Origin of the sequence: Streptomyces sp. NPDC005496 (assembly GCF_042872045.1) — a bacterium.
In the GTDB taxonomy this organism is placed as follows: Bacteria; Actinomycetota; Actinomycetes; order Streptomycetales; family Streptomycetaceae; genus Streptomyces.
Genome location: NZ_JBIAJQ010000007.1, coordinates 56,524 through 113,223 on the forward strand (window position 1 = coordinate 56,524; position 56,700 = coordinate 113,223).

Genomic DNA, 56,700 nt, shown 5'->3' on the forward strand with positions numbered 1-56,700 from the left:
GGCTTGACGACGGACTCGCCGACCTGGGAGAAGGCGGCGAAGTGCAGGACGGCGTCGTAGGAGGAGTCCAGCCATTTGGTGGCGTCGCGGATGTCGCCCTCGATGAAGGCGGCGCCGGCGGGGACGCCCTCGCGGAAGCCGGTGGAGAGGTTGTCGAGGACGGTGACCTCGTGGCCCGCCTCCAGCAGATGCCGGGCGACCACGCTGCCGACATAGCCCGCGCCGCCGGTGACCAGGTACTTCCCACTCATGAACTCGCTACCTCTCGCAGTCGCTGAGCCGCGGTCTCCGGCGGCACGTCGTTGATGAACACGCTCATGCCGGACTCGGAACCCGCGAGAAACTTCAGCTTGCCGGAAGTGCGGCGAATGGTGAAAAGCTCGAGGTGGAGGGCGAAGTCGTCGCGGCTGACGCCCTCGAACTCCTCCAGTGTGCCGAACGGCGCCTGGTGCCAGGCGGCGATGTACGGCGTCGGAGGCTCGCCCTCGCCCTCCTGCTTCCCGTCCCGCGCGTCGAAGATCCGGTCGAAGCGCCTCAAGAGTTCCAGATAGACCTGGGGGAACTCTGTGCGTGCGCCGTCCTCCAGGCCGAGCAGGTCGGGCACCCGCCGCTTGGGGTAGAGGTGCACCTCGTAGGGCCAGTGCGCGGCGTACGGCACGAAGGCGATCCAGTGCTCGGTCTCCAGGACGATCCGGGTGCCGTCGGCGCGTTCCCGGGCGACGACCTCGTCGAAGAGGTTGGCGCCGTCGGTGGCCTGCTTGTGGGCGGCCAGCGAGCGCAGCATCAGCGCGGTGCGCGGGGTGGTGAAGGGGTAGGCGTAGATCTGGCCGTGGGGGTGGCCGAGGGTCACGCCGATCTCGGCGCCGCGGTTCTCGAAGCAGAAGACCTGTTCCACGGAGGGGAGATGGGACAGCTCGGCGGTGCGGTCGGTCCACGCCTCCAGGACCAGGCCGGCCTGCTCCTCGGTGAGGTCGGCGAAGGACGCGTCGTGGTCGGAGGTGAAGCAGACGACCTCGCAGCGGCCGGAGTCGCCGGCCAGCGACGGGAAGCGGTTCTCGAAGACCACGACGTCGTAGGAGGAGTCGGGGATCTCGCTGAGCCGGTCGCCCTGGGAGGGGCACAGGGGGCATTCGTCGGCCGGGGGGTGGTAGGTGCGGCCCTGGCGGTGCGAGGCGATCGCGACGGCGTCGCCGAGCAGCGGGTCGCGGCGGATCTCCGAGGTGGTGACGGTGGGGTCGAGCGGGCGCCGGTCGACGGCGTCGCGCACCGAGTCGTCCCGCGAGTCGTAGTAGACGAGCTCCCGGCCGTCCGCCAGCCGGGTCGAGGTCTTCTTCACTGCCGGACTCCCCTGTCCCACCCATCAAACAGAACCGAACACAACAAACCACAAGTCCCCACGGACGTCAACATCACAATCAAACAAAGAACATCAACCGAAGTGTTCAAATTCTGAACGCGGAGGCGTAGGTTCCGGTCGGATACGTTCACGCAACGAAGCGAGTTCCCCTATGCAGTCCCCCACATATCTGCCCGGAAGCACCTATCTCGCAGAAGGGCTCCGGCTCCCCACGAACGGGCTCGACTACGCGATCCTGGCGATCTACTTCGTCGTGGTGCTGGGCATCGGCTTCGCCGCGCGCCGCTCGGTGAAGACGAGCCTCGACTTCTTCCTGTCCGGGCGTTCGCTGCCGGCCTGGGTCACGGGCCTCGCGTTCGTCGCGGCCAACCTGGGCGCCACCGAGATCCTCGGCATGGCGGCGACCGGCGCACAGTACGGCGTGGCCGTCGTCCACTGGTACTGGATCGGTGCCATCCCGGCCATGGTCTTCCTGGGCCTGGTGATGATGCCGTTCTACTACGGCTCCAAGGTCCGCTCCGTACCGGAGTTCCTGCTCCAGCGTTTCGACAGGTCCGCACATCTGCTCAGCTCGGTCCTGTTCGCCTTCGCCGCGGTGCTCATCGCGGGCGTCAACCTGTACGCGCTGGCGATCGTCGTCGAGGCGCTGCTGGGCTGGCCGCAGTGGGTCGCGATCGTCGTCGCCGGCTTCTTCGTCCTCGCGTACATCACCTTCGGCGGCCTGTCCTCGGCGATCTACAACGAGGTCCTGCAGTTCTTCGTGATCCTCGCCGCGCTCATCCCGCTGTCCGTCCTCGGCCTGAAGAAGGTCGGCGGCTGGGACGGCCTGAGCGACTCGCTCACCAAGAGCCACGGTGACAACTTCCTCTCCGCCTGGGGCGGTACGGGCATCGGCGACGCCAACCCGCTCGGCGCGAACTGGCTGACGATCGTCCTCGGCCTCGGCTTCGTGCTGTCCTTCGGCTACTGGACGACCAACTTCGCCGAGGTCCAGCGCGCGCTGTCCGCCAAGAATCTCTCCGCCGCCCAGCGCACCCCGCTGATCGCCGCGTTCCCGAAGATCTTCATCGTCTTCCTGGTGATGATCCCGGGCCTGGTCGCCGCCGTCCTCGTCCCGAAGATCGGCACCGGCGGCTCGGACCTCCAGTACAACGACGCGATCCCGTACCTGATGCAGGAGCTGCTGCCCAACGGCGTGCTCGGCGTCGCGGTGACCGGTCTGCTCGCCGCGTTCATGGCGGGCATGGCGGCGAACGTCTCGTCCTTCAACACCGTGTTCACCACCGACATCTGGCAGCGTTACGTGGTCAAGGACCGCGAGGACGGCTACTACGTGAAGTTCGGCCGGCTGATCACCGCGATCGGTGTGCTGGCCTCGATCGGCACGGCGTTCATCGCCTCCAGCTTCTCCAACATCATGAGCTACCTCCAGACGCTCTTCTCCTTCTTCAACGTGCCGATGTTCGTGGTCTTCATCATCGGCATGTTCTGGAAGCGCGCCTCGGTGAAGTCCGGTGTCTGGGGCCTGGTCGCGGGCACCACGGCCGCGATGGTCAACTACTTCTGGATCTACAAGCAGGGCATCATCTCCATCCCCAGCGACCAGGGCGCCAACTTCGTGTCGGCCATCGTCGGCTTCGTCGCGGGCGCGGTCGTCATGGTCGTCGTCACCCTGTTCACCGCCCCGAAGCCGGAGGCCGAACTGGCCGGACTGGTCTACGGGACGACCTCCCCGGGTCTCGCCGAGCCGCCCGCCAAGGGCGACGACGCCTGGTACCGCAGGCCGGCCCTGCTCGGCTGGGGCGCGATCGCACTCGCCGCGCTGTGCTACGTCCCGTACTCCTTCTGACCCGATCGGAGGCACTGACCATGTCCGACCTGCAACGCGAAGTCTCCGAGCTGGAGAGCAAGTCCGCGACCGCCGCCCGTCTCTTCGACATCCGGCGCATCATCGGCGGCCTGTTCGTCGTCTACGGCGTGATCGTCACGATCGCCGGCATCAACCCGTCCGACGCCGACCTGGAGAAGGCCCAGGACGTCAACATCAACCTGTGGACGGGCCTCGCGATGCTCGCCCTCGGGCTGTTCTTCCTGGTGTGGCTGAAGCTGCGCCCCATCGCCCCGCCCACCCCGGACGAGACCGGGGCGCAGGACGAGAGCGCCTGACGCCACGCACGGGGTCGCGCCCGATCCGCCCTCGCGGGGCCGGAGTTCACTCCGGCCCCGCACCCGTCTCCGTCGGGGGGTGCGGCACCGGGCCGGCCCGGTCGAGCAGCCCGGTGCGCGCGGCGAGCGCCGCCGCCTCCAGCCGCGAGCCCACCCCCAGCTTCATCAGCACCCGCTGGACATGGGTGCGCGCGGTGCTCGGCGCGATCCCCATGCCGGCCGCGATCAGCCGCGTGTCCTCGCCGTCGGCCACCCGCACCAGCACCTCCACCTCGCGCGGGGTGAGCATCTGCAGCAGCCGCTGGCCCTCGTCGTCGGGCTGCGCCGCCGGGTTGAGCAGCTCACCGAAGGCGCCCTGGAGCAACTGCGGGGCCACGGCGGCCTCTCCGGCCCGGGCCTTCATGATGGCGCGCTCGACGCCCTCTATCCGCTCGTCGTGCCGGACGTACCCGGAGGCACCGGCCGCGAACGCGGCGGCGATCCCGCGCGGGTTGGGCACCGGCCCGAGGACCAGCACCGCCACCTGCGGACGCTCGCGCTTGATCTTCACCACCGGGTCGAAGATCCCCGGCTCCGCCGGCGCCGCCGTGCCGATCAGGCACACCTCGGGCGCCCGCGCGATCACCAGCTCCGCGGCTCCCGCGGCCGGTGCGGCGGCGGCGAGCACCCGGTGCCCGCGCAGTTTCAGCGCCGAGGCCAGCGCCTCGGCGAGCAGCCGGTGGTCGTCGACCACCATGAGCCGAACTCCCATCGAGCAACCCCCCAGTCCCCCTGAGCATCCCCACTGGTTCCCCGTGGTAGGAGCCCCCCGGCTCTCCATCCCCCGGAAGCTACACGCTTGTTCGACGTTGCGCTTCCCCTACCGGAGAGAAGTGACCCGGAATACCGAAATCCCTCCCCTTCGCGAATGATGCGCGGTAATGCGCACGGCCCCGCCCCTGAGCAGGGGCGGGGCCGTCGGCCGGGCCGCGGTGCCGCGTGCGGCACCGGATACCGGCCGGTACTACTCGGCGCCGAACCCGAGGGCCGTGTACTCCTTCTCGTCCTTCGAGTACGGCTTGCTGACCAGGTCCTTGCCCATGAACAGCCGGCCGCCGGAGTAGAGCAGCTCGCAGGAGTCCGGAACCATACCGCTGATCGCGTCCAGGACGGTCTCGGAGGCCGGCGTCTCCAGAAGCTTCGTCTGCTTCAGCGACTTGCCGTCCACGGAGACGACCTGGGCGCCCTTGTTGTACGGCCCGTCCTTGTACGCGATGACGTTGGCGCCGTCCATCCGGATCGGGAAGATCGTGTAGCCGTCGCCCGCGTCGATCCGGTCACCGGTGGTCTTACCGGTGGCCAGCGAGAACGAGATGATCTCGTTGGTCCGGCTGTACTCGCCGGTGCCCTCGTGCTCCTTGGTCGGCACGTACAGCTTGTCGTTGCCGACCGCGATGCTCTTGCAGTCGTTCACCTTGCCGACGTCGCAGTCGTGCTCGTACTTGCCGTCCGCCAGCGTGATCTTGGTGCGCAGCTTGCCGTTCTCGTCGAGCGAGAAGGCGTCCGTGACACCGGAGGCGGTGATGTCGCCGGAGTCCACGCCGAAGACCACCGGCTTGGTGGAGATCACCTTCGCGTTGTCGATGCCGGCCGGGAGCTTGTAGCTCCACTTGACGCTGCCGCTCTTCGGGTCGAGCAGCTGCACCTGGTACTTCTCGTTGCCGTAGTCACCGCACTTGCGGACCGCGACGAGCTGCTCGCCGCCCGCGTAGCCGACGTCCTCGCAGGTGCCGACCTTCGGCTGCCACAGGACCTTGCCGCTCTTGGCGTCGAAAGCGGCACCGCCGGAGAATCCACCGCCCACGGCGACGGTGTCGCCGCTGATGGTGATCTCACGGAAGGCGACCTTGGTGCCGCTGATGGCGACCGTGCCGGTCCACAGCTTCTTGCCGCTGTCCACGTCGAAGGCGACGACCTGCGTGCACGGTCGGCGGTCGTTCTTGTTCTTGCGCGGGGCCTCCTCGGTCACCACGGCGGCGACACCGGCCTCGGACATCTCGCGGGAGCCCGCGCAGGTCTGCCCGGGCAGGTCGAGGGTCCACTTCTCGGAGCCGCTGTCGGGCTCGTAACCGACGATCTTGTTGACGCCGGACTTGGCGTACACCGCGTCCGTCAGCCAGGAGCCGGCGACGCTGTCGATCTGGCTGTCCTCCTTGACCTCCGGCGCGGGCACCTGGAAGAGGACCTTCGCGGCCGGGTCGGACGGCGCCTTCTCCTTGGCGCCGCCGCCACCGGTGGTGCCGGAGCCGCCCTTGTCGTCCTTGCCGCCGGAGCCGCCGCCGGTTCCCGCGGAGGTGTCCTTGCTGTTGTCGTCCTTGCCGGAGGAGGACGAGTACCAGACGCCGCCGCCGATGATGAGGCCGATGACGACGACCGCCGCGACGATGATCAGCAACTGCGGGCTGACCTTGCGGCCGCCGCCGCCCTGCGGCACCTGCGGCTGCATCGGGTAGGTCTGCGGCTGCGGATAGCCGTACGGCGAGGGGGGCTGCTGCCCCGGGTAGCCGTAGCCGGGCTGGGCCGGCGGGGTCTGCGGATAGCCGTAACCCGGACCCTGCGGGGGCGGCGGAGGCGTGCCCTGCGGCGGGGCTGGCGGGGGCGTCTGCGGCGGCTGGGGGGTCTGCGGGTAGCCGTAGCCCGGACCCTGCGGCTGCTGGGGCGCGCCGAAGCCGCCGGGCGGCGGGCTCTGCGGGGCACCGAAGCCGCCGGGCGGCGGGTCCTGCGGTGCGCCGAAACCTCCCCCGGGCGGGGGCTGGTTGGGCGGTGGCGGTGGCGGCGGCTGACTCATGACGTCTCTACCTCGGGGTGTTCGGGATGCGAAGGGCGCGCGGGGCGCACGGGGGCGGCGGGGAGGATCGTTCTGCGCGGGCCGGCGTTCACTTGCCGTAGGCCAGCATCAGCTTCTCCTTCGACTCGTCGTTGCCCGTCAGCCGGGTCGTGGAGAGGTAGAAGCGCCCGTCCACGTAGTCGAGTGCCTTCGAGTAGAAGCCGTTCTCGACGTCCGCGGCGCCCTGCGGGTTCTGGAGCAGCACGGTCGTCTTGTGGGAGCTGCCGCCGGTCGGGACGGACACGATGCGCCCTCCCGCGTCGTACGACGGCTCGACGTACGCGACGAGGTCACCGCCGTCGAGCTTCAGCGGCAGCATCGTCTGGTCCGTGGGCGACTTGACGCGCCACTTCTCCTTGCCGCTCTCCAGGCTGATCGCGACGATCTCGTTCGGGCCGCTCTTCGCCTCGGTGGGCAGGTAGAGGGTGTTGGCGTCGGCCGCGACACCGGTGCAGCCCTGGAGGTCACGGTTGAGGATGGCCCAGCCGCACTCCGGCGCGAACGACTCGTCGACGTCGACCTGCGAGCGGATCGTCCCGTTGTTCTTCAGCGTGGAGATGTTCCACTGCTTCTTGTCCTTGTTGGTCAGGTAGAGGACGACGGGCTCGACGGAGTACGTCCGGGCGACCTGCCATCCCTTGGTGACCTTCTGCGTCCACCTGACCTTGCCCGTGGCCGGGTCCAGCTCCTGCACCTCGTCGTGCTGATTGGAGGTACTGGCGCCGCAGGAGGAGACCGAGATCAGCTTGCTGCCGCCGGCGAACGCGGTCGGGAAGCAGGCCGTGCCGTACTTCTCCTTGTCCCACAGCTTCTTGCCGGAGGACACGTCGTAGGCGGTGCCGGACTGCGAGCGGCCGACCATCAACGTGTCGCCGGACAGGGTCAGTTCGACCGACAGGGCGCTGTCGAAGAGACCGCCGTCGGCGACCTTCCCGGTCCAGCCCTTCTTGCCGGTGGTGAGGTCGACCTGCTGGAGCTGGTTGCACTTGGCGCTGTCGCTCGCGCCGCTCTTGTACGCGACGACGATCTTGTCGTCCGACGTCTTCTGCGGGGTGGCCGCGCAGATCTTCTGCGGGAACGTGATCTCCCAGGCGGGCTTGCCGTCGCCGACGCCGTACGCGAAGAGCTGCTTGTAGGCCGCCTTCACCGCCGACTTGTCGGTGATCCACATGCCGCGGGCGTCCGCGCCGGAACCGGGGGCGTCGGGCGCCTCCTTGTACCAGAGGACCTTCGAATCGCCGTCCTGGCGGCCCTCGTTGAGGTTGTCCGGGTCCTCGCCGCCGTCGCCGCTGCCGTCGCCCTCGTTGACCGGGGCGGACTGGGTGGGCTTGTCGTCCTGGCTCTTCTTCGCGACGGGCTTCTTGTCGTCGCCGTCGTCGCCGGAGACGGCCAGCACGGTGCCGCCCACGACGAGGAGCGCGGCGACCGCGGCACCGATGATCACCGCGGGCCTGCCCTTGAAGGGGTTCCGCGAGCCGCCGCCGGGCGGCGGGGGCACCGGGCCGCCGGGGAACTGCGCCTGCGGGTAGCCGTGACCGGGCTGCGGCGGCTGCCCGTAGGGACCCGGCTGCTGGGGCTGTCCGTAGGGACCGGTCTGCGGCGGCTGGCCGTAGGGGCCGGGCTGCTGCGGCGGGGTGTACGGGCCCGGCTGGGCGTACGGGCCGGGCTGCTGCGGGTAGCCGTAGCCGGGCTGCGGTGCCTGCGGAGGTCCGCCGGCCGGCGGGGCGGGCGGGGCCTGGGGCGGCTGCGCCGGCGGCGGGGGTGTCGCTCCCTGCCGCGGGTCCTGCGGCGCCCCGAAGGCGATCTGGGTCGGCTGGTCGTGCGGTGCTCCCGAGCCGCCCTTGGGCGGCTCGTTGGGCGGCTGAGTCATCAGCGCTCCCCCTCTTCACTGATTTTTAGCCACCCGCGGTCGCGCACTGGAGTGGTTCTCAGACTGTCTTCAGACGGCCCTTTCTATCACTGCGCAGCCCTCGAACAAGGGGCCGGTCCATCCCCTGTTCCCAAGGGAGGACCGGCCCGTGATGCCCTCGTTACGCGCCTTCACGCGCTCTTCACCCCGCCCGGCGGAGTGCTACGCGTCCTCGGCGAGCTCCAGCCAGCGCAGTTCGAGTTCCTCGCGCTCACCGGCCAACTCCCGCAGCTCCGCGTCCAGTCCGGCGACCTTCGAGAAGTCCGTGGCGTTCTCGGCGATCCGGGCGTGCAGCTTGGTCTCCTTGTCGGAGATCTTGTCCAACTGCCGCTCGATCTTCTGCAGTTCCTTCTTCGCGGCGCGGGCGTCCGCGGACGAGGCGGACCTGGCCGGGGCCGGGGCGGCGGCGAGGACGGCGGCCGCGGCGGCCTCCTCCATGGCGTGGCGCCGCTCCAGGTACTCGTCGATGCCACGCGGCAGCATCCGCAGCGTGGCGTCGCCCAGCAGCGCGTACACCTTGTCGGTGGTCCGCTCGATGAAGAACCGGTCGTGGGAGATCACGACCATCGACCCGGGCCAGCCGTCGAGGACGTCCTCCAGCTGCGTGAGCGTCTCGATGTCCAGGTCGTTGGTGGGCTCGTCGAGAAACAGGACGTTGGGCTCGTCCATCAGCAGCCGCAGCAGCTGGAGCCGGCGCCGCTCACCGCCGGACAGGTCGCCGACGGGCGTCCACTGCTTCTCCTTGCTGAAGCCGAACGTCTCGCAGAGCTGCCCCGCCGTCATCTCCCGGCCCTTGCCGAGGTCGACCCGGTCGCGCACCGCCTGCACGGCCTGCAGCACCCGCCAGGTGGGGTCGAGTTCTGCGACCTCCTGCGACAGGTAGGCGAGCTTGACGGTCTTGCCCGTGGCGATCCGGCCGGCCGCGGGCTGCTTCTCGCCGTCGCTGCGGGCGGCCTCGGCCATGGCCCGCAGGAGGGAGGTCTTGCCCGCGCCGTTCACCCCGACCAGGCCGATCCGGTCGCCCGGACCGAGCTGCCAGGTCAGGTGCTTGAGCAGCAGCTTGGGCCCCGCCTGGACGGTCACGTCCTTCAGGTCGAAGACGGTCTTGCCGAGCCGCGAGGAGGCGAACTTCATCAGCTCGCTGGTGTCCCGCGGCGGCGGCACGTCCGCGATCAGCTCGTTCGCGGCCTCGACCCGGAAGCGCGGCTTGGACGTACGGGCGGGGGCGCCCCGGCGCAGCCACGCCAGCTCCTTGCGCACCAGGTTCTGGCGCTTGGTCTCCTCGGTGGCGGCAATGCGCTCGCGCTCGGCCCGCGCGAAGACGTAGTCGGAGTAGCCGCCCTCGTACTCGTAGACGGCGCCCTTCTGCACGTCCCACATGCGGGTGGCGACCTGGTCGAGGAACCACCGGTCGTGGGTGACGCACACCAGCGCCGAGCGACGCTCGCGCAGGTGCTTCGCCAGCCAGGCGATGCCCTCCACGTCGAGGTGGTTGGTGGGCTCGTCCAGGATGATCAGGTCCTGCTCCTCGATGAGCAGCTTGGCCAGCGCGATGCGCCGCCGCTCGCCGCCGGAGAGCGGGCCGATCACGGTGTCGAGGCCCTGCGGGAAGCCGGGCAGGTCCAGGCCGCCGAAGAGGCCGGTGAGCACGTCGCGGATCTTGGCGTTGCCCGCCCACTCGTGGTCGGCCATGTCCCGGATGACCTCGTGCCGGACGGTCGCCGCGGGGTCGAGGGAGTCGTGCTGGGTGAGCACCCCGAGGTGCAGGCCGCCGGAGTGCGTGACCCGGCCGGTGTCCGCCTCCTCCAGCTTGGCGAGCAGCCGGATCAAGGTGGTCTTGCCGTCGCCGTTGCGGCCGACCACGCCGATCCTGTCCCCTTCGGACACGCCGAGGGAGACTCCGTCGAGCAGGGCACGGGTTCCGTACACCTTGCTGACGGACTCGACATTGACCAGATTGACGGCCATTTCTCTCCTGACAAGGGGGACGATCGACCCTCAAGGGTAGTCCGGGCCCGTCGTCGCCCGGGCCGCGGTCTCAGAGCAGGGTGGCGCCGGGTGCGGGGCCCTCGGTGACGCGCGCGGTCCGGCAGGTGCCCGAGGCGAGCAGCGCGTCCGCGATCTCCCGGGCGGATGCGGCGTCCCGGGCGAGGAAGGCGGTCGTCGGCCCCGACCCGGAGACCAGCGCGGCGAGGGAGCCCGCGGTGCGTCCGGCGTCCAGGGTGTCCGCGAGCGCCGGGAACAGGGAGAGCGCGGCCGGCTGGAGGTCGTTGGAGACGGCTGCCGCGAGGGCCGCCGGGTCGCCCTTGGCCAGGGCGTCGAGGAGGTCCTGGGAGGCGGCGGGCCCGGGAACCGTGACGTGCGCGGTGAGCCGGTCGAACTCCCGGTACACGGCGGGCGTGGAGAGCCCGCCCTCGGCGACGGCGAAGACCCAGTGGAAGGTCCCGCCGACCTCCAGTGTCCGCAGCCGCTCGCCCCGGCCGGTGCCGAGGGCCGCCCCGCCCACCAGGCTGAACGGCACGTCGCTGCCCAACTCGGCGCAGATGTCGAGCAGTTCCTCGCGCGGGGCGCCGGTGCCCCACAGCGCGTCGCAGGCCAGGAGCGCGCCGGCGGCGTCCGCGCTGCCGCCCGCCATGCCGCCCGCGACGGGGATGTCCTTGGCGATGTGGAGGTGGACGCCGGCCGTGCGCCCGTACCGTCCGGCGAGCGCGAGGGCCGCGCGGGCCGCCAGGTTGGTGGCGTCCAGGGGCACCTGCGCGGCGTCCGGGCCGGAGCAGGTGACGCGCAGCTCGTCGGCGGGGGTGGCCGTCACCTCGTCGTACAGCCCGACCGCCAGGAAGACGTTGGCCAGGTCGTGGAAGCCGTCGGGGCGGGCGGGGCCCACCGCGAGCTGGACGTTGACCTTGGCCGGGACGCGTACCGTCACCGTCACGATGCCCTGGGCTCCTTCTTCTCGGTGTGCTCGCCGTGCCCGGCGTCCGCCGGCTGTGTGCCGTCCGCGGCGGCGCGGTGCTCCGCGATGCGGACGAACTCCTCGACCGTCAGCGCCTCCCCGCGGGCCTGCGGGGAGACACCCGCGGCGACGAGCGCGGCCTCGGCGGCCGGGGCGGACCCCGCCCACCCGGCGAGCGCCGCCCGCAGGGTCTTGCGGCGCTGCGCGAACGCGGCGTCGACGACGGCGAACACCTCGCGCCGGGAGGCCGTGGTCTTCAGGGGCTCGGTCCGCCGCACCAGCGACACCAGCCCGCTGTCGACGTTCGGCGCCGGCCAGAAGACGTTGCGCCCGATGGCCCCGGCGCGCTTGACCTCGGCGTACCAGTTGGCCTTCACGGACGGTACGCCGTACACCTTCGAGCCGGGCGGCGCCGCGAGCCGGTCGGCGACCTCCGCCTGCACCATCACGAGCGTGCGCTCGATGGTCGGGAAGGCCTCCAGCATGTGCAGCAGCACGGGCACGGCGACGTTGTACGGCAGGTTCGCGACGAGGGCGGTGGGCGCGGGGCCCGGCAGCTCGGTCACGTGCATGGCGTCGGAGTGCACGAGCGAGAACCGCTCGGCCCGCTCCGGCATGCGCGCCTCGACGGTCGCGGGCAGCGCGCTCGCGAGCACGTCGTCGATCTCGACGGCGACGACCCGGTCGGCGGCCTCCAGCAGACCCAGGGTCAGCGACCCGAGCCCGGGCCCGACCTCGACGACCACGTCGTCGGGGCGCACACCGGCGGTCCGCACGATCCGCCGCACGGTGTTCGCGTCGATCACAAAGTTCTGGCCGCGCTGCTTGGTGGGCCGCACGCCGAGGACGGCCGCGAGTTCGCGGATGTCGGCGGGGCCCAGGAGGGCGTCGGGGGTGGGGCTGCTCACGCACCAAGGGTACGGGTGACCGACCCCCACCCCGCCCACCCCGTCCGAGCCTGGGCCGGAGGAAAATCTGAGCCCGTCCGGCGATCGAGGACAAGCGCGGCGACGCACACCGAGGCTTCGCCGGACAGCCGGGAAAATCTGAGCCCGTCCGGCGATTGACGACAAGCGCAGCGACTCACACCGAGGCTTCGCCGGACAGCCGGGAAAATCTGAGCCCGTCCGGCGATTGAGGACAAGCGCAGCGACTCACACCGAGGGTTCGCCCGACAGCCAGGGCCCGGAGAAAAATTCGAGCCCGTCCGGCGATTGAGGACAGGCGCGTCAGCGCGCACCGAGGGTACGAGCCGGCCCCGGCCGCGAAGGCGGTCAAGGGCGGGAACGGCAACCGGACAGCCGAGGCCCGGAAGATGATGGAGCCCGTCCGGCGATTGAGGACACCGCACCCCGGGCTTCGGGGCACAGCCCCGGAGACCGACCGGCCTCAGCCGTGCAGGCGCGCGCCGCAGTGGGGCCACGGACTGGCCCCACGCCGCACGTACAGCTTCTTCGCCCGGAACGTCTGCTCCGCCGCGGGAGCGTCCTGAGGCCGCCCGGCCCCGCCGAGGCTCTGCCACGTGCGGGTGTCGAACTGGTAGAGCCCGCCGTACGTCCCGGACGCGTCGACCGCCCCAGGCCGGCCCCCCGACTCGCACGCCGCGAGCCCGGACCAGTCGAGGTGGTCGGCCCCGGCGACCGACATCGGCGGCGCCTTCGTCCCCACCTTCACCACCTGCGTCAGCGGCTCCCGCACCACCTCGGTCCGCAGCCGCCGCGGCTTCTGCCGGACGCCGTTCACCGTGCGCAGGGCGTACGTGACCCGGCGGGTCCCCGTCCGCCCGGGCCGCTCGACCACCTCCGTGCCCCGGAACAGGGACGGGTCCTGCGTCCGCTCCACCGCGAAGGGGATCGGCTCCTCGCGGACCTCCTTGGTCCCGGTGATCCGCATGACGGTGACGGTCTGCCCGTCCCGCGGGAAGCTGCCCGGCGCCACGGAGGTGGTGTCCTGGCCGTGCAGGGTGATGCCGGCCTCCGCTACGGCCTCCCGGACGCTCGCGGCGTTCGTGCGGATCGTCCGGGCCCGCCCGTCCGCCATGATCGTGACGGTCCGCTCGGTGCGGACGTCCAGGGCCAGTCCGTCCCGGCCGATCCGCCGGGAGAGCGAGGCCGACAGGTACGCGCCCTCCGCGCGGACCCCGAGTTGGCGGAGCGCGCCGTCCACGGTGCGCGCGGTCGTCCACACCGTGTGCCGCTGCCCGTCGAGGGTGAGGTGCACGGGCCGCCCGTAGCGGACGGTGACCTCGTCGCCGCTGGCCAGCTCGGTGCCGGGGGCGGGCGCCACGATGTCGTGGGCGCCGACGTCGACCCCCTGGTCCGCGAGCAGTTCGCTCACGTCGTCCGCGAAGGTGTGCAGCGTGCGCGGCTTGCCGTCGACGCTGAGCTCGATCGCCTTGTCCTCGGCGACGAAGGCGCTGGTGCCGCCCGCCAGGAACGCCACGACCAGGGCCTGCGGAAGCAGCCGGCGCAGCGGGTCGGGCCTGGCGGCGGTGCGTCTGCGGCGGCCGGCGCGGCGCGCCTGGGCCCGTCCGCCGGGCGGCGGTACGACGGGGGCGGGGACGGTCGGGTACTCCGCGAACCCGCCCTCCGGGTACGCCTGCCGGGGCAGCGTCGGCTCCTCGTAGGCGGGCCGGTAGGTGTCCGCCCGGCTCCCGGCCGGGCCGCCGACGGCGTCGAGCAGGGTCCGGCCGCCGGGCCCGGCGTGCACGTCGTAGGGCAGCGTCGGGGCACCGTACGGGTCATGGACGTCGTACGGCACCGGCGGGTCATAGGTGACCGGGCCGGGACCGGCCGGGCCGTACGTCTCGTACTGCGAGTTGCTCACGACGACGCTCCAGGGGGATCGGGCGACCAGAACCTAGCGGAGTGGCCGTCACTCTCCAAAGCAACGCGGCTACGCAGTGTCGCGACACTCCCCCAAGGCGGGACCCCGGGAAAGCCCCTGGAAGCGTTATGGGTCAGTAATCGAACGCGCGGGCCGTGTTCGCGGCCAGTGCCGTCGCCAGCGCGTCCTCGTCGATGCCCCGGACGGCGGCCATCGCACGGACGGTCACCGGAACGAGATACGGGGCGTTGGGCCGTCCGCGGTACGGCGCCGGGGTCAGGAACGGCGCGTCGGTCTCCACCAGGAGCAGCTCTAGCGGGGCCACGGCGAGCGCGTCGCGCAGCGGCTGGGCGTTCTTGAAGGTCATGTTGCCGGCGAAGGACATGAAGTACCCGGCCCGGCCGCAGACCTCGGCCATCTCCGCGTCGCCGGAGTAGCAGTGGAACACGGTCCGCTCGGGGGCGCCCTCCTCGTCGAGGACGCGCAGCACGTCGGCGTGGGCGTCGCGGTCGTGGATGACCAGGGCCTTGCCGTGCCGCTTGGCGATCTCGATGTGCGCGCGGAAGGACCGCTCCTGGGCGTCCTTGCCCTCGGGTCCGGTGCGGAAGTAGTCGAGTCCGGTCTCGCCGACGCCCTTGACGTGGGGCAGGGCGGCCAGCCGGTCGATCTCGGCGAGCGCCTCGTCCAGCGCGGCGTCGCCGCCGGGGGCCCTCGCCCCCTGCCGGGACCACCCGTCGGGGTCCCCGTGCACGATGCGGGGCGCCTCGTTGGGGTGCAGGGCCACGGTCGCGTGCACCGCGTCGTACTTCTGCGCGGTCTCGGCCGCCCAGCGGGAGCCCTTCAGGTCGCAGCCGACCTGGACGACCGTCGTCACCCCGACCGACGCGGCCTTGGCGAGGCCTTCCTCGACCGTGCCGGACTGCATGTCGAGGTGGGTGTGCGAGTCGGCGACCGCGACGCGCAGCGGCTCCGGCAGGGGTGGGGCTTCGGCGTTGGAAGGCATGCCCCGATCCTACGAAGGGGGCATGCCCGCCCTCTCGTCACGGTCGGCGGATCAGCTCGCCCTGCGGTGCTGGAACGGGTGCAGCAGGTCCGAGAGGTGCCAGTGGTGGTCCTTGTGCTCCGGGCCGTGCTCCGGGCCCCGCTCGGGTCCGGCGGGCTCCTGCCCGGCCTGCTGGGGCAGCGCGGGCGGCTGCGCGCGCCGCATGGAGGCCAGTACGGAGGACACCTGTCCGGCGCGCATGATGCGCACCACGTGGGCGTCGCAGTTCACGCAGGTGGGCCGGCTCAGCGGCGAGGGCACCACCAGGCCGTCGGCGACGTACGTCACGAACGCGGCGCCGTCGGCGTCGCGGTGGTGCTCGATCTCGTAGGACTGCTCCCAGCCGTGCCCGCAGCGCATGCAGGCGAAGGCGTACGACTCGTGGACGACGTCGGCCCCCGGGGTGCGGTGGCCGCCGGTCCGCCCGGCGATCTCACTCATTCCAGCTCCTCTTGTCCGCTGGACAAGCGCCTCCGTCACGGGAAGGGAGCGCGGCTCCCCTGCGTCCCACCGGAGGCGAGGGACGGGTGCGTCCCTTCGACCAGTGGACGCTTCTCCCGGCGCGAAAGCATCAGACCTGTCGAGTGTTGGAGGCGTCTTGGCCGTTCCTTGCCGGAACGCCCCCGGAACCCGTCCGAGCTTTGCCTTTCACGATAGTCCTTTGCCCTCCTATGGGGCGCTCTGCGCCGCGTTCTTTGCCGCCACCACGGCATCGAAGACCTCGCGTTTGGGAATCCCGGCATCGGCGGCCACGGCGGCGATCGCCTCCTTGCGGCGCTCCCCCGCCTCCTCGCGCACCCGCACCCTGCGCACCAGCTCGGCGGCGTCCAGGTCACCGGCGCCCTTCTCCGGCGCCCCCTCCACGACCACGGTGATCTCGCCGCGCACGCCCTCGGCGGCCCAGGCGGCCAGCTCCGCCAGCGGGCCGCGCCTGACCTCCTCGTACGTCTTCGTCAGCTCCCGGCAGACGGCGGCGCGGCGGCCCTCGCCGAACACCTCGGCCATCGCGGCGAGGGTGTCGTCGAGGCGGTGCGGCGCCTCGAAGTAGACGAGGGTGCGGCGCTCCTCGGCGACGTCCTTGAGCCGCGACAGGCGTTCGCCCGCCTTGCGCGGCAGGAAGCCCTCGAAGCAGAACCGGTCGACGGGCAGCCCGGACAGCGCGAGCGCGGTGAGCACCGCGGAGGGGCCCGGCACGGCGGTGACCTTGATGTCCTTCTCGACGGCGGCGGCGACCAGCCGGTAGCCGGGGTCGGACACGGACGGCATCCCCGCGTCGGTCACCAGCAGCACCCGGGCACCGCCGACCAGCGCCTCGACCAGCTCCGGGGTGCGGGCCGCCTCGTTCCCCTCGAAGTACGAGACGACGCGCCCGGTCGGCAGCGCGTCCAGCGCCTGTGCGAGCCTGCGCAGCCGCCGGGTGTCCTCGGCGGCCACGACGTCCGCGGTCGCCAGCTCGTGCGCGAGCCGCGGCGGGGCGTCGCTCACGTCGCCGATGGGGGTGCCTGCCAGTACAAGGGTTCCTGTCACGTTTCCATCCTCGCAGGGCCCAGGGACGGGACTCCCACAGAGACGTTCCCTACGATGGCGCGGTGACCAGTACCGCGTCCTCCACGGACACCCGGCAGGGCCGGGCCACCGAAGAGCAGCGGCCGTCGTGGCAGCACCGGCTGCGGCGCTTCGGCTACTCGGCCGGGCCCCGAAGCGATGTCCGCGACCGCCTCGTGCCGCCCTACGCGGAACCCGGCGCCCGGTTCTGGGCCGCGATCGGGGTGCGCCGGGAGACCGGCGACCGCCTCGCGCGCTGGTCGGGGTGGGGCGGTCCGCTGCTCGTGACCCTGCTGGCCGGGGTGCTGCGGTTCTGCAACCTCGGCAGCCCCAAGGCGGTGATATTCGACGAGACGTACTACGCGAAGGACGCCTGGGCGCTGGTCCACCGCGGGTACGAGGTCAACTGGGCCAAGGACGCCAACGACCTGATCCTCCAGGGCAACGGCCACGTGTCGATCCCCACCGACGCCGCGTACGTCGTGCACCCGCCGGTCGGCAAGTACGTCATCGGGCTCGGCGAGATGCTGTTCGGCTTCGACCCGTTCGGCTGGCGCTTCATGACGGCGCTGCTCGGCACGCTGTCCGTGCTGATGCTGTGCCGGATCGGCCGGCGGCTCTTCCGCTCGACGTTCCTCGGGTGCCTGGCGGGCGCGCTGATGGCGGTGGACGGGCTGCACTTCGTGATGAGCCGCACCTCGCTGCTCGACGGCGTGCTGATGTTCTTCGTGCTGGGCGCCTTCGGCTGCCTGGTCGTCGACCGCGACAAGGCCCGCATGCGGCTCGCGGCGGCGCTGCCGCTCGACGCGGACGGCGGGGCGCGGCCCGACGCGCACGTCGCCGAGACCACCCGGCTGGGCCTGCGGCCCTGGCGCTGGGGTGCGGGTGTGATGCTGGGCCTGGCCATCGGCACGAAGTGGAACGGCCTGTACGTCCTGGCCGCGTTCTGCGTGATGGCGGTCCTGTGGGACGTCGCCTCGCGCCGGGTGGCGGGCGCCCGCCACCCGTACTCGGCGGCCCTGCTGCGCGACACCGGTCTCACCTTCCTGGCCACGGTGCCGGTCGCCGTCGCCGTCTACCTGGCGTCCTGGACCGGCTGGATCCTCTCCCCGGCCGACGGCAGCGGCGGCTACTTCCGCAACTGGGCCGCGACCGACGGCAAGGGCGGCAACTGGACCGTGCTGCCCGACTGGCTGCGCAGCCTGTGGCACTACGAGCACGAGGTCTACGACTTCCACGTCGGCCTGTCGTCCCCGCACACCTACCAGTCGAACCCGTGGAGCTGGCTCGTCACCGGCCGCCCCGTCTCGTACTTCTACGAGTCCCCGGCGCCCGGCAAGGACGGCTGCCCGGCCGACGCCGGCGGGAAGTGCGCCCGCGAGGTGCTGGCGCTCGGCACCCCGCTGCTGTGGTGGGCGGCGTGCTTCGCGCTGCTGTACGTGCTGTGGCGCTGGGCGTTCCGCCGCGACTGGCGGGCGGGCGCGATCGCCTGCGCCGTCGCCGCCGGGTACCTGCCCTGGTTCCTGTACCAGGAGCGGACGATCTTCTTCTTCTACGCCGTCGTCTTCGTCCCGTTCCTCTGCCTGGCCGTCGCCATGCTCGTCGGCGCGATCCTCGGCCCCCCGGGCTCAGGCGAACGCCGCCGCGTGGCGGGCGCCGCCGCCGCGGGCGTCCTGGTCCTCCTGATCGCCTGGAACTTCATCTACTTCTGGCCGATCTACACGGGCACGGCGATCCCGATCGACGACTGGCGATCACGTATGTGGCTGGATACCTGGGTCTAACAATCGGGGAAACACCCTCCCCTCCCGTCACTCCCCCGGCTTAGAGTGCAACCGCTTACGGGGAGGGAGCGCGCCATGCGCAAGGGGGTCAAGGCCGCCGTCGTCGGCGGGGTGTTCGCGGTGATGGTGGGCGGTGCCGGGTACGGCGCCTACAACGTGGTGACCGCCATCAGCGGGGACGGCACGGCGGGCGGTCCCGCGCCCGTGCGGACCGGGACGCCCGACGGCGACGAGGTCGAGGAGACCACGGAGAAGTTCTTCGCCGCCTGGGAGAAGGGCGACGCGGCCGAGGCGGCGGCGTACACGAACGACTCCGGTTCCGCCGAGCCGCTGCTCGCCGCCTACCGCGACGACGCCCATCTGACCGGCGTGCGGATCAAGGCGGGCACGCCGTCCGGGACGACCGTGCCGTACTCGGTCCGGGCGACGGTGCGGTACCGGGGGAAGAGCAAGCCGCTGTCGTACGACTCCGAGCTGACCGTCGTGCGCGGGGTCACCACCGGCAAGGCGCTGGTCGGCTGGAAGCCCTCCGTCGTCCACCCCGACCTCGTCGAGGGGGACACGCTGGTGACCGGCGAGGCGGCGAGCGCGCCGATCCAGGCCGTGGACCGGAACAACGTTGTCCTGACCGAGGGCAAGTACCCCTCGCTCGGCCCGATCCTGGACGCCCTGCGCGGCCGGTACGGCGACAAGGCGGGCGGCGCACCGGGCATCGAGCTCGCCATCCGGCACGCGGACGAGAACGCGGGCGACAAGACGCTGGTGACCCTCGCCAAGGGCCGGCCGGGCAGGTTGCGCACCACCATCAGCGCGAGCGCGCAGGCGGCCGCCGAGCGGGCCGTCGAGGGGTACGCCGAGTCGTCCGTGGTGGCGGTCAAGCCCAGCACGGGTGAGGTGCTGGCGGTCGCCAACCACCGCAAGGACGCGTTCAACGCGGCCTTCGAGGGCCGGCTCGCCCCCGGCTCCACCATGAAGATCATCACCGCGGCGATGCTCATCGACAACGGCGTGACCTCGATGAACGGCCCGGCGCCCTGCACGGACACCGCCGTGTGGCAGAGCCAGACCTTCCACAACCTCAAGGGCATGGCGCCCAACGGGAAGGCCACGCTCGCGAACAGCTTCATGCGTTCGTGCAACACCGCCTTCGTGAAGCTCGTCGACGAGAAGCCGCTCACCGACGCGTCGCTGACCACGGAGGCGCGGGAGCGGTTCGGACTCGGCCGGGACGACTGGAAGACGGGGATCATCTCCTTCGACGGCCGGATCCCCGAGTCCGGCGGCCCGGACCGCGCGGCCAACGCGATCGGCCAGGGTCAGGTCCAGATGAGCCCGCTGAACATGGCGTCCGTCACCGCGACCGTCGTCACGGGCTCGTTCCACCAGCCCTACCTCGTCTCGCCGAAGCTCGACGGCCGCGAACTCGCCACGGCACGCGGCCTGTCGAGCGGGACCGGGGCGCAGCTGAAGCAGATGATGCGGCTGACCGCGACGCAGGGCACCGGTGCGCGGGCGATGGCGGGGCTCGGCGGCGACATCGGCGCCAAGACCGGCTCCGCCGAGGTCGACGGCCAGGCGCGGTCCAACAGCTGGTTCACCGGGTTCCGGGGCGACATGGCGGTCGCCGCGATGACCGAGGAGGGCGGCCACGGAGGGGACGCGGCCGGGCCCATCGTCGCGGATGTGCTAAGAACGAGCGGCTGAAGTCACACCGGCCGCACCGGGACCCCGGGACGGTGCCCCTCGTTGAGCACGCGAGGGCAGCGGGGCATCAGGGGAACCAGCAAAGGATCTGTAGCTGTGGGCAAGAGAGGGCGCGCCGCCGAGCGCAGCAGGACGAGACCGGCCGTGGTCGGCGGGCTGATCGCCGTCGTCGTCGCGGGCGGGGGGTTCGGCGCCTACAGCCTGTACGGACCGGCGGGCGACGACGGGTCCACGAGCGCCGACCAGAAGCCGGTGAAGACCGGCCCGCTGTCGGCGGCCGAGGTCCGCACGGCCGCGACGACGTTCCTCACCTCCTGGCAGCGGGGCCGCGTGGCGAAGGCGGCCGCCGTCACCGACGACGCGGCCGCCGCAGAGGCCGCCCTCACCGGCTACCGCGAGGACGCGCACATCACCGGCGTGACGCTGACCCCGGGCCGGCGGGCGGGCACCGCGGTCCCGTTCTCGGTGAAGGCGACGGTGACGTACAAGGGCAAGAGCAAGCCCCTTGCGTACGACACGAAGCTGACCGTCGTGCGGCGGGCCGAGGACGGTGTCCCACTCGTCGACTGGCGGCCCTCCGTCGTGCACCCCGACCTGCGGGAGGGCGACCGGCTCGTCACCGGCGAGTCCGGCACGCCCCCGGTCAAGGCGCTCGACGCGGCCGGCGGCGTGCTGACCGAGGCCGCGTACCCGTCGCTGGGCACGGTGCTGGACGGGCTGCGCGAGAAGTACGGCAAGAAGGCGGGCGGCAAGGCCGGCATCGAACTCCGGGTGGTCCGCAAGGCCGCCGCGAAGGGCGCCGACAAGACGCCCGACAAGACGCTGGTGGCACTGAGCGAGGGCACTCCGGGGACGGTGCGCACGACGCTCAGCCCGGCCCTTCAGGACGCGGCCGAGCGGCAGGTGGCGAAGAAGTCCCGGGCGTCGGTGGTGGTGATGCGCCCCTCGACGGGCGAGATCCTGGCCGTCGCGAACTCGGGCCACGGTTTCAACACGGCGTTCCAGGGCTCGCTCGCGCCCGGCTCCACGATGAAGATCATCACGTCGTCGCTGCTGATCGACAAGGGCCTCGCGTCGGCCGAGAAGCGGCACCCCTGCCCCAAGTACGTGACGTACGGCGGCTGGAAGTTCCAGAACGACGACAAGTTCCAGATCAAGGACGGCACGTTCAAGGCGAGCTTCGCCGCGTCCTGCAACACCGCCTTCATCTCCCAGGCGAAGAAGCTGGACAACGGCGACCTGACCGCGCAGGCCCAGCAGGTCTTCGGCCTCGGCATGGACAACTGGTCGATCGGCGTGCCCTCCTTCGACGGCGCGGTGCCGGTGCAGAGCGCCGCGTCGATGGCGGCCTCCCTGATCGGCCAGGGCGGCGTGCGCATGAACCCGCTGAACATGGCGTCGGTGGTCTCCACCGCCAAGACGGGCACCTTCCACCAGCCGTACCTGGTGTCCCCCTCGGTGGACCACCGCGGCCTCGCCAAGTCGTCCCGCCCGCTGTCCCCCGCGACGCGCGCGCAGCTGCGGGAACTGCTGCGGTACACGGCCGCCGCCGGCACCGCCGCCAAGGCCATGTCGGGGCTCGGTCCGGACTTCGGTGCCAAGACCGGGTCCGCGGAGGTCGACGGCCAGGAGGAGCCGAACGGCTGGTTCACGGCGTGGAAGGGCGACCTGGCGGCCGCGGGAGTGGTGCAGGCGGGCGGGCACGGCGGCGACTCCGCGGGCCCGATCGTGGCCGCGCTGCTGCGTACGGGAAGCTGACGTCCACGACCACGCCGCCGCGTGCGAGAGTTGACGTCCACGACCACGCCGCCGCGTACCGGAAGCTGACACCCACGACCGCCCCTCCGCGTACGGGAAGCTGACGTCCACGACCACGCCGCCGCCTGCGGGAAGCTGACGCCCACTTCGCGGAAACGGTTCGCGTGCCCCGTACACCCACCACTACGGTGCCGTGCATGACCGCCGCCGAAGAGCACGCCGCCCATCCCCGATTCGCCGAGGCCCTGCGTGAGGCGGGCCTCGGGGACCTGCTGCCGCGGGTCCGCCGCTTCCCGGAGGCGACGCGCACCGCCGCCGAGGCCGCCGCCGCGATCGGCTGCGAGCTGAGCCAGATCTGCAAGTCCCTGATCTTCGCGGCGGACGGGGTGCCGGTCCTGGTGCTGATGGACGGCGCGTCCCGGGTGGACCTGGAGCTCGTCCGGCGCGCGCTGGGCGCCGGGAAGGTCACCCGCGCGCGGGCGGACCTGGTCCGCGAGACGACGGGGTACGCGATCGGCGGCGTCCCGCCCTTCGGCCACCGCACCAGGACCCGGGTGCTGGCGGACCGCTCCCTGCTCGGCCACGCCACGGTGTGGGCCGCGGCGGGCACCCCCTACGCCGTCTTCCCGATGACGCCCGAGGAGCTCGTCGCCCACGCGGGCGCCACCCTGGCCGACGTCCGCGAACAGGACGTGCCCGCACCGGAGTCGGGCGGCGGGGCCGCCGGGGCGGACGTGCGCGAGCCGACTCCGTGACGCCGCTGGTCACCGCGGCCGTGCTGCTCGCGGCCGTGACCCACGCCGGGTGGAACGCGCTCGCCCACCGCATCACCGACAAGCTCGTCGGCTTCACGCTGATCGCGGGCGGCGGGACGCTCCTCGGGCTGGCCGCGATCCCGTTCGTGCCGTTCCCGGCGGGCGGGGCGTGGCCCTACCTGATCGCGTCGGCCCTCATCCACGTCGTGTACTACGCGCTGCTCATGCGCTCGTTCCGGCTCGGCGACTTCGGGCAGGCGTACCCGATCGCACGCGGGACGGCGCCGCTCGTGGTGACCGTGCTGGCGGCCCTCTTCGCGCACGAGGTCCCCGACCGGTGGGCGGCGGCGGGGATCGCGCTGTCCTGCGCGGGCCTGACGGGGGTCGCGCTGTGGGGTCTGCGCGGACGGCGGCCCCACTGGGCGGCGATCGGCGCCGCGCTGGCCACCGGCCTGTCGATCGCCGCGTACACCGTCGTCGACGGGCTCGGCGTCCGCGCCTCCGGCTCCTCCCTCGGGTACACCGCCTGGCTCATGGCCGCGGAGGGCTGGGTGATCCCGGCGTACGCGCTCCACAAGTGGCGGGGTTCCGCCGTCGCGCGCCTGCGCCCCTTCGCCGCCGTCGGGCTGCTCGGGGCGGTCCTGTCCGTCTCGGCGTACGGCCTGGTCCTGTGGGCCCAGACCCGCGCCGAACTGGCGCCGATCGCGGCACTGCGGGAGTCCTCGATCATCGTCGGCGCGGCCATCGGCGCGGTCTTCTTCAAGGAGCGCTTCGGAGCGCCCCGGGTCGCCGCGGCGGGGCTGCTGGTGGCAGGCATCGGGCTGATGCTGCACGCCGGTTGAGACGGCGGCGCGGGGACGGTCCGGTCCCGGCCGGGCGCCCGCGCGCCCTGCGCCCCCCGCTCAGCCGGCGAGCGCCGCCCGCACCCCGCGTACCAGCGCCTGCGCCCGCGGGTCCGCCGTGACCGTCTTGCGGAAGCCGTTGGTGACGTAGCCGAAGGCGATGCCGGACTCGGGGTCGGCGAAGCCGAGGGGGCCACCGCGGCCGGGGTGGCCGAAGGAGCCGGGGCCGAGCAGCGGGGACGCCGTGCCGTGCAGCATCCAGCCGAGGCCGAAGCGGGTGCCGACCACCAGGACGCGGTCCGCTCCCGAGGACTCCTCCGCGCGGGCCAGTTCGACGGTCGCCGGGGTGAACAGGCGGGCGCGGCCGTCCACGTCACCGATGAGGGAGGCGTAGAAGCGGGCCAGCGCCTCGGCCGTCGCGATCCCGTTGGAGGCGGGCAGCGCCGCCGCCCGGTACGCCGGGTCGTTGTCGTCGGGGTGCGGGGTGATCGCGGCGAAGGCGCGGCTGGTCAGCGAGGCCGGATCGGCGTAGGCCTCGGCGACGGACCGCTTCGGGCGCATCCGCAGGCTGCTCTCCGTCTCCGGCGGCGCGACCCGGCCCGAGCGCCCCACCCGGTCCCGGCGCGCGTCCGGCAGCCCGACCCACAGGTCGGCGCCGAGCGGTCCGGCGATCTCGTCCGCGATCCAGTCGCCGACGCCCCGGCCGGTGATCCGGCGGACCAGTTCACCGACGAGCCAGCCGTAGGTGTGCGCGTGGTAGCCGTGGTCCGTGCCGGGTTGCCACACGGGCGCCTGCCCGGCGACGGCCTCCGCGGTACGGGCGGGGTCCGCGGCCTCGGCGGGCGTCAGCGGGCGGTCCACCACCGGTACGCCGGCGCGGTGCGACAGCACGTGGCGGACCAGCACCGCCTCCTTGCCCCGGGCCTTGAACTCGGGCCAGTACACGCCGACCGGGGCGTCGAGGTCCACCTGCCCGCGCTGGTGCAGCAGCAGGGGTACGGCGGCGGCGACGCCCTTGGTCGCGGAGTGCACGACGTGCGCGGTCCCCTGCTCCCAGGGCTCGGTGCCGTCCACGTCCCGCGTGCCGCCCCACAGGTCGACGACCTTGCGTCCGTGGCGGTAGACGGCCACCGCGGCGCCCCGCTCGCCGAGCGCGTCGAAGTTGCGTACGAACGCCTCCCGGACCGGCTCGAAGCCCTCGGCCACTGTGCCGTTCACGTCCACGCCCGCCACTCCGTCCACCCGGCCGCCGGTACTCGTACCCGCGTCTGACCTCATACGCGCCGAAGCCGGCGCCAGCGGGTGCAACAGCGGCGCGTCCCGCCCGATTCCTGCGCCCGCGTCATCCGAGCAGGATCGTGACGTCGATGTTGCCGCGGGTGGCGTTGGAGTACGGGCAGACCTGGTGGGCCTCGTCCACGAGGCGGGCGGCGAGTTCCTGGTCGACGACGGGCAGGGAGACGTTCAGGGCGACCGCCAGACCGTAACCGTGCCGGGCGTTGGGGCCGATGCCGACCTTCGCGGCGACCGCGGAACCGGACAGGTCGTATCCCGCGCGGCGGCCCACGAGCACGAGCGCGTTGTGGAAGCAGGCGCTGTACCCGGCCGCGAACAGCTGCTCCGGGTTCGTGCCGTCGCCGTCGCCGCCGAGCGCGGGCGGCATCGCGACCCGCAGCTCCAGCCGGCCGTCCTGGCTGGTCACGTAGCCGTCCCGGCCCCCGTGCGCGGTGGCCTCGGCCACGTACATGATCTTCGTGGGACGCGTGTCGACAGCGGTGCCGTCACTCATGGCCGGCCCTCCCCTGGAAAGGTGTGCGCAACTACATTGCCCACAACGTACCTAGTGGTACGGACTCCTCGTTACCCGGGGGTAGCGACCGCCGGTAACCCACGCGCGCACCGGAGTTCGCGGCCCGCCCCGGGACGGCGGCCCCCGGTGTCAGCGACCCGCGGCGCTCTCCGCACGGCGGGCGAGCTCCCACAGCTCCTTGCGCAGCCGGGCCACCTCGTCCCCGCTCACGCCGGTCGCCGCCGACAGGGCCCGCGGCACGTGCTCCGCGCGCTCCCGCAGCGCCTCGCCCCGCCCGGTCGGCGCCACGAGCACGGACCGCTCGTCGCGGGCCGACCGCTCCCGGCGCAGCAGCCCGGCCGACTCCAGGCGCTTGAGGAGCGGCGACACCGTGCCGTAGTCGAGCCGCAGGGCGCCCGCCAGGTCCTTCACCGTGGTCTCGCCGCGCTCCCAGAGCACCAGCATGACCAGGTACTGCGGGTAGGTGAGCCCGAGATCCTCAAGGAGAGGGCGGTACGCGGCGGTCAGCGCGCGCTGGGCGGCGTACAGCGCGAAGCACAGCTGGTCGTCGAGCAGCAGCGAGCCCGCCGGGACCTCCGGCGCCGCGGGACCGCCCGGGCCCGTCTCTTCGTTCGTCACGCGCCCATTGTCACGGAGCGCGGGTCGAAGCCGAACGGAAGCTCCAGCCGGTGGCCGCGCATCAGGGCGTCGTCAGAGAGCAGCTCGCCGGTCTTCCCGTCGGCCGCGATGACGCCCTCGCTGAGGATCAGGGCGCGGGGGCACAGTTCGAGGGCGTACGGCAGGTCGTGGGTGACCATCAGCACGGTCACGTCCAACGAGCGCAGGATGTCGGCGAGTTCGCGCCGCGAGGCGGGGTCCAGGTTGGAGGAGGGCTCGTCCAGGACGAGGATCTCCGGCTCCATCGCGAGCACCGTGGCGACGGCCACCCGGCGGCGCTGGCCGAAGGAGAGGTGGTGCGGCGGACGGTCGGCGAAGGACTCCATGCCGACCCGCTCCAGCGCCGTACGCACCCGCGCCTCCAGCTCCTCCCCGCGCAGGCCCGCCGCGGCGGGCCCGAAGGCCACGTCCTCGCGCACGGTCGGCATGAAGAGCTGGTCGTCGGGGTCCTGGAAGACGATGCCGACCTTGCGGCGGATCTGAGCCATGTGCTTCTTGCCGACGGGGAGTCCGGCGACCGTCACGGTCCCGGCGCCCCCGGTCAGGATGCCGTTGAGGTGCAGCACGAGGGTGGTCTTGCCGGCGCCGTTCGGCCCGAGCAGCGCGACGCGTTCGCCGCGCCCGATGGTGAAGTCGACGCCGAACAGGGCCTGGTGGCCGTCGGGGTAGGCGAAGGCCAGCCCGGCCACGTCCAGGGAGGGCGGCGTCACGGCGGTGGGGGTCACGGGGTCCATCCAGACGGGGTCACAGGGTCCATCCCAGCAGACAGACGACGAGGGCGGCGAGGGGGAGGGTGAGGGCGTACGTCCACTGCGCCCGGGACGCGGTCACCTCGTCGATCACCGGCATCGAACCGGCGTATCCGCGGCTCACCATGGCGAGGTGCACGCGCTCCCCGCGTTCGTAGGAGCGGATGAAGAGCGCGCCGGCCGACTTGGCGAGGACGCCCCACTGCCGGACGCCGCGGGCCTCGAACCCGCGCGATTCGCGGGCGATGCGCATGCGCCGCATCTCGTCCGTGATGACGTCGCCGTAGCGGATCATGAAGGACGCGATCTGCACGAGCAGCGGCGGCAGCTTCAGGCGCTGGAGTCCGAGGAGCAGTTCACGCAGCTCGGTCGTGGAGGCGAGGAGTACGGAGGCGGCGACGCCGAGGGTGCCCTTGGCGAGGACGTTCCAGGCGCCCCAGAGGCCGTTGACGCTCAGGGACAGGCCGAGCACGTCCACGCGCTCGCCCTCCGCGACGAACGGCATGAGCACCGCGAAGGCGACGAACGGGACCTCGATCAGCAGCCGCTTCAGGAGGAAGGGCGCGGGGACGCGGGCCTGGTGGGCGACGCCCGCGAGGAGCAGCGCGTAGAGCGAGAACGCCCACATCGCCTCGCGCGGGGTCGAGACCACGACGACCACGAAGCCGAAGGCCGCGGCGAGCTTGGTGTGCGGCGGCAGGGCGTGCACGGCCGAGTGCCCGTGCCGGTAGAGCTTGTGGGCGTGGCCCGCGCCCATCTCAGACGCCCTCGGGGAGGGACACGGGCGTGGCGTCGGCCGTACGCCGCCTGCGGACCGCCCAGAAGACGCCGCTGCCCGCGACCACGGTGGCGCCGACGCCGATCACGCCCGCGAGGCCGCCGGAGATCCGGGCGTCGGAGACGTCCTTGACGCCGTAGTCGGCCAGCGGGGAGCCGGAGGCGGCGTGCTCCTCCGCCTTCTTGTCGATGCCCTGGTCGTGGGCGACCTTCTCCAGTCCGTCGGGGCTGGCGGAGGCGTAGAAGCTGACGAACCCGGCGAGTACGAGGGAGGCGGCCAGGCCAGCGGCCCACACCCCGCGCCGGGAGGTCCGGGCGGCCACCGGGACGGCGACGGTGCCGGGGGCGTCGACCAGCTCCCCGTTCACGCGCAGCTTCAGCCGCTGCCGCAGGCCCCGCGCTCCGTACACGAGGTCCGGCCGTACGGCGATCACGGCGCCGACGGTGAGCGCGGTGATCGCGGCCTCGCCGAGGCCGATGAGGACGTGGACGCCGATCATGGCGGTGGCGACCTTGGTGATCGAGACGTCCGTGGTGCCGCCGACGGCGTAGATGAGGGTGAAGGCGACGGCGGCGCCCGGGACGGAGAGCAGCGCGGCGACGAAGGCGGCGGCGGTGAGGGAGCGGCGTCCGCGCGGGAGCACCTTCACCAGTCCCCGGAAGACGGCGTAGGACAGCACCGTCGTGACGATCGCCATGTCGGTGATGTTCACGCCGAGCGCGGTCAGGCCGCCGTCCGCGAAGAGGATGCCCTGCATCAGCAGCACGACGGACACGCACAGGACCCCGGTGAAGGGGCCGACGAGTATCGCCGCCAGGGCGCCGCCGAGCAGATGGCCGCTGGTCCCGGCGGCGACCGGGAAGTTCAGCATCTGCACGGCGAAGATGAAGGCGGCGACGAGTCCGGCGAGCGGCGCGGTCTTCTCGTCCAGTTCGCGGCGGGCCCCCTTGAGGCTCACGGCGATGGCACCGGCGGCGACCACGCCGGTGACCGCGGAGACCGGGGCGTTGATGAATCCGTCAGGCACATGCACCGTACGAGGATAGCGCCTTGTTGCGAATAGCTTGCAAGAGCGGTGCCTCATGAATAGTCCCGGTGACCGGGCGCCGACCGGGGCCACTTTTCGGGAAATATGGGACATTGGAGAAGAAGCGGACGCACAGCCTCCGCTCAGGTCACGCAGCGTGAGGAGCCGTCCGATGTCCGTCGTCGAACAGTACGCGCGAGTCCACATAGTCACGGGGTCCCAGGAGGGCGAGAACGCCGTCCCGGTCGTCCTGCGCTACGACCCCGAGGCCGACCCCCGCGTCGTCCGGATCGGCCTGCCCGGCCCCCACGAGTGGAAGTTCACCCGCGACCTGCTGGAACGGGGCCTGCGCGCCCCCGTCCGCAGCGGCGACGTGGAGATCTGGCCCTGCGGCCGAGTCCAGGCGATCATGGAATTCCACTCCCCCAAGGGAACGGCGGTCGTCCAGTTCGACGCGAAGACCCTGATCCGCTTCCTCCGCCGGACGTACCTGGCGGCGGAGGTCACGCCGGTGGCGCACTGACGCGGGGCGCGGACACCCGCCGGAGCTGCTGCCGGGCTCTGCCCTCGTCCGCCGCCGCGAAGGCGTAGTGCAGTGCGGGCCGGGACGCGGGGCCCAGACGGAGCGGGCGCGGGTCCGCCACTCCTTCCGCGGCGGCTCGGCCGGCGGCCTGCACGGCGTCGGGCCCCAGGGTGAACGCCACAGGCGTCGCGGGCGCTTCACGGCGGGGCCGGATGGTGAGGTCGGCGGGGGCCGCGCGCCTGTGGACGTGCATCGAGGTGAGGCCGTGCCTGGTCGCGAGGATCTCGGCGAGGCCGGTGACCGCGTCCACCGGCAGAGCCCGGCCTGACGAGTAGCCGACGGCGAGACCGACGTGTTCCTCGATCCCCGCGGGCGTATGTGCGACGCGAAGAGTTGCGATCGCCGGCCGGGCGGGGTCGCCCACTGCGACGAGCCAGGTGGCAGCCGACCTACGGGCCCTGGCGCGGGCCAGTTCGGTCAACTGCCGTGTCGACCACGGCAGGTTGACGGGCTCGGCCGTGGACCAGCCGAGCGGCGCGACTCCGGTGAGCGCCACGCAAGCGGCCTCCAGCGCGCCGCCCAGCAGAAGGTGCTCGTCCGCGGGGTGGGTGGTGCGGATGGACAGCACGAGCTGCTTCTCGCCGTCGTCCCCGGCGGTATGCGGTCCGTCGAAGGCCGACGCGGTCGAGCCGGACTCCTCCGCCACCGCGACCGGCGTGAACCGCCCCTCGTGCCAGTGCAGTACGGCGCCGGTGAGCCCGTCGTAGTAGCCGTCTCCGGGGTCCCGGACGACCCAGCGGGAGGGAAGCCGGGTCAGCAGGCCGCGGGTGGGCATGGTGAGCCGGGCGCCGGGCGGGGTGACGATCTGCAGCTCGCGCCCCGTAGCGGTGGCGGTGCGCAGAGCGTCGATGAGCCAGGTCGTGGCGGCGATGACGGGACGGTCCTGGAGGACGACGGCCGCACGGTCGGTGACGATGTCGGGACCGTCCGGGGATGCCTGGTCCTCCGGAATGCCGGCCGGTGGCACGGTCACGACTCCCGTGTGCGCGACGTCCCGCGGCCACGTGGCACCGCCCAGCACCGCGGTCAGCCGCCCCGCGACGGACCCGGCCAACCGTCCGGCCTCCTCGACGGACGTGACCGCCCGCGCCTCCGTCCACCAGAACGGGGCGTCGCAGGCCATGTCCGGTCCCAGCAACCGGGCAGCCTCGCCCGGCACCTGTACGAGGCAGGGGGCCTCGACGGCCACGAGCGCCCGCCCGTCCGCCGCACACAGCCGGACAGCGGCCCCGCCCGCCACCCTCTCCACCTGCAACTCCGGCCCACCGGCGTGCAACCCGGCCAGCAGGGTCAGCGGATCCGGCATGAGCGGCGTGAGGGCTATGACGTCGTGGGTCACGGGATCACCGGTCCTGGAGGTGGGAGGGGCTCGTGGCTCCTACGTCCTGTTGCCGGTCACTCACGGCCGGAGAGGTCCTGAAGCTCCTCCAGCGAGGAGAAGACGCGACGGGACGCCGCGACGACAGCGCCGGCACGGGAGTCACCAGTCCACTTCGACAACTCCCTCAAGGCCCGCGACGGCGGCAACCCTCGCTGCTTCGCCTCACCCAGGCGTGTGAGCCAGGAGGCCGCGACGTCGAGCGCCACGTCACCGGCCGGGGTGTACGGCTCGTAGCCCGCGGCCGCGTCGCCATCAGCCGCCCACAGGTAGCCGACGACCCGACCGCCGAGAGCAACCTCGACAGACTCGACGGGCGAGTCGGTCTCGGCCGCGAACAGTGCCGTGCCTGGAGGCAGCTCCGCCTGAATCCGCGCGGTACGACGCGGAACCTCGAACATGTACCAGGAATCCAGAAGATCCGGGTCCTCGTCCGGCAGGTCCTCGAAACCGGCTTCAGTCGGAATGCCATAGGCAGTGGGGTCGGCCGGAATGACCTCCGCTTCGGTCAGCCGGCTGAGAGCGACGAGCGCGGACCTCAGACGCGGCGCGTTCTCCTGCCGGACCTCGGGCTGCTTGTGGCCGCGCAGGTCATGGGAGAGCCAGGCGTCCGAGAAGGTGTGGAGTGTCAGCGTGCCCGCGCCGCTCGCCCACGCGTCGACGGAGAGCATGAACAACTTCTCGACTCGGCGGGGGCCGCCGCCGACAAAGCTCGTCCCGGGTGTGGACACGTCGACCGTGACCACTCGGATGCTGCTCCGGTCGATCGCGGTGAGGCCGTCGAACAGCCCCTCGCCGGCACGGACAGCCTCGAACTGCGCCCGCCGTCCCTTCACACGGGCCGGAACGGCTTCCCCGTCCTTGGCACCGACCGTGAGTTCAGCACGCGCTTCACCTTCGGCGAGTCCGAGCGCTCTCAGGGTGGACCAGCCGTCGAGAACCTGCCGGGTGGCCCGAGCCAGGAGGTCGTCCCCAGACGCCTGCGTCTTGGTCTCCCACGACCAGCTGCCGACGGGAATCGTCGTAATCACAGAACACCTCGCGGATCGACCTTGGAGCCCGGCGGAATGACGATCGTCCCGTCGTCGAGCCGCAGCACGAACAGGATGCCACGCCCCTTTTCGCTCTTGAACGGATGTTCGCCACGGTGCACTTGCAGGAGTTCTTCCGGGATCCCGCGGGCTTCCCACTCGGCGATTGTCCCCTGACCGTCGATGAGCATGACCTTGCTGTCGGCCGCCGACTTGGTCAGCTGGCCCAGGTTGTCAGGCTTGGTGATCGAGTCGAACGGGTTCTTGGGGTTGTTCAACCGCTTCATCTGATAGCCGTAGCGCCTGCCCGCGTCGTCGGTCACCCTCACATCGATATCCGCCTTGATCGCCGGATTCTTGACCTCGAACTCGATCTGGCGCAGACCGCTTCGGTAGAACTGGTCCCCGAGCCGCAACTGGTCCACCGCACGCGGGAACTGGTCGGCGCGGCCGGAGCCCAGCATGGAGACGGTGTCCTTGTACCCGGGCGCCTGTGACAGGTGGCCGGAGCTGATGATGTCGGCGACTTCCCGCCCGGAAGGCGACGCACCAAGCCTCTCCACGATCTTCTCGACGACCTTGGGCTTCATGGTGTTCTTGGGGATGCCGCGAATTCCTTCGCGCAGCCGGTGCTCGGCCTCGCCGCCCAGCTCCAGAGGCTCTGGGGAAGCGGAATCGGGCACATCACCATCGGTAGGACCGCCATGGGTATTCCCGGGAACTCCCGCGTGATCGGCCGCCGGTGCGGGCTCCGGCTCGGCAGGCAAGCCGTGGCCGGTATCGGAACCACCGCTGCCGTGCCCGCCCCCCGAGTGCGTCCCCGACCCGGCTTGCTGGGGCCCGTGCCCGCCACCCGAGTCCACGTGCCCGGCGTGGGCACTGTCGTGAGGACTCATTCGGTCCGCGGCGTCGTGCGAGGCCTGGGAAGGAAGGTCGTCGCCCGTGCGGGCCGTGGCCTCCGGGGCGCGGGCTCCCGCGCCGACCAGGTCCCGGGGGCGCGCGGTCTCGACCTTCGGAGCCCGGGCCGCGGCCGACGGCTCGTGCGGGGCCGGGCTCGTGTCGGCGACGCCCCCGCGGCCGGGGATGAACTCACCGTCCGAGACGCGCAACTGCGACCCGTCGGAGAGACGTATGACGCTGTGCGCGGCCTCCGAGGCACCGGCCACGTCCGTGGCCGCTCGGATGCCGGAAGTCAGCTCGGAGACCTTAGGGAGAATCCGCGCCGCCGCTCCCACCGTCCTCGTCGCCGCGCCGATCGGGTCGAGGACCTCTCCGATCTTGGCCAGGCCGCCCGCGACCCGCGCGCCCGCACCCGCCTTACCCGCCGCGCCACCCGCTCTGGACGCCGCACCCAGGGGGCCCGCTCCGAGCGTGAGGCCGTTGAAGACGACGGTGCCGGCGGCCTTCGCCGGGTTCGTCCCCCAGTCGTCCCACCCGACCAAGGACTTGGCGAACTCCTTCGCGTACGGCCTGTTCTCGTCCAGCAACCGGTCGAACCCCGGACTGAGGTCGTCCCGTTCGTTCAACGGATCCAGCGCGTAGCCGCCGATGCCGATGAACACCCTTCCCAGGCCGTCCCTCGTCGCGTCCCCCTCCTCACCCGGGCTGAAGAGATTCACCAGACCCTCCACCGCGCCCGCGGCGTTGTCGTAGACGCTGACGCCGAACTCCCTTAGGTGGTAGTCCATTCCGAAGGGCAGCGAGGTGTGGTGTGCCGGGCTGCCCCAGGGAAGCTCGTCGGCCTGCCCCAGCTGGTCTGCACTGAAGCCATAGGCGTTCTTCTGCTTCGGACTCCCGTCGTCGATGTGCCACCGCGTCCCCTGAACCGTCGCGGTGATCCTGTCGGCGCAGGCCACCTCGGCCGCCTGGAAGGCCGCGACAGCCGCGTTCACTCCGTTCCAGATCGCCTGGTGCTCGTCGACTTTGTCCTGATCACTCGTCCAGTCCCGGAAGGCGCCCTGATCACCCTGAACGGATTCCACGAACACCGCTGCTTGTCCGCGCAGCGACTCCAGTCGCTTGACGATCTCGGCGACTTCGACCACGTAGTCGGACAGCGCGCCCGCAACCGTCTCCAGGTCGTCCGCGAAAGAACTCGCCGTTTCCTCCACGGCCTGAGTGGTCGCGAACAGCTGTCCCGCTTCGGGGGCGCTATAGGAAGCGTCGAGATGCTGGAAGCGCGCGTTCACATCAGCACCGTGCTCGCGTATCGCCTGCGCCGCCTGGCGCATCAAACCGATCTCGCGCTGGAGTTCGACCAGATCTCCGGTGAAGGTCGGTATCTTCTCCGGACTGATCACTCGCCGCCGCCCGCCTTCTTATGAGCGGCCGCCAGCAATGACGTCACATCCGGCGCCAACATCGCCTGGCGCTGGGCGTTCCAAGCCTGCTCCAGGTTCCCCGCGACATAGGCGTTGGTCGCCTCCACCGCCCCGTTTGCCGAGTTGCTCGCACGTAACGGCAAAAAGGCCACGTCCGTCTCGGTCCCCTGGACGAACTGGCCCAGCGCCACGGCGACGAGGCCTGCCGCCTGGCCGGCGGCACCCGCCTCACCGCCGAACGTCAGGGTCCCGGCCGACTCCATGGCACCCTGCACGGACTGGCCGTACAGCGTGATTCCCGCGTTCATTCCGTCGGCGGAGTCCCGCACCTTGGAGATCACCGACTGCACTCCTGCGGGCGCGATGTCCCAGCCTGTCACGCCAACCCCCGTGATTCACGCGTGTGTTCAGGAGATCCATGTGTATCAGGGGGTCATTGCAGTCGCAATGCATATCCGGCCAACGCGGGGGGCACGTCCTCCTACTCGGCGGACACGTACCCCACGAACTCCACCCACGCGACCGGGGCCACCGTGACGCGAGGGCCCCGGGTGTTCTTGGAATCTCGGATGTGGATCGTCGACGGGGTGGTGGCTATCTCGACACACTCGCTGCTGTTACTGCTGTCGCTGTAGCTGCTTCTGATCCACGTCAGCCCGGCGACGGTCTCGACAGAGGTCCCAAGTGTCATGTCTCTCCCAGCACTTGCTCGATGAAGGCCGTCGACTCCCGGGGCGTGAGAGCCTGAGCCCGGATCATGCCATGGCGTAACTCCAGGATCCGAAGCTGCCTCGGTTCGCACACCGCACGGCCGCTGAACGCCCCCTCGGAGCGCCCCACTGCCGAGCCGTCCTCGAACTTCAGGACCTGGGTCTCGCCCTGCATACCCGCGTGCTCCTCGCGGTCCGTAGGCATCACCTGAACGGTGACGTTCCTCAACTGCGCAACTTCCAGCAGGCGTTCGAGCTGGCGGCGCATCACCATTCTCCCCCCGAGGGGCCGCCGTAGCGTCACCTCTTCCTGGACGAAGACGAGAGCGGGAGCGGGGTCGCGGTCGTAGACGGACTGCCGTGCCATGCGTGCCGCCACCGCCCGCTCGACCTCGTCACGTGAATACGCGGGCTGGCGCATCTCGAAGAGGGCGCGAGCGTACTGCTCCGTCTGCAAGAGACCATGCAGGTTGTGGTCGCCGTAGGCGACAATCTCCACCGCCCGCTCCTCCAGCAGCTTCAGCTCCCGTACCTTTCTCGGGTACCGGGCCTTCTCCATGTCCTCGCGGAACGCGCGGATGCGGCCCCCCGCGTTCAGGACCTCGTCCGCCCTGTCCAGGAACTCGGGGCGGGGGATGCGCGCCCCGCGCTCCACCTTGCGGACCAGGTCCTCGCCGTAGCCGACGGCATCCCCGAAGTCGGCGGCCCGCAGGCCCGCGGCCTCGCGCCAGAGCCGGATCTGGCGCCCCGTCGCCTCCACCACCGGAGCGATCTCGTCCTCCGGGCTGACATCCCACCCCGGCTCGTCCACACCCTCGTCACCGCTCACGCCCACCCCCTTCCAACCCCCAGCCCTACCCGCACGGCACTCCGGACAGCCCGGACAGAGCGGGACAGCGAGCGGACAGTCCCCGTACGTACCGTGGTGATGGCCGCTCCGAGCGAGCGGGGTCGGCCACGCTGAGTGACGTGAATCAAGAGACCCATGGGCCGCGGCCGCAACTCGCCCATCCCCCGCGCAACTTCAGCGTCCTGCTGTCCCCCACCCCACGCGGCGCCCGCCTGGCGCGGCTGCTCGCGGTGGAGCAACTGCGCTGCTGGGAGCTGCCGTCGGCCAGGACGGCCCACATCGTGGCGGAGCTGGCCGCCAACGCCGTGACGCACGGCCGGGTGCCGGGGCGGGACTTCCGGCTGACGCTCTACGTGGTCGGCGACACGCTCCGCGTCGAGGTGACGGACACGCGCGGTGACCGGCTGCCCGCCCTCCCGCGGGAGGTGTCCCCGGAGTCCGCGTCGGGCCGGGGACTGCTGCTCGTGGACGCCCTCGCCGACCGCTGGGGCGTGTCCTCGGGGCCGCCCCCGCGCAAGACGGTCTGGGCGGAGGTGCGGATCACCGGCCCCGGGAGCGCCGGGGAGGGTCCACCTGACCCCGGCGTACCTGACCCCGGCGTACGGGATGGCGGCGTACCCCGGGACGGCGGCGGCCGCCGGTGAGGGCACCCCGTGCGGGGGGCCTCACCGGCGGCCGGCGAGAGGGCGGGAGTCCGGGTCAGACCCGTACGAGCTCCCGGTCCCCGTCGTCGTCCTTCGGGCCGTCGGAGTCGTGGGCCCGCAGCCCCTCGCCCTCGACGTCGACGTTCGGGATCGCCCGGTCCAGCCACTTCGGCAGCCACCAGGCCCGCTTGCCCAGCAGGGCGAGCACCGCGGGGACGATCGCCATGCGGACCACGAAGGCGTCGAAGAAGACGGCGATGGCCAGACCGAAGCCGATCATCTTGATCATGGACTCGCTGGAGCCGATGAAGCCGGAGAAGACGGCGATCATGATGACGGCGGCGGCGGTGACCACGCGGGCGCCGTGCCGGAAGCCGGTCACGATGGCCTGGCCGGGCCGCTCCCCGTGGACGTACGCCTCGCGCATCCGGGTCACGAGGAACACCTCGTAGTCCATCGCGAGGCCGAAGACCACGCCGACCATGAAGATCGGCATCATCGACATGATCGGGCCGGTCTCCTCGACGCCGATCAGTCCGGCCAGCCAGCCCCACTGGAAGACCGCGACGACGGCGCCGAGCGCGGCCATCACCGAGAGCAGGAAGCCGAGGGCCGCCTTCAGCGGGACCAGGATCGAGCGGAACACCACGATCAGCAGGAGGAAGGCGAGGCCGACCACGAGCGCCAGGTACGGGACCAGGGCGTCGTTGAGCTTCTGCGAGAAGTCGATGTTCATGGCCGTGGAGCCGGTGACCAGGACCGTCGCGCCGGAGTCGGCCTTGATGTCGCCGCCCGCGTCGCGGATCTCGTGGACCAGGTCCTCGGTGCGCACCGAGGACGGCTTGGAGTCCGGGACGACACTGATCATGGCCGTGTCGCCGGCCTTGTTGAAGGTCGCCGGGGAGACCGAGACGACGTCGTCGAGCTTCTTGACGGTGCCGGACACCGCCGCGACGGCGTCCTTCGGGTCGTCGGCGGCCTTGGCGTCGACGACGACCATCAGCGGGCCGTTGAAGCCGGGCCCGAAGCCCTCGGACAGCAGGTCGTAGGCGCGGCGCTGGGTGGTGGACGTCGGCTGCGAGCCGTCGTCCGGCAGGCCCAGTTCCAGCGAGGCCGCGGGGACGGCGGCGGCACCGAGGCCGATGACGCCGAGGAGCAGGACGGCCAGGGGACGGCGTACGACGAAGCGGGCCCAGCGGGTGCCCATGTTGGGCCGTTCCCCGGAGGCGGCCTCCCGTGCCTTCTTCCGGCCGCCGCCCAGCAGCCGGCTCTTCTGGCCGGCGGGCTGCACCTTGCGGCCCGCGTAGCCGAGCAGCGCGGGGATCATGGTGAGGGCGATGAGGACGGCGATGGCGACCGTGCCGGCCGCGGCGACGCCCATCTTGGTCAGCATCGGGATGTTGACGACGGCGAGGCCCACGAGGGCGATGACGACGGTGAGGCCGGCGAAGACGACCGCGGAGCCCGCCGTGCCGACGGCCCGTCCGGCCGCCTCCTCGCGCTCGCGCCCCTCGGCCAGCTCGGCCCGGTAGCGGGAGACGATGAACAGGGCGTAGTCGATGCCGACGGCGAGGCCGATCATCATCGCGAGCGTGGAGGTGGTGGAGCCGAGGTCGAGCGCCTTCGCGAGGGCGGTGATCGTGGAGACGCCGATGCCGACGCCGATCAGCGCGGTCAGCAGCGGCAGCCCGGCCGCGATCAGCGAACCGAAGGTGATCACGAGGACGACGGCGGCGATCGCGATGCCGATGATCTCGGTGGACCCGGTCTCGGGCACGGCCTGGAGGGCGTCACCGCCGATCTCGACGGTGAGCCCGGAGGCCCGCGCGTCCTGCGCGGCCTCCTTCAGGGCGTCCTTGGAGACCTCTTTCAGCTCCATGCCGGAGACCTCGTACGACACCTGCGCGTACGCGACGGTGCCGTCCTTGCTGATGGTCTTGGCCTTGAAGGGGTCGGTGACCGAGGTGACCTCGGAGCCGTCGCCGAGCTCCTCGACGGTCTTCTTCACGGCGGCCTTGTTGGGCGCGTCCGCCATCTTCCCGCCGTCGGGCGCCTTGAAGACGACGCGTGCGGTCGCCCCGTCGGCACTCATACCGGGGAAACGATCCTCCAGCAGGTCGAAGGCCTTCTGCGCCTCGGTGCCCGGGATCGAGAAGGAACTGGAGCCCGCGGTGGGCGCCGAGGCGGCGCCGACGCCGGCGAGCGTGAGCAGGGCCACCCAGATCAGGGCGACGAAGTGGCGTCGCCGGAAGGCGAGTCGGCCGAGTTTGTAGAGGAACGTGGCCACGAAGGCGTACTCCCGGTCAGGTCGTGGACGGCAGGGGGCTGGTGCGCTCACCCGATGGGGCACGGGGAACGGCAGGGGTGATCAGCCCGACGACGTGAGCGGTCGCGTCAGGTGGGACAGGGACACAACGGGGATTGGGGGGGAGGGTCAGGCGCCGAGAGCGGGGAGGACCACGGCGTCGATGTACGAGGTGAGGAAGGCCTGCGTGGGCGGCAGTTCGTCGATCATGGTGCGGGCCGCGAAGGCGCCGATCATCATGTGCATCACGTACTCCGCGGCGGGGTTGTCCGCACGGATCTCGCCGCGTTCCACGGCGCGCCGCAGCACGCTGCGCATCTCTTCCCTCTCGGGCTCGACGAGGTACTCACGGAAGGCCTTGAGGAGATCGGGGTTTCCGTGCGCCGCCATCGCCAGACCCCGCATCAGCGCGGAGTCCTGCTCCATCTGGCAGTCGTCGTGCCGGGAGGCGAGTGCGTGGAAGTCGCCCCGCAGGGACCCCGTGTCCAGGTCGGCGAGTCTGAGCGGCTTGTGGTGCCGCATCGCCCGCACGACCAGCTCGGCCTTGCCGCCCCACTGACGGTAGAGGGTGGCCTTGCTGGACCGGGTCCTGGCGGCGACGGCGTCCATCGTCAGGGCGTCGTAACCGACCTCGCGGAGCAGATCGAGCACGGCCCCGTACAGCTCGGCCTCGCGCTCGGGCGTGATGCGACTGCGACGCACCGTTGCGGCCTCAGTCATCCCACTCACCTCTCCACCTCGAACGACACCGTTCCGTACGCTCCACCGCGTCCGTACGCCACCGAAGATACCCCTCCCGGCAGCGAAACGAAACCGTTTCGTACGTGTCCTCGGTCACGACCGTACCCGGAGGCACCCGACTTGCCGCTACCCCGTCGTCGGCAAAGCATGGGGAGGTGAGCGACGAGCACGAGAAGGCGACCACCGACGAGACCGCCCCCGGCTATCTGCGTCTCCCGCACCTGAGCGGTGACCTGCTGTGCTTCGCCGCCGAGGACGACCTGTGGGTCGCCCCCCTCGACGGGGCGGGACGCGCCTGGCGCCTCACCGTCGACCGCACCAAGGTCGGACACCCCCGCTTCTCCCCCGACGGCCGCCACATCGCGTACACGAGCTGGCGCAGTCTCGTGCCGGAGATCCACCTCGCGCCCGTCGACGGCGGCCCCGGCCGGCGGCTCACCTACTGGGGCAGCGCGGACACCCAGGTCTGCGGCTGGGCACCGCCCGACAAGGACGGGATCTGCCACGTCCTCGCCGTCGCCTCGCACGGCCAGCCCTTCTCCTACTTCACCTGGGCCTACAGCGTCCCCACCGACGGCGACCCCGGCCGCCGGCTGCCCTGGGGCCCGGTCTCCGACATCCAGGTCGCCGACATCGACGGTGAGCGCAGGACCCTCCTGCTCACCGGCACCCCGCCGCACGAGCCCGCCGCGTGGAAGCGCTACCGGGGCGGGGCGACGGGACGGCTGTGGCTGCACGGACGGCAGCTCCTCGCCGGTCTCCAGGGGCACCTGCACTCGCCGATGTTCGTCGGCGGACGCGTCGCCTTCCTCTCCGACCACGAGGGCATCGGCAACCTCTACTCCTGCGCGTACGACGGTTCCGACCTGCGCCGGCACACCGACCACGACGCCTTCTACGCCCGGCACGCGTCGAGCGACGGCACCCGGGTCGTCTACCAGTGCGCCGGCGACCTGTGGATCGTCGACGACCTCGCCGCCGACTCGGTGCCGCGCAGGATCGACGTCCGCCTCGGCGGTCCGCGCGCCGGGCGGCGCCGCTACCAGGTGCCCGCGGCCCAGCACGTCGACGGCATCTCCGTGGACGAGACGGGCCGCGCCAGCGCCGTCGTCGTCCGCGGCTCCCTGTACTGGCTCACCCACCGCGACGGCCCCGCGCGCACCATCACCGACACCCCGGGCGTACGCGTCCGGCTCCCGGAGATGCTCGGCTCGGGCGGCCAGGTCGCCTACGTCACCGACGCGGACGGCGAGGACGCCGTCGAGATCGCCCATCTGCCGCGCGCCACCGGCGACCGCGCCCCGCGCCGGCCCGCCGCGGGCGACCTGGGCCGCGTCCTGGAGCTGGTGTCGGACCCGCGGGGCGAGCGCCTCGCCGTCGCCTCGCACGACGGACGGGTCCTGCTGATCGACGTGACGGAGGAGCCCGAGGAGGAGGCGGCGCCGGAGGGAGACGGCGAGGCCGCGCCGGAGGGGACCGGGGAGCCGGCCGACGCGGGCCGGGTGGTGGAGCTGGTCCGGTCCGCCAACGGGCCGGTGCGGGACCTGGCGTTCTCGCCGGACGGGAGCTGGCTGACGTGGTCGCACCCGGGGATCGGGCGGTCGCTGCGGCAGATCAAGATGGCCCGGATCAAGGACGGCCTGGTCGTCGACGTCACCAACGGCCGCTTCGAGGACGAGAACCCGGTGTTCACCCGGGACGGCCGCTATCTGGCGTTCCTCTCCTGGCGCGGCTTCGACCCGGTCTACGACGTGCACACCGGCGACCTGTCCTTCCCGCTGGGCTGCCGCCCCTACCTCGTGCCCCTCTCGTCGGCGACCCCCTCCCCCTTCGCGCTGAACCCGGACGGGCGGCCGGTCGCGGGCGGCCTCGACCCGGTCGAGGACGGACCGGACGGCGGCGGCACGACGACCGTCGAGACCGAGGGCCTGGAGAGCCGGGTGACGCCCTTCCCGGTGACCGCCTCCAAGTACTCGGCGCTGTACCCGGTGGCGGGCGGCGGGCTGGTCTGGCTGCGCTGGCCGATCTCCGGAGCGCTCGGCGAGACCTTCGCCAACCCCGACGACACGACCGGCCGCCCCACCCTGGAGTACTTCAGCATCGCCAAGGCGAAGAAGTCCGAACTCGTCGACCACCTGGACTTCTTCGCGGTCAGCGGCGACGGCAGCCGGCTCGTGGTCGCCGACGAGGGAGACCTGCGGGCCGTGCCCTCCACCGAGTCCGGCGACGGCGACTCGACCGTCTGGATCGACCTGCGCCGCATCCTGCACGAGGTCGACCCGCCCGCCGAGTGGCGCCAGGCGTACGCGGAGGCCGGCCGCCTCATCCGCGCCTACTTCTGGGACCCCGACATGTGCGGGATCGACTGGGACGCGGTCCTCGCGCAGTACCGTCCGCTGGTCGAACGGGTCGCCTCCCCCGACGAGTTCGCCGACCTGCTGCGCGAGGTGCTGGGCGAGCTCGCCACCTCGCACGCCTACGTCTCGGCCGCCCGCCGCAACGAGGGCCCGCCCCACTACCAGCGCCGGCAGGGCCTGCTCGGCGCCAACTTCGTCCGCCGCGACGGCCGGTGGACCCTGAAGCGGATCCTGCCCGGCGACTCCTCCGACTCCAAGGCCCGCTCACCGCTGGCCGGTTCGGGCATCCGCGAGGGCGCGGTCCTCACCCACGTGGACGGCCGCCCGGTGGACCCGGTCGCGGGCCCCTACCCGCTGCTCGCGGGTGCGGGCGGTACGACGGTGGAGCTGACGTTCACCCCGGCGGAGGGCGGGGGCCGCTCCCGCCGGGTGGCCGTGGTGCCGCTGGTCGACGAACGGCCGCTGCGCTACCAGGACTGGGTGGCCAAGCGCCGCGAGGTGGTGCGCGAGCTGAGCGGCGGCCGCTGCGGCTACCTGCACATCCCCGACATGGGCGGCTCGGGCTGGGCCCAGTTCAACCGCGACCTGCGCATGGAGGTGTCGCGCCCCGCGCTCATCGTCGACGTGCGCGGCAACGCGGGCGGCCACATCAGCGAACTGGTGGTGGAGACGCTGACCCGCCGGATCCTGGGCTGGGACCTGACCCGCGACGCCCAGCCGGTCTCGTACGCCTCCAACGCGCCGCGCGGTCCGGTGGTCGCCCTCGCGGACGAGGCCACCTCCTCCGACGGCGACATGATCACGGCGGCGTTCAAGCTGCTGAAGCTGGGGCCGGTGGTCGGCCAGCGCACCTGGGGCGGAGTCGTCGGCATGACCGGCCGGCACCAGCTCGGCGACGGCACGGTCATCACGGTCCCGATGAACGCGGCCTGGTTCGACGCCTACGGCTGGTCGGTCGAGAACCACGGCGTCTCCCCCGACCTGGAGATCCTGCGGACCCCGCTGGACTGGGCCGAGGGCCGCCACGCCCAGCTCGACGACGCCGTCCAGCTGGCCCTGGAGCTGCTGTCCACCCACCCCGCCGCCGCCCCGCCCGACCTCTCGGACGTCCCCGACCGCGCCCGGCCACCGCTGCCACCGCGCACGACGGGCTGAGCCGCCGCCCCCGCGCACGACGGGCCGAGCGGCGCACGGTGGCCGCGGCGCGTGGCACGCCGAAAGGGTGCCCCCCTCGCGGAGGGCACCCTGTTCCGGCCAAGGCCGGGCGCAACGGTCAGGCGTCGTAGTCCTGGTCGAGGCGGTCACGCGCGTCCTGCTGAGCGTGCTCCGCACCCTGCCGGGCACGGTCGCGCTCCTGCGACGAGCGCTCGCCCGCCTCGTCGCGCCGCTCGCCGAACTTCTTCTTCGCCTGCTGCTGCAGCTGCTCGGACTTGTCCTGGAACTGGTCCTTCATGCCCATGGAAATTCACTCCCGTAGTGGGTGAGGGGATCGGGGCTCGACCAGAGTTGCACGGGCGGACACACCGCGCATTTCGACCGATCACGCACCGTGAACAGGGGCCTGGCGAGGGGCCCGTGGGCTCACGGGGACGGGGTCCGGCGCTCCGTCTCGTCCGCCGCGCCGCCTGCGCCCACGAGCCCCTTGGAGACCCCGGTCAGCCGCGGCTCGAAGCGCCGCATCTCCCGCTGCCCCACGGCCCCGATGAGCGCCGGGAGGTACCCGCGGACGCCCTGCATGCCCCGCAGCCACCACTGCGCGTACACATGGCTCGACCGCCGCTCGATCCCGGCGACGATCCGGTCGACCGCAGGACCCAGCGGATACGTCTTGTTCGCGGGCCACGGCAGCCGCTGGCGCAGCTCGCGCATCACGTCGTCCTGGTCGGCGCCCCGCACCATGTCCGTGTCGGTCCACGAGAGGTAACCCACGCCGACGCGGACGCCCTTGTGCCCGACCTCGGCGCGCAGGCTGTGCGCGTACGCCTCCACGCCCGACTTGGACGCGCAGTACGCGGACATCATGGGGGCCGGGGTGATCGCGGCCAGGGAGGCGATCTGGAGCAGATAGCCGCGGCTCTCCATCAGCACCGGCAGGAAGGCGCGGGCGGTCACGGCCGAGCCGATCAGGTTGACCTCGATGACGCGCCGCCAGGCGACCGGGTCGGAGTCCACGAAGGGACCGCCGCTCGCGACACCGGCGTTGGCGACGACGATGTCCACCTTGCCGAAGCGCTGCTTGACCTCCTGGGCGACCCGCACCATCGCCTCGTGGTCGGTGACGTCCGCGTACCAGTGGTCGCTCTCGCTGTGCAGTCGCTCGGAGACCTGCTTGAGCTCGTCCGCCTCCAGGCCGACCAGGGCGACCTTGGCGCCGCGCGCGGAGAGCTTGCGGGCGAGGAGTTCGCCGACGCCCCGCGCGGCTCCCGTGACCACCGCGACCTGTCCTTCCAGGCTCACCCTGCTCATGCGCCCGCCTCCTTCAACTCGTCGTGTCCGAGCGGCTGTTCCTGCCGCAGGGGCTGTACGTAGGTGGTGACGAGCCCGCGGATCCGGGCGGTCACCAGCTCGGGCGCCTCGATGGGCGTCATATGGCCGAGGCCCGGCAGTTCGGTGGCGCCGACGCACTCGGGCAGCGCCGCGACCAGCGCGCGGGCGTGCACGGCGGGCGTCAGCCGGTCCGCCGTACCGACCAGCACCTCCGTCGGCACCCGCAACTCCCTTACGCCGTGGTCGAGATCGAGCAGGTCGAGCACCTGCGACCAGGAGTACCGCACCCGGCGCGGACACGCGTGCACGATCCGCGCGCACGCCTCCACCATTGCCGGGGACGAACCGGGGCCCATGGTCCCGTACTTGAGGATGCGCCTCGCGATCGGCGACACCGGCCCGAGGGGCGCCCGGGAGCCGAGCACCGACTTGGTGAGCCGGGTGCGCAGCCGTCCGGCGCGCAGCGGGATCACCAGGGACTCGGCGACCAGGCGTGAACTGCCGGTGCTGCACAGCAGGACCGCCGCCGCGTGCTCCCGGAAGGCGGCCCGCCCGGAGGACGCCATCAGCGTCATGCCGCCCATGGAGTGACCGGCGAACACGGCCTTCTCGCCGGGGGCGAGCGTCGCCCGGATCACCGCCTCCAGGTCGTCGGCGAGTCCGTCGGTGGTGCACGCGGGGCTCGCCGGACTGCGTCCGTGCCCGCGCTGGTCGTAGGCGACGACCTTGTGGTCGACCGCGAGGTCGCGTATCTGCGCCGCCCAGAAGGCGGTCGAGCAGGTCCAGCCGTGCGCGAGGACGACGGTGGGAGCGCCCTCGGGTCCGTGCACCTCGACGTGCAGCCGGGCGCCGTCGGCGGAGTCCACCGTCAGCACCCGCGCGGGCACGGGAGGCGCGTAGGGGCCACTGGTCACGTGGGTGATCGGGCTCATGCCTGGGCCTCCGCCTTCTCCTGCGCCGGGGAAGCGGCGACGGGCGCCCGCAGCACCTCGTACTCGGCGAGGTCCACGCGCCGGGTGGCGCCGCGGAACTCGGTCGTGGTGCCGGGCCAGATGGTGGTGTTGCGGCCGTTGGCGTCGAGGTACCAGCTGTTGCAGCCGCCGGTGTTCCAGACCGTGCGCCGCATCCGCTCCTGGACCCGGTCGTTCCAGGCGTCGACCGCGGCGGGGCGGGCGTCGAGCGCCACCCGGCCGCCGAGCACGTCCAACTGCCGTACGAAGTCGGCCAGGTAGTTCAGCTGGGACTCGATCATCAGGATCATGCTGGAGTTCCCGAGGCCGGTGTTGGGGCCGATGATCGTCATCCAGTTGGGGAAGCCGGCGGCGGTGGCGCCGCGCAGCGACCGCATGCCGTCCTTCCAGGTCTCGGCGAGGGTGCGGCCGTCCGCGCCGACGACCCGCTCGGCGATCGGCATGTCCGTGACGTGGAACCCGGTGCCGAAGACGATCGCGTCGGCCTCGGTGGTGGTGCCGTCGGCGGCCACCAGAGTGGAGCCGTCGATCCGGGCGAGGCCGGAGGCGACGACGTCGACATTGGGCCGGGCGAGCGCCGGGTAGTAGGTGTTGGAGAGCAGGATGCGCTTGCAGCCGATGCGGTAGTCCGGGGTCAGCTTGGCGCGCAGCTCCGGGTCCTTGATGGCGCGGGCGATGTTCCGCTTGGCCAGCTTCTCCACCAGGCCCAGTTCCTCGGGCCGCTTGGTGAACGCCTGGACCTGCAGCTCCCGGATGCCCCACAGCAGTCCGCGCCGGGCCTTGGTGGTGAACGGCAGCCGCCGGTGCAGCCAGCGCTCGGCTCCGCTGATGGCGCGGTCCATGCGCGGCATCACCCACGGCGGGGTGCGCTGGAAGAGGGTCAGCCGCTCCACCTCGGGCTGGATCGAGGGCACGATCTGGATGGCCGAGGCGCCCGTGCCGATCATGGCGACGCGCTTGCCGCGCAGATCGTAGTCGTGGTCCCAGCGGGCCGAGTGGAAGACCTTGCCGGGGAAGGTGTCGATGCCGGGCACGTCCGGGATCTTCGGGTCGGAGAGCGGCCCGGTGGCGGAGACCACGAGGTCGGCGGTGAGGGTGCCGCTCGCGGTCTCGATCTCCCAGTGCAGCTTCTCGTCGTCCCAGCGCATCACCTTCACCTCGGAGTCGAAGCGCAGGTGCGGGCGCAGTCCGAAGAGGTCGGTGACGTGTTCCAGGTAGGCGCGGATGTGCTCCTGGCCGGAGAAGGTGCGCGGCCACTCGGGGTTGGGGGCGAAGGAGAACGAGTAGAGGTGGGAGGGCACGTCGCAGGCGCAGCCGGGGTAGCTGTTGTCCCGCCAGGTGCCGCCGACGCCGCTCGCCCGCTCCAGGACGACGAAGTCGGTCACACCCTCGCGGCGCAGCCGCACGGCGGCTCCGAGACCTCCGAACCCGGAGCCGACCACCGCCACCCGTACATGCTCGTGCTCGGTCATCCCGACGCCTCCCTGCTCCGCACGACTCTGCCAGTGAACACTGGCGCAATGGGGAGACTAGAGGAGCTGCGTACTCATGGGTAGGGGTCTGCGGCGGGAAAGTTACCCCGGGTACGACGTAGGGTGCCGACGTGGCGGACGGATCAGGAGAACGGAGCCCAGGGGTGCGGACGCAGGCGCAGGCGGGCGCGTCCGAGCCGGGCAGGCGCGAGTACCGCATGGAGGAACTGGCCGCGGCGGCCGGCATCACCGTGCGCACCCTGCGCTTCTACCGCGAGCGCAAGCTGATCCCGCCGCCCCGCCGGGAGGGCCGGATCGCCTGGTACGACGAAAGCCACCTGGCCAGGCTGCGCACGATCTCGGCGCTGCTGGAGCGCGGCCACACCCTGAACGGCATCGCGGAACTGGCCGAGGCCTTCGACCACGGCCGGGACGTCGGCGAACTGCTGGGCCTCGGCGAACCCAGCGAGGAGACCCCGGTCCGCCTCTCCCCCGAGGAACTGGCCGACGTCTTCGCGGGCCAGGCCACCCCGGAGAACCTGGCCGCCGCGCTCGACCTCGGCTACCTGGGCACCGACGGCACGGAGATCGTGCACATCAGCCGGCGGCTGCTGGACGTGTCGGCGGCCCTGGTCCGCGAGGGAATCCCGCTCGCGGACGTGCTGGCCGCCGCCGGGCGCGTACGCGAGCACACCGAGGCACTCGCCGCACTCTTCACCGACCTGGTCCTCACCGAGGACCGCACGCCTGAGGACCTCGACCGCCTGCGCCCGCTGGCCAAGAGCGTGGTCGAGGCGGAGCTGTCGATGGCCCTGGACCGCCGGCTGCGCCAGTCGGGCACCACGTCCTGACCGCCGGCCGGGGCGCCCGCCGGACCGGTGGCGCCTACAGGTCGTAGACCACGGTCACGGGGGCGTGGTCCGACCACCGCTCCTCATGGGTCGCCGCCCGCTCCACCAGCCCCTTGACGGCCTTGTCGGCCAGCCCGGGCGTGGCGACCTGGAGGTCGATCCGCCATCCCGTGTCGTTGTCGAAGGCCCGCCCCCGGTAGGACCACCACGTGTACGGCCCCTCGACACCGGGGTGCAGCGCGCGCATCACGTCGACGTACCCGGCGCCCTCCCCGAAGACCCGCCCGAGCCACTCCCGCTCCTCCGGCAGGAAGCCGGAGCTCTTGCGGTTGCCGCGCCAGTTCTTCAGATCGGCCTCCTGGTGGGCGATGTTCCAGTCGCCGCAGACGACGACCTCGCGCCCGTCGGCCGCGGCCCGCTCGCGCAGGCCCTTCAGATAACCGAGGAACTCCTCCATGAACCGGATCTTCTCGTCCTGCCGCTCGGTCCCGACCTCGCCGGAGGGCAGGTAGAGGCTGGCCACGGTGACACCGGGCAGATCGGCCTCGACGTAGCGGCCGCTCGCGTCGAACTCGGCGGACCCGAACCCGATGCGGACGCGGTCGGGCTCGCGCCGGGTGTAGAGGGACACCCCGGCGCGCCCCTTGGCGGCGGCGGGCGCGTGCAGCACGTGCCACCCCTCGGGCTCCCGTACGGCGTCCGGGAGCTGCGCCGGTTCGGCCCGCACCTCCTGGAGGCACAGGACGTCGGCGGAGGTCCCGGCGAGCCACTCCACGAAGCCCTTCCTGGCAGCGGCCCGGAGCCCGTTCACATTGGCGGTGGTAACAGTCAGCACCCGCGAACGATACTTAATCCGGAGCTCCGTCCCGACGCATAGATGTACGATGCATCGCATGGATATCCGCCCGGTCCCCTACGACCACCCCGACGCCGTCAAGCTCGACGACCAGGTGCAGCTCGAATACGCCGTCCGCTACGGAGACGGGGGCGACGCCACCCCGCTCGACCCGTCGATGTTCCGGCCGCCGCTCGGGCTGTACCTCGTCGCGTACGACGAGCGCGAGCGTCCGGTGGCCACCGGCGGCTGGCGGACCCAGGACGAGAACGACGAGGGCTACTCGGACGGGGACGCCGAACTCAAGCGGATGTACGTGGTGCCGGAGGCGCGCGGCCTCGGTCTCGCCCGGCGCATCCTGTCGGCCCTGGAGGACGACGCCCGCGCGGCCGGCCGCACCCGCATGGTCCTGGAGACCGGCACGAAGCAGCCGGAGGCCATCGCCCTGTACGCCTCCAGCGGCTACGAGCCCTGCGCCAAGTTCGGCCTCTACCGCCACGAGCCGCTGAGCCGCTGCTTCGCGAAGCCGCTGTGACCCGTTGAAGACGCTGAACACGCAAGAACCCCGCCGGACGAATCCGACGGGGTTCTGAATTGCAGTGGACCTGAGGGGATTTGAACCCCTGGCCCCCTCGATGCGAACGAGGTGCGCTACCGGACTGCGCCACAGGCCCTTGCAACGAGTGAAACTCTAGCATCCCCGTCCGGGTGCTTGGAAATCCGTTCCCGGGCTGGTCACCAGGGCCACGGACGGCCGTCCCCCGTCACTCGTTGGCCGCGCGCGGCCGGTCCCCGTCCTCGTACTGGTCGAAGAGCGGGGTGCGCCCGCGCTCACGGGCCCGCCGGGCGGACGCGGCCCGGCGGGCGTCGCAGCGGCCGTCGTCGTCGGCGGCCTCCGGCCGCTCCTCGGCGGCGGGCTCGGCCTCCGGCGCACTCGGCTCCGCGGCGCTGGACCGCGCCGAGCTCCACGCGTCGGGCGCACCGAGGTCGACGCTGGGCGTGGCCCGCGGGGCGACCGGAGCGGTCACGTAGGTGGGCAGCGGGACCGGCACCGGGTCCCAGCTGTCGCCGTGTCCGGGCCGGCGCTGGCGCTCGCGCTGCTGGTCGACCCACTCCGCGTGGTCGGTCTGCTCGACCAGGGCGCGGCGGTCGGCGGCGAGCGCGGACAGGCCGGGGTCGGCCTCCGGTTCGGGCGACTCGTCGGGCTCGTCCGCGCCCGGGTCCAGGGGCGGCCGCCGCCGGGGCTGGCGCTCACGCAGCCGCTGCGCCGCGACCTCGGCCCGCTGCCGGTCCATCACGTACGTGAAGCGGCGCCGCTCCTGGGCGCGCAGATAGGCGATGTACCCGCTCAGGAGCACGGCGGGAACGCCGGGCGCCCACAGGAAGGCCAGCCCGCCGACCGCCGCGACGATCGCGCCGAGGGTGAAGGCGAGGAAGAGCATGACGGTCGTACGCCGACGGCGCGCGAGCACCTTCAGGCGCCGGGCGCGCGCTGCGGCCTCCGCCGAGGAGGCCCGGCGCGCGGCCGGCACGGAGTGCGCGACCGTCTCCGCGGGTTCGGGCGCGTCGGAGGCGGAGGTCTCGGGCCGGGCCGGGTGTCCGGACCGGGCCGACTGCCGCGGCAGGGGTCTGTCGACGTCGCGGGACGCGGGCCGGCCGGCCGCGCGCGCCGCGGATCTGTCGGCGGACGGCGTCTCGTGCCGCTCGGGGCTTTCGACCGGTACCTGGGCCTGTACCTGGGGGCGCTGCTGCGCCTGCGCCTGCGTCCGGGGCCGCGGCGGCGCGACCGGCACCTGCGGCTCGGTCGGGGGCACGGCGAAGGCCCGGACGTCCACCGAGTCGGTGGCACCCTCCGGTTCGGCGCTGGGCTCCCCCTCGTCGGCGGAGCGCGCCTGCAGGTCCTTGGCGTACCGGCGCTCCATCGCCGCCCGTCCGGACAGCAGCCGGATGGCGGTGCTGAAGCGTTCCGTCGGACGGGCCTCGTTCAGCTCGTCCTGCCTACGGAGCCACATCGGCACCAAGTAGGCGGCCCAGGCCCCGACAATGACTGCGTAGATGAGGCCGCTGCTGCTCACGCCTCACACGGTAGAGGGGTTTGCGTGAGGCCATCTGCCAATTGCGCCGGTGTGTCGCACGATCTGGCTGATATTTCGAGCTTTTTTTGTGACCGATGCGATCAGCAGCCCGCCGACACCGCCAAATTAACGCCCCCAGGTGATCGCGCGCCGATCAATTTCGAACACCTATTTCATTTATCGCCGCGATCGGGCTGTGAACCGGCCAACTCCGCATTCACAGCGTCACACGCCGTCGCGCGGGGCGTACGTCACTGGTCCCCGGGGGTGCTCTGCCGAGGTCCGTGCGCACGTCGGCGCTGCCAGCGGGCGAGCAGGCCCTCCGGCGCCTCCTCGGCGGTGAGCGCGAAGACGAGATGGTCGCGCCACGCCCCGTCGATGTGGAGATAACGCGGCCGGAGTCCTTCCTCGCGGAATCCGAGTTTCTCCACGACTCTGCGGCTCGGCCCGTTCTCCGGGCGAATGCAGACTTCCAGGCGGTGCAGTCCGACCGTGCGGAAGCAGTGGTCGGTGGCGAGAGCCACGGCCGTCGGCATCACGCCCCGCCCGGCCACCGCCTCGTCCACCCAGTAGCCCACGTGCCCCGAGCACATCGAGCCCCAGGTGATCCCCGCGACCGTCAACTGCCCGACGAGACGCCCCTGGTACTCGATGACGAAGGGCAGCATCCGGCCCGCGTTGGCCTCGGCGCGCAGATGCCGCACCATCTGCCGGTACGTCGGCCGGTGCGCCATCGGACCGCTCGGCGTGGGCGGCGGGATCGTCGCCTCCCAGGGCCGCAGCCAGTCGCGGTTGCGCCGGTTGACCTCGCGCCAGGCCCGCTGGTCGCGCAGCTTTATCGGCCGCAGGACGACATCGCCCTCCCGCAGCTCGACGGGCCAGGATGGGCTGTTCAGCTCGCACCCCCACTGCCGCTCGGTCTCGGGTGGTCGCCGCCGCGGATCTGGTCGACGGCGTGGATCAGCAGGGGCTCCAGCACGGCCAGGCCGTCCCGGACCCCGCCGGTGGAACCCGGCAGGTTGACGATCAGCGTCCGTCCCGCGACGCCCGCGAGCCCCCGGGACAGCGCCGCAGTCGGCACCTTGTCCCGGCCGAACGCCCGGACGGCCTCCGCGATGCCCGGCACCTCGCGGTCGATGACCCGGCGGGTCGCCTCGGGCGTGCGGTCGGTCGGCGAGATGCCCGTGCCGCCGGTGGTGACGACGACGTCGTACCCGGCCTCGGCGGCGGCGCGCAGGGCGGCCTCGACGGGATCCCCGTCCGGCACCACCCGCGGGCCGTCCACCTGGAAGCCGTACGAGGTCAGCGCCTCGGCGATGAGGGGGCCGCCCCGGTCCTCGTAGACCCCCGCGGCGGCGCGGTTGGAGGCGGTGACGACGAGCGCGCGGTAGGGCTGAGCGGTCATGCCCGGCTCCAGTCGCCCGACGCGCCGCCCGTCTTCGTCTCGACCCGTACGTCCGTGATGACCGCTCCCTTGTCGACCGCCTTGACCATGTCGATCACGGTGAGCGCCGCCACGCTGACCGCGGTGAGGGCCTCCATCTCGACCCCCGTGCGGTCCGTGGTCTTCACGGTGGCGATGATCTCCACGGCGTCGTCCGCGACCGACAGGTCCAGCTTGACACCCGACACCGACAAAGGGTGGCAGAGCGGGATCAGGTCGGGGGTGCGCTTGGCGCCCATGATGCCGGCGATGCGCGCGGTCGCGAGGGCGTCGCCCTTGGGGACCCCCTCGCCGCGCAGCAGCTCGACCACCCGGGGCGAGACCAGGACGCGGCCGCTGGCGCGGGCGGTGCGCGCGGTCACGTCCTTCCCGGATACGTCGACCATGCGGGCGGCGCCCGCCTCGTCGATGTGCGTCAGTCGGTCCTGCGTACTCATCTGCTGTGGCGCTCCCGGTAAGGGCCCCTCGCGGTGCGGCGCGTGGCCTGTCGTGCGCGACACGGTACCGCCAACTCGGGGTGGGGAGCGGAACGGGACCCTCCCGGGCCCGGCCCGCCAGGCGGGGACGACCCGCCCGGCCCCGCGGCTCAGCCCAGCAGGACGACCTCGACGTCGGCCCCCGGCTCGACCGAGGTCGCGTCCTCGGGGACGACGATCAGCGCGTCCGCCTGCGCCAGTGCGGCCACCAGGTGGGACCCGGCGCCGCCGACGGGCTTCACCTTCCCGTCCGCGTACGTCCCGCGCAGGAACTGGCGGCGGCCCGCCGGGGAGGTCAGCGCCTTGTCCGTGTCGAGGGCGGCCCGGGTGGTCGGCCGGTGCAGGTCGTCCAGGCCCATCAGGGCGCGGATCGCCGGGCGGGCGAACAGCTCGAAGGAGACGTACGACGACACCGGGTTGCCGGGCAGCGCGAGCAGGGGCGTGTGGTCGGGGCCGATGGAACCGAAGCCCTGCGGCTTGCCGGGCTGCATGGCGAGCTTGCGGAAGTCGATGCCGGCGCCCTCCTCGTCCTCGTCCCCGACGGAGGACAGCGCCTCCTTGACGACGTCGTAGGCGCCGACGCTGACACCGCCCGTGGTCACCACGAGGTCCGCCCGGATGAGCTGGTCCTCGATGGTGGAGCGGAGCGTCTCGGCGTCGTCGGCGACCGCGCCCACCCGGTAGGCGATCGCTCCGGCGTCCCGGGCCGCGGCGCACAGGGCGAAGCTGTTGGAGTCGTAGATCTGGCCGCTGCCGAGCTGCTCGTCGGGCTGGACCAGTTCGCTGCCGGTGGACATGACGACGACGCGGGGGCGCGGGCGCACGCGCACCGTGCCGCGGCCGATCGCGGCCAGCAGGGCGATCTGCGGCGGGCCCAGGATCGTGCCGGCCTCCAGGGCGCGGTCGCCGGCCTTCACGTCGCTGCCCTTGGCCCGCACGTGCGCGCGTGCCTGCGCCGGGCGGTGGACGCGGACCTGGCCGCCGGCGCCCTCGGGCGCCGAGCTGTGGGCGCGCATCCCCTGGACGGCGCCCTCGCCCAGTCCGCCGTCGGTCCACTCCACCGGGACGACCGCTTCCGCGCCGGGCGGCAGCGGGGCGCCCGTCATGATGCGGGCGGCCTCGCCGGGTCCCACGTAGGGCAGTTCGGCGAGGCCCGCGGCCACGTCTCCGACGACCGTGAGGGCGGCCGGGAACTCCTCGCTCGCGCCCGCGACATCGGCGACCCGGACCGCGTACCCGTCCATCGAGCTGTTGTCGAAGGGCGGCAGCGAGACCGGCACCGTGACGTCCTCGACCAGGACGCAGCCCTGGGCGTCGAGGAGTTGCAGCTCGATGGGTTCCAGGGGGCGGACGGTCGCGAGGATGTCCTCCAGGTGCTCGGACACCGACCAGAGGCGGTCCTGGCCGGTGGCGCGGGTCGCGGCGCTGCTCACGTTGCTACATCTCCTCGGCTACGTAACTGCGAAGCCAGGCCCGGAAGTCCGGTCCCAGGTCTTCACGTTCGCACGCGAGTCTGACAATGGCACGCAGATAGTCGCCGCGGTCGCCGGTGTCATAGCGGCGGCCCTTGAAGACCACGCCGTGCACCGGTCCGCCGACCTTCTCGTCCGTGGCCAGCTGCTGGAGGGCGTCGGTGAGCTGGATCTCGCCGCCGCGGCCCGGCTCGGTCGTGCGCAGTATGCCGAAGATGCCCGGGTCGAGGACGTAGCGGCCGATGACGGCGTAGTTGCTGGGGGCGTCCGCGGCGTCGGGCTTCTCGACCAGGCCCGTCACCTTGACGAGGTCGCCCTCGCCGGTGGGCTCGACGGCGGCGCAGCCGTAGAGGTGGATCTGCTCGGGCGCGACCTCCATCAGCGCGATGACGCTGCCGCCGTGCTGTTCCTGGACCTCGACCATGCGCGCGAGGAGCGGATCGCGCGGGTCGATCAGGTCGTCGCCGAGCAGGACGGCGAAGGGTTCGTTGCCCACGTGCGGGGCGGCGCACAGGACGGCGTGGCCGAGTCCCTTGGGGTCGCCCTGGCGCACGTAGTGCATCGTCGCGAGGTCGCTGGACTCCTGGACCTTGGCGAGGCGCCCCGCGTCGCCCTTCTTCTGGAGGGCCGACTCCAGCTCGTAGTTGCGGTCGAAGTGGTCCTCCAGGGGACGCTTGTTGCGGCCCGTGATCATGAGGACGTCGTGCAGCCCCGCCGACACGGCCTCTTCGACCACGTACTGGATCGCGGGCTTGTCGACGACCGGCAGCATCTCTTTGGGAGTGGCCTTGGTGGCCGGCAGGAACCGGGTGCCGAGGCCCGCTGCGGGGATGACAGCCTTGGTGATCCTGGAGTGCGACTCAGTCATGCCCGCAACCATATCCGGTGGCTATGTGCGGATTCTGTGGCTCCGGTTAATTCGTTCTCATATGAGCACATTACGAAGGGTACGGGAGCAACCTGTGAGCCGTCCGGGACACGAAGCCGAGCCTGCCAAACGAATGTTGCGGCGAGAGCTCCTCTCGGTGAGGAGCCGGTTGACGGCGGATGACGTGCGGGAAACCGGGCGCGCCCTCGCGGCACGCGCCCTGGAGCTGCCCGAACTGGCGCACGCGGGCACGGTGGCGGCGTACGTGTCCATGGGGAGTGAGCCGGGCACCCTCGCGCTCCTCGACGCGCTCCGCGCGCGCCGGGTGCGGGTGCTCCTGCCGGTCCTGCTGCCCGACAACGACCTCGACTGGGGCGAGTACGCGGGAGAGTCGTCGCTCCGGCGCGTGCAACACGGCGGGCGGATGGCCCTGTTGGAACCGGCGGGCGAGCGGCTCGGGCCGCCGGCCGTCACGGAGGCGGACGCGGTCCTGCTGCCCGGCCTGGCGGTCGACGGACGCGGGATGCGCCTGGGCCGCGGCGGCGGCTCCTACGACCGCGTGCTGGCCCGGCTGGAGCGCGCGGGGGCGGATCCGGCGCTGGTGGTGCTGCTGTACGACACCGAGGTCGTCGAGCGGGTCCCCGAGGAGCCCCACGACCGGCCGGTGCACGCGGCGGTCACCCCGTCGGCCGTACGGCGCTTCCGCTGACCTGCTCCCCGGGGGATCACCCGGGGACACGGGAACGGCCCTCCACGCACGCGTGGAGGGCCGTTCCCGTGTGTCCGCCGGAGGGCGTCAGGGCTTCAGCAGCAGCGTGTCGCTCGTGCTCTTGCCTACCGACTTGTCCGAGAAGGACCAGGACAGCAGCTCGCCCTTGGCCCACTTGTCCGTCTGGTCGGTGTAGTGGGCGCTGTAGGCGTGCCCCGAGGCGCCGGACAGGTTGATCCACTTGGACTTGTCGAGGTCCCCGAGGTTGACCACCATGCGCATCGACGGGACCCAGACGACTCCGTAGCCGCCCGCCGCGTTCCAGCCGGTCGCGTTGACCGTCGCCTCGCCGCCGCTGAGCTTCCACGGGCCGCGGTTGAGCAGGTACTGCACGACGCGCGGGCCCTCGGTGCCGAGGGTCTGGTTCTTCAGGAACAGGCGGTGCAGCCGTCCCCAGCTCCAGGTGTCGATGTCCTTGCCGAGCTTGGCGGTCAGCTCCCAGCGGGCGTCCTTCATGGCGCGGGCGAACAGCGCGTCACGGGTGCCGGTCGCCTTGTCCAGACGCGTCTTGGGCGAGGCCCACCAGAAGTTGTCCTCGTCGTCGACGATCGAGCGGACCACCTCGAACCAGCGGTCGCCGCCGTCCGGCTGCGCCTGGTCCGCGTCGCGCTGGCCGCACTCGCGCACCGTCTCGTCCTCGTCCGCCGGCCCGGTCGTGTCGACCCGGTCGACGTACAGGCACTGGCCCTTGACTCGCAGCTCCTTGGGCAGCTTGTTGCCGAAGGCGAGCTTGAGGATGTTGCGCCAGGTGGCGTTGAAGTACGCGGCCGCCGCCGAATCGGCGTCCTGGGTGTAGTCCCAGCCCTCCAGGAGCTTCTGGGCCTGGCGCACGTCCTTGTCGGCGATGTCGATCTTGAGCAGCTTGGGCACCAGCAGCTTGGCGATCTCACTGCTGTTGTCGAGCTGCATCTGCCGCATGTCGTCGGTCGAGATCTTGCCGCCGCCCTTGATCTTCGACTCGATCAGGTCGGTGATGCGCTGGCTGCGCGAGCCGTAGCCCCAGTCCGTGGTGAGCGTGTAGGGGTACTTGTCCTCGTTCACGACGGCTTGGTTCGCCGTCACGATGTATCCGCGCTCGGGGTTGTACTCGAACGGCAGCTCGGACTGGTCGATGTAGCCCGTCCACCGGTACTTGGCCTCCCAGCCCGGCGAGGGCAGCGAACCGTCGCCCGAGCCCCTCGTGGGGATTCTGCCGGGCAGCTGGTAGCCGATGTTGCCCTCGGTGTCGGCGTAGACCAGGTTCTGCGAGGGCACGTCGAAGGACCGAGACGCCTTGCGGAAGTCGTTCCAGTCGGCGGCCCTGTCCATCTCGAAGACGGCGTCCATGGAGTTGCCCGGCTCCAGCGCGGTCCAGCGCAGCGCGATGCCGTAGCCGTCGCCCCGGTCGGGCGCCGCGCTGTCGACGGTGGCCCTCTTGCCGACCTTGACGAGCTCGTCGTCCCGGTCGGACAGCAGCGGGCCGTTGTTGGTCTCCCGGACCACGATCGTCTTGGCCCGGCCGCCCGCGACCTGGATCTTCTCCCTGCGCGTCT

General features: G+C 72.1%; 51 protein-coding genes and 1 tRNA gene (2 of these 52 cut by a window edge). 13 read left to right on the forward strand and 39 right to left on the reverse strand.

What is annotated here, in order from left to right:
* On the reverse strand, positions 1-251 hold the 5' end (the start) of the coding sequence (gene galE, locus ACFYQQ_RS21995; RefSeq protein ID WP_355781030.1) for a UDP-glucose 4-epimerase GalE. It extends 709 nt beyond the left edge of the window; 251 of the gene's 960 nt are visible here — the first part of the coding sequence; the start codon lies at positions 249-251; its stop codon lies off the left edge, out of view.
* Positions 248-1,336 carry a galactose-1-phosphate uridylyltransferase gene (gene galT / locus ACFYQQ_RS22000; protein ID WP_355781033.1) on the reverse strand — a complete coding sequence of 363 codons (1,089 nt, stop codon included), beginning with the start codon at positions 1,334-1,336 and terminating at the stop codon, positions 248-250. Before galT ends, galE begins: the two co-directional genes overlap by 4 nt.
* 172 nt (positions 1,337-1,508) lie before the next feature.
* On the opposite strand from galT, the gene ACFYQQ_RS22005 reads away from it, so the two are divergent.
* A complete protein-coding gene (locus tag ACFYQQ_RS22005) occupies positions 1,509-3,206 on the forward strand; it encodes a sodium:solute symporter family protein (RefSeq protein ID WP_355781035.1) in 1,698 nt (565 codons plus the stop codon).
* A 20-nt stretch (positions 3,207-3,226) separates the two neighbouring features.
* A complete protein-coding gene (locus ACFYQQ_RS22010) occupies positions 3,227-3,523 on the forward strand; it encodes a hypothetical protein (RefSeq protein WP_355781038.1) in 297 nt (98 codons plus the stop codon).
* 46 nt (positions 3,524-3,569) lie between these two features.
* Here the strand turns inward: ACFYQQ_RS22010 and ACFYQQ_RS22015 are convergent, their stop codons facing one another.
* The 10 genes from ACFYQQ_RS22015 to rsmI form a co-directional block, all read right to left on the reverse strand.
* Entirely contained in the window at positions 3,570-4,274 is a 705-nt protein-coding gene (locus ACFYQQ_RS22015; protein ID WP_355781041.1) for a response regulator transcription factor, read from the reverse strand.
* A 252-nt stretch (positions 4,275-4,526) separates the two neighbouring features.
* Complete coding sequence (locus ACFYQQ_RS22020; RefSeq protein ID WP_388904996.1) at positions 4,527-6,350, reverse strand: PQQ-binding-like beta-propeller repeat protein; 1,824 nt, start codon at positions 6,348-6,350, stop codon at positions 4,527-4,529.
* 88 nt (positions 6,351-6,438) lie between these two features.
* Complete coding sequence (locus ACFYQQ_RS22025; protein ID WP_388904997.1) at positions 6,439-8,259, reverse strand: PQQ-binding-like beta-propeller repeat protein; 1,821 nt, start codon at positions 8,257-8,259, stop codon at positions 6,439-6,441.
* Between the two features lie 201 nt (positions 8,260-8,460).
* Positions 8,461-10,266: an ABC-F family ATP-binding cassette domain-containing protein gene (locus tag ACFYQQ_RS22030; protein ID WP_355786226.1), complete on the reverse strand. Its 1,806-nt coding sequence runs from the start codon at positions 10,264-10,266 to the stop codon at positions 8,461-8,463.
* Between the two features lie 70 nt (positions 10,267-10,336).
* The gene (locus ACFYQQ_RS22035; protein WP_355786229.1) at positions 10,337-11,230 is read right to left on the reverse strand and encodes a 4-(cytidine 5'-diphospho)-2-C-methyl-D-erythritol kinase; all 894 of its coding nucleotides are present in this window, start codon (positions 11,228-11,230) and stop codon (positions 10,337-10,339) included.
* The gene (rsmA, locus tag ACFYQQ_RS22040; RefSeq protein ID WP_356163980.1) at positions 11,227-12,159 is read right to left on the reverse strand and encodes a 16S rRNA (adenine(1518)-N(6)/adenine(1519)-N(6))-dimethyltransferase RsmA; all 933 of its coding nucleotides are present in this window, start codon (positions 12,157-12,159) and stop codon (positions 11,227-11,229) included. The genes ACFYQQ_RS22035 and rsmA overlap by 4 nt, the downstream gene beginning before the upstream one ends.
* 481 nt (positions 12,160-12,640) lie before the next feature.
* Positions 12,641-14,077 carry a ubiquitin-like domain-containing protein gene (locus tag ACFYQQ_RS22045; RefSeq protein ID WP_388904998.1) on the reverse strand — a complete coding sequence of 479 codons (1,437 nt, stop codon included), beginning with the start codon at positions 14,075-14,077 and terminating at the stop codon, positions 12,641-12,643.
* A gap of 133 nt (positions 14,078-14,210) precedes the next feature.
* Positions 14,211-15,080: a TatD family hydrolase gene (locus ACFYQQ_RS22050; protein WP_355793442.1), complete on the reverse strand. Its 870-nt coding sequence runs from the start codon at positions 15,078-15,080 to the stop codon at positions 14,211-14,213.
* A 51-nt stretch (positions 15,081-15,131) separates the two neighbouring features.
* Positions 15,132-15,560 carry a hypothetical protein gene (locus ACFYQQ_RS22055; protein ID WP_355793440.1) on the reverse strand — a complete coding sequence of 143 codons (429 nt, stop codon included), beginning with the start codon at positions 15,558-15,560 and terminating at the stop codon, positions 15,132-15,134.
* 228 nt (positions 15,561-15,788) lie between these two features.
* Positions 15,789-16,646, reverse strand: a complete 858-nt coding sequence (rsmI, locus tag ACFYQQ_RS22060; protein WP_355793438.1) for a 16S rRNA (cytidine(1402)-2'-O)-methyltransferase — start codon at positions 16,644-16,646, stop codon at positions 15,789-15,791.
* Between the two features lie 62 nt (positions 16,647-16,708).
* Here rsmI and ACFYQQ_RS22065 point away from each other — a divergent pair, with 62 nt between their 5' ends.
* From ACFYQQ_RS22065 to ACFYQQ_RS22085, 5 genes are all read left to right on the forward strand, one after another.
* Positions 16,709-18,448, forward strand: a complete 1,740-nt coding sequence (locus ACFYQQ_RS22065) for a phospholipid carrier-dependent glycosyltransferase (protein ID WP_356163976.1) — start codon at positions 16,709-16,711, stop codon at positions 18,446-18,448.
* 75 nt (positions 18,449-18,523) lie between these two features.
* Positions 18,524-20,152 carry a penicillin-binding transpeptidase domain-containing protein gene (locus tag ACFYQQ_RS22070; RefSeq protein ID WP_355790330.1) on the forward strand — a complete coding sequence of 543 codons (1,629 nt, stop codon included), beginning with the start codon at positions 18,524-18,526 and terminating at the stop codon, positions 20,150-20,152.
* 96 nt (positions 20,153-20,248) lie between these two features.
* Positions 20,249-21,910 carry a penicillin-binding transpeptidase domain-containing protein gene (locus ACFYQQ_RS22075; RefSeq protein WP_355790327.1) on the forward strand — a complete coding sequence of 554 codons (1,662 nt, stop codon included), beginning with the start codon at positions 20,249-20,251 and terminating at the stop codon, positions 21,908-21,910.
* A 197-nt stretch (positions 21,911-22,107) separates the two neighbouring features.
* Positions 22,108-22,665 (forward strand): YbaK/EbsC family protein, encoded by a 558-nt coding sequence (locus ACFYQQ_RS22080; RefSeq protein ID WP_355793104.1) that lies wholly within the window; start codon positions 22,108-22,110, stop codon positions 22,663-22,665.
* Entirely contained in the window at positions 22,662-23,507 is an 846-nt protein-coding gene (locus tag ACFYQQ_RS22085; RefSeq protein ID WP_355793098.1) for an EamA family transporter, read from the forward strand. The genes ACFYQQ_RS22080 and ACFYQQ_RS22085 overlap by 4 nt, the downstream gene beginning before the upstream one ends.
* Before the next feature lie 60 nt (positions 23,508-23,567).
* Here the strand turns inward: ACFYQQ_RS22085 and ACFYQQ_RS22090 are convergent, their stop codons facing one another.
* The 6 genes from ACFYQQ_RS22090 to ACFYQQ_RS22115 all read right to left on the reverse strand — a co-directional run bounded on the left by ACFYQQ_RS22090 (position 23,568) and on the right by ACFYQQ_RS22115 (position 28,534).
* Positions 23,568-24,731, reverse strand: coding sequence for a serine hydrolase domain-containing protein (locus ACFYQQ_RS22090; RefSeq protein ID WP_355793100.1), 1,164 nt, complete (start codon positions 24,729-24,731; stop codon positions 23,568-23,570).
* A gap of 118 nt (positions 24,732-24,849) precedes the next feature.
* Positions 24,850-25,296, reverse strand: a complete 447-nt coding sequence (locus ACFYQQ_RS22095) for an organic hydroperoxide resistance protein (protein ID WP_355793102.1) — start codon at positions 25,294-25,296, stop codon at positions 24,850-24,852.
* A 150-nt stretch (positions 25,297-25,446) separates the two neighbouring features.
* Positions 25,447-25,935, reverse strand: coding sequence for a MarR family winged helix-turn-helix transcriptional regulator (locus ACFYQQ_RS22100; protein WP_388904999.1), 489 nt, complete (start codon positions 25,933-25,935; stop codon positions 25,447-25,449).
* Entirely contained in the window at positions 25,932-26,708 is a 777-nt protein-coding gene (locus ACFYQQ_RS22105; RefSeq protein ID WP_355793074.1) for an ABC transporter ATP-binding protein, read from the reverse strand. Before ACFYQQ_RS22105 ends, ACFYQQ_RS22100 begins: the two co-directional genes overlap by 4 nt.
* Positions 26,709-26,718: 10 nt before the next feature.
* A complete protein-coding gene (cbiQ, locus tag ACFYQQ_RS22110; RefSeq protein WP_355793072.1) occupies positions 26,719-27,480 on the reverse strand; it encodes a cobalt ECF transporter T component CbiQ in 762 nt (253 codons plus the stop codon).
* 1 nt (position 27,481) lies between these two features.
* Positions 27,482-28,534: an energy-coupling factor ABC transporter permease gene (locus ACFYQQ_RS22115; RefSeq protein ID WP_356163963.1), complete on the reverse strand. Its 1,053-nt coding sequence runs from the start codon at positions 28,532-28,534 to the stop codon at positions 27,482-27,484.
* Between the two features lie 166 nt (positions 28,535-28,700).
* Between ACFYQQ_RS22115 and ACFYQQ_RS22120 the strand changes: the two genes are divergently transcribed.
* Positions 28,701-29,051 carry an SsgA family sporulation/cell division regulator gene (locus ACFYQQ_RS22120; RefSeq protein ID WP_355787861.1) on the forward strand — a complete coding sequence of 117 codons (351 nt, stop codon included), beginning with the start codon at positions 28,701-28,703 and terminating at the stop codon, positions 29,049-29,051.
* Here the strand turns inward: ACFYQQ_RS22120 and ACFYQQ_RS22125 are convergent.
* From ACFYQQ_RS22125 to ACFYQQ_RS22150, 6 genes are all read right to left on the reverse strand, one after another.
* Positions 29,032-30,450, reverse strand: coding sequence for a DUF6177 family protein (locus tag ACFYQQ_RS22125; protein ID WP_355787864.1), 1,419 nt, complete (start codon positions 30,448-30,450; stop codon positions 29,032-29,034). The two genes, ACFYQQ_RS22120 and ACFYQQ_RS22125, sit on opposite strands and share 20 nt — an antisense overlap.
* 56 nt (positions 30,451-30,506) lie before the next feature.
* Positions 30,507-31,520, reverse strand: coding sequence for a hypothetical protein (locus ACFYQQ_RS22130; RefSeq protein WP_388905000.1), 1,014 nt, complete (start codon positions 31,518-31,520; stop codon positions 30,507-30,509).
* Positions 31,517-33,820, reverse strand: a complete 2,304-nt coding sequence (locus tag ACFYQQ_RS22135; RefSeq protein WP_388905001.1) for a hypothetical protein — start codon at positions 33,818-33,820, stop codon at positions 31,517-31,519. The genes ACFYQQ_RS22130 and ACFYQQ_RS22135 overlap by 4 nt, the downstream gene beginning before the upstream one ends.
* Positions 33,817-34,221: a DUF6507 family protein gene (locus tag ACFYQQ_RS22140; protein WP_355793815.1), complete on the reverse strand. Its 405-nt coding sequence runs from the start codon at positions 34,219-34,221 to the stop codon at positions 33,817-33,819. The genes ACFYQQ_RS22135 and ACFYQQ_RS22140 overlap by 4 nt, the downstream gene beginning before the upstream one ends.
* A gap of 101 nt (positions 34,222-34,322) precedes the next feature.
* Positions 34,323-34,532 (reverse strand): DUF397 domain-containing protein, encoded by a 210-nt coding sequence (locus tag ACFYQQ_RS22145; protein WP_355793817.1) that lies wholly within the window; start codon positions 34,530-34,532, stop codon positions 34,323-34,325.
* Positions 34,529-35,380 (reverse strand): helix-turn-helix transcriptional regulator, encoded by an 852-nt coding sequence (locus ACFYQQ_RS22150; RefSeq protein WP_355793819.1) that lies wholly within the window; start codon positions 35,378-35,380, stop codon positions 34,529-34,531. The genes ACFYQQ_RS22145 and ACFYQQ_RS22150 overlap by 4 nt, the downstream gene beginning before the upstream one ends.
* 140 nt (positions 35,381-35,520) lie before the next feature.
* Here ACFYQQ_RS22150 and ACFYQQ_RS22155 point away from each other — a divergent pair, with 140 nt between their 5' ends.
* Positions 35,521-36,045, forward strand: a complete 525-nt coding sequence (locus ACFYQQ_RS22155; protein WP_355785288.1) for an ATP-binding protein — start codon at positions 35,521-35,523, stop codon at positions 36,043-36,045.
* A 55-nt stretch (positions 36,046-36,100) separates the two neighbouring features.
* Here the strand turns inward: ACFYQQ_RS22155 and ACFYQQ_RS22160 are convergent, their stop codons facing one another.
* Complete coding sequence (locus tag ACFYQQ_RS22160; protein WP_355785285.1) at positions 36,101-38,332, reverse strand: MMPL family transporter; 2,232 nt, start codon at positions 38,330-38,332, stop codon at positions 36,101-36,103.
* A gap of 147 nt (positions 38,333-38,479) precedes the next feature.
* The gene (locus ACFYQQ_RS22165; protein ID WP_355785283.1) at positions 38,480-39,070 is read right to left on the reverse strand and encodes a TetR/AcrR family transcriptional regulator; all 591 of its coding nucleotides are present in this window, start codon (positions 39,068-39,070) and stop codon (positions 38,480-38,482) included.
* Positions 39,071-39,246: 176 nt separating this feature from the next.
* On the opposite strand from ACFYQQ_RS22165, the gene ACFYQQ_RS22170 reads away from it, so the two are divergent.
* Positions 39,247-42,603 (forward strand): S41 family peptidase, encoded by a 3,357-nt coding sequence (locus ACFYQQ_RS22170; protein WP_355785281.1) that lies wholly within the window; start codon positions 39,247-39,249, stop codon positions 42,601-42,603.
* Between the two features lie 118 nt (positions 42,604-42,721).
* Here ACFYQQ_RS22170 and ACFYQQ_RS22175 read toward each other — a convergent pair whose 3' ends face one another.
* The 4 genes from ACFYQQ_RS22175 to ACFYQQ_RS22190 all read right to left on the reverse strand — a co-directional run bounded on the left by ACFYQQ_RS22175 (position 42,722) and on the right by ACFYQQ_RS22190 (position 46,378).
* Positions 42,722-42,907, reverse strand: coding sequence for a hypothetical protein (locus tag ACFYQQ_RS22175; protein ID WP_355785278.1), 186 nt, complete (start codon positions 42,905-42,907; stop codon positions 42,722-42,724).
* A gap of 122 nt (positions 42,908-43,029) precedes the next feature.
* Positions 43,030-43,914, reverse strand: coding sequence for an SDR family oxidoreductase (locus ACFYQQ_RS22180; RefSeq protein WP_388905002.1), 885 nt, complete (start codon positions 43,912-43,914; stop codon positions 43,030-43,032).
* A complete protein-coding gene (locus ACFYQQ_RS22185; RefSeq protein WP_355792049.1) occupies positions 43,911-44,867 on the reverse strand; it encodes an alpha/beta hydrolase in 957 nt (318 codons plus the stop codon). Before ACFYQQ_RS22185 ends, ACFYQQ_RS22180 begins: the two co-directional genes overlap by 4 nt.
* Positions 44,864-46,378: an NAD(P)/FAD-dependent oxidoreductase gene (locus tag ACFYQQ_RS22190; protein ID WP_355792046.1), complete on the reverse strand. Its 1,515-nt coding sequence runs from the start codon at positions 46,376-46,378 to the stop codon at positions 44,864-44,866. The genes ACFYQQ_RS22185 and ACFYQQ_RS22190 overlap by 4 nt, the downstream gene beginning before the upstream one ends.
* Before the next feature lie 218 nt (positions 46,379-46,596).
* Between ACFYQQ_RS22190 and ACFYQQ_RS22195 the strand changes: the two genes are divergently transcribed.
* Entirely contained in the window at positions 46,597-47,229 is a 633-nt protein-coding gene (locus tag ACFYQQ_RS22195) for a MerR family transcriptional regulator (protein ID WP_388905049.1), read from the forward strand.
* A 34-nt stretch (positions 47,230-47,263) separates the two neighbouring features.
* On the opposite strand, the gene ACFYQQ_RS22200 is transcribed toward ACFYQQ_RS22195, so the two are convergent.
* Positions 47,264-48,064 (reverse strand): exodeoxyribonuclease III, encoded by an 801-nt coding sequence (locus ACFYQQ_RS22200; RefSeq protein WP_355794750.1) that lies wholly within the window; start codon positions 48,062-48,064, stop codon positions 47,264-47,266.
* A gap of 58 nt (positions 48,065-48,122) precedes the next feature.
* Between ACFYQQ_RS22200 and ACFYQQ_RS22205 the strand changes: the two genes are divergently transcribed.
* A complete protein-coding gene (locus ACFYQQ_RS22205) occupies positions 48,123-48,599 on the forward strand; it encodes a GNAT family N-acetyltransferase (protein ID WP_355794752.1) in 477 nt (158 codons plus the stop codon).
* Positions 48,600-48,664: 65 nt separating this feature from the next.
* Here ACFYQQ_RS22205 and ACFYQQ_RS22210 read toward each other — a convergent pair.
* The 7 genes from ACFYQQ_RS22210 to galU all read right to left on the reverse strand — a co-directional run bounded on the left by ACFYQQ_RS22210 (position 48,665) and on the right by galU (position 54,399).
* A tRNA-Ala gene (locus ACFYQQ_RS22210) sits at positions 48,665-48,738 on the reverse strand.
* A 90-nt stretch (positions 48,739-48,828) separates the two neighbouring features.
* Positions 48,829-50,139: a gephyrin-like molybdotransferase receptor GlpR gene (gene glpR / locus ACFYQQ_RS22215; protein ID WP_356163940.1), complete on the reverse strand. Its 1,311-nt coding sequence runs from the start codon at positions 50,137-50,139 to the stop codon at positions 48,829-48,831.
* Between the two features lie 251 nt (positions 50,140-50,390).
* Positions 50,391-51,035 (reverse strand): GNAT family protein, encoded by a 645-nt coding sequence (locus ACFYQQ_RS22220; protein ID WP_355791909.1) that lies wholly within the window; start codon positions 51,033-51,035, stop codon positions 50,391-50,393.
* Entirely contained in the window at positions 51,032-51,544 is a 513-nt protein-coding gene (locus tag ACFYQQ_RS22225) for a MogA/MoaB family molybdenum cofactor biosynthesis protein (protein ID WP_355791903.1), read from the reverse strand. The genes ACFYQQ_RS22220 and ACFYQQ_RS22225 overlap by 4 nt, the downstream gene beginning before the upstream one ends.
* Positions 51,541-52,020 (reverse strand): cyclic pyranopterin monophosphate synthase MoaC, encoded by a 480-nt coding sequence (gene moaC / locus ACFYQQ_RS22230; protein ID WP_355791906.1) that lies wholly within the window; start codon positions 52,018-52,020, stop codon positions 51,541-51,543. Before moaC ends, ACFYQQ_RS22225 begins: the two co-directional genes overlap by 4 nt.
* Positions 52,021-52,169: 149 nt before the next feature.
* Positions 52,170-53,492, reverse strand: a complete 1,323-nt coding sequence (glp, locus tag ACFYQQ_RS22235; RefSeq protein WP_356163937.1) for a gephyrin-like molybdotransferase Glp — start codon at positions 53,490-53,492, stop codon at positions 52,170-52,172.
* A gap of 4 nt (positions 53,493-53,496) precedes the next feature.
* Complete coding sequence (galU, locus tag ACFYQQ_RS22240) at positions 53,497-54,399, reverse strand: UTP--glucose-1-phosphate uridylyltransferase GalU (protein ID WP_355782465.1); 903 nt, start codon at positions 54,397-54,399, stop codon at positions 53,497-53,499.
* A 133-nt stretch (positions 54,400-54,532) separates the two neighbouring features.
* On the opposite strand from galU, the gene ACFYQQ_RS22245 reads away from it, so the two are divergent.
* Complete coding sequence (locus ACFYQQ_RS22245; protein WP_355782468.1) at positions 54,533-55,108, forward strand: 5-formyltetrahydrofolate cyclo-ligase; 576 nt, start codon at positions 54,533-54,535, stop codon at positions 55,106-55,108.
* 87 nt (positions 55,109-55,195) lie between these two features.
* Here ACFYQQ_RS22245 and ACFYQQ_RS22250 read toward each other — a convergent pair whose 3' ends face one another.
* Positions 55,196-56,700, reverse strand: partial view of a penicillin acylase family protein gene (locus ACFYQQ_RS22250; protein ID WP_355782471.1) — the 3' portion only. It continues 1,267 nt past the right edge of the window; the window shows 1,505 of its 2,772 coding nt (coding positions 1,268-2,772); the start codon falls outside the window, past its right edge; it ends in the stop codon at positions 55,196-55,198.

Excerpts from the sequence above, each read along its gene's own strand:
- ACFYQQ_RS22005 (WP_355781035.1), top strand. The coding sequence starts at position 1,509 with ATGCAGTCCCCCACATATCTGCCCGGAAGCACCTATCTCGCAGAAGGG.
- ACFYQQ_RS22010 (WP_355781038.1), top strand. The coding sequence starts at position 3,227 with ATGTCCGACCTGCAACGCGAAGTCTCCGAGCTGGAGAGCAAGTCCGCG.
- ACFYQQ_RS22015 (WP_355781041.1), bottom strand. The coding sequence starts at position 4,274 with ATGGGAGTTCGGCTCATGGTGGTCGACGACCACCGGCTGCTCGCCGAG.
- ACFYQQ_RS22020 (WP_388904996.1), bottom strand. The coding sequence starts at position 6,350 with ATGAGTCAGCCGCCGCCACCGCCACCGCCCAACCAGCCCCCGCCCGGG.
- ACFYQQ_RS22025 (WP_388904997.1), bottom strand. The coding sequence starts at position 8,259 with ATGACTCAGCCGCCCAACGAGCCGCCCAAGGGCGGCTCGGGAGCACCG.
- ACFYQQ_RS22030 (WP_355786226.1), bottom strand. The coding sequence starts at position 10,266 with ATGGCCGTCAATCTGGTCAATGTCGAGTCCGTCAGCAAGGTGTACGGA.
- ACFYQQ_RS22050 (WP_355793442.1), bottom strand. The coding sequence starts at position 15,080 with ATGCCTTCCAACGCCGAAGCCCCACCCCTGCCGGAGCCGCTGCGCGTC.
- ACFYQQ_RS22055 (WP_355793440.1), bottom strand. The coding sequence starts at position 15,560 with ATGAGTGAGATCGCCGGGCGGACCGGCGGCCACCGCACCCCGGGGGCC.
- ACFYQQ_RS22070 (WP_355790330.1), top strand. The coding sequence starts at position 18,524 with ATGCGCAAGGGGGTCAAGGCCGCCGTCGTCGGCGGGGTGTTCGCGGTG.
- ACFYQQ_RS22080 (WP_355793104.1), top strand. The coding sequence starts at position 22,108 with ATGACCGCCGCCGAAGAGCACGCCGCCCATCCCCGATTCGCCGAGGCC.
- ACFYQQ_RS22095 (WP_355793102.1), bottom strand. The coding sequence starts at position 25,296 with ATGAGTGACGGCACCGCTGTCGACACGCGTCCCACGAAGATCATGTAC.
- ACFYQQ_RS22105 (WP_355793074.1), bottom strand. The coding sequence starts at position 26,708 with ATGGACCCCGTGACCCCCACCGCCGTGACGCCGCCCTCCCTGGACGTG.
- cbiQ (WP_355793072.1), bottom strand. The coding sequence starts at position 27,480 with ATGGGCGCGGGCCACGCCCACAAGCTCTACCGGCACGGGCACTCGGCC.
- ACFYQQ_RS22120 (WP_355787861.1), top strand. The coding sequence starts at position 28,701 with ATGTCCGTCGTCGAACAGTACGCGCGAGTCCACATAGTCACGGGGTCC.
- ACFYQQ_RS22145 (WP_355793817.1), bottom strand. The coding sequence starts at position 34,532 with ATGACACTTGGGACCTCTGTCGAGACCGTCGCCGGGCTGACGTGGATC.
- ACFYQQ_RS22165 (WP_355785283.1), bottom strand. The coding sequence starts at position 39,070 with ATGACTGAGGCCGCAACGGTGCGTCGCAGTCGCATCACGCCCGAGCGC.
- ACFYQQ_RS22175 (WP_355785278.1), bottom strand. The coding sequence starts at position 42,907 with ATGGGCATGAAGGACCAGTTCCAGGACAAGTCCGAGCAGCTGCAGCAG.
- ACFYQQ_RS22180 (WP_388905002.1), bottom strand. The coding sequence starts at position 43,914 with ATGAGCAGGGTGAGCCTGGAAGGACAGGTCGCGGTGGTCACGGGAGCC.
- ACFYQQ_RS22185 (WP_355792049.1), bottom strand. The coding sequence starts at position 44,867 with ATGAGCCCGATCACCCACGTGACCAGTGGCCCCTACGCGCCTCCCGTG.
- ACFYQQ_RS22190 (WP_355792046.1), bottom strand. The coding sequence starts at position 46,378 with ATGACCGAGCACGAGCATGTACGGGTGGCGGTGGTCGGCTCCGGGTTC.
- ACFYQQ_RS22195 (WP_388905049.1), top strand. The coding sequence starts at position 46,597 with ATGGAGGAACTGGCCGCGGCGGCCGGCATCACCGTGCGCACCCTGCGC.
- ACFYQQ_RS22205 (WP_355794752.1), top strand. The coding sequence starts at position 48,123 with ATGGATATCCGCCCGGTCCCCTACGACCACCCCGACGCCGTCAAGCTC.
- ACFYQQ_RS22225 (WP_355791903.1), bottom strand. The coding sequence starts at position 51,544 with ATGACCGCTCAGCCCTACCGCGCGCTCGTCGTCACCGCCTCCAACCGC.
- moaC (WP_355791906.1), bottom strand. The coding sequence starts at position 52,020 with ATGAGTACGCAGGACCGACTGACGCACATCGACGAGGCGGGCGCCGCC.
- galU (WP_355782465.1), bottom strand. The coding sequence starts at position 54,399 with ATGACTGAGTCGCACTCCAGGATCACCAAGGCTGTCATCCCCGCAGCG.
- ACFYQQ_RS22245 (WP_355782468.1), top strand. The coding sequence starts at position 54,533 with ATGTTGCGGCGAGAGCTCCTCTCGGTGAGGAGCCGGTTGACGGCGGAT.